The following is a 54169-nucleotide window of genomic DNA, read 5'->3' on the forward strand; positions in this document are numbered from 1 at the left end:
CGTCGGCGATGAGTTCCTGTTTGACCGGCGAGGCATGGGTGAGGGCGGGAAGGCAAACCCCGGGGCGGAGGTTGGCGAAGAGGCCGAAGTGTTTGCGCAGCGGAAGCAGCGCGCCGCGCTCGGGCTGGATGTCGGGTGGCAGGGATTCCCATTTTGGTCCGCCGACGGAGCCGAAGAGGATCGCGTCCGCAGCCTCGCTGGCGGCGACGGTTTCGGGAGGAAGCGGGTGGCCGGTGGCATCGATGGCCGCGCCGCCGACCAGGTGCTCAGTGCGGGAGACCGCGAATCCGAATATCGCCTCAACGGCGTCAAGGAGGCGGAGGGATTCGGCCATGACTTCGGGGCCGATGCCGTCTCCGGCGAGGATCGTGATGCGGTGACTGCGTGACATGCGCGGGAAAATGGCGGGCGATTCGGGAACTGGCAAGTTTGCAAAAGCAGGACTTCGCGGGACGGATTCAATCCGTTACGTTAGAGATCCGGTTTCGAAATTGCTTCGGGCATGTGGAAAATTCAGGTGGGGCATGGAATAAGGGTTCATTCTTCTTGACTCGTTTTGGCTCGGGGCCTAAATCGCCGCCCCCAATCGAACTTTTTACCTCTGATTCCCATGGCTAACGCACAAGTAATTCTCAAAGAAAAAATCGAAGGCCTTGGTGCCGAAGCTGATGTCGTCAAAGTCCGCGCGGGTTACGCCCGGAACTTCCTGATTCCACAAGGCAAGGCTTTCGAAGCCAGCAAGTCGAACCTCCGTCACGTCGAGGCACTCAAGGCCAATCGCGCCGCCCGCGAAGCGGAAGAGCTCGTTGCTTTCCAAGAGCTCGCCACCAAGATCTCCAAGCTCAAGCCGAAATTCACCCTTTCCACCGGTCAAGGCGGCAAGGCATTCGGATCGGTCACCAGCATCGACATCCACAAGGAACTCGAAGCCGCCGGCATCGTCATCGACCGCCACGCGATCGAGCTCGACAAGCCCGTCAAGAAGTCCGGTAAAACGGAAGTCCAGATCCGCCTCCATCCGGAAGTGATCACCACGCTCACCATCTCGGTGGACGCCGGCGACACGAAGGAAGAAAGCGAAGGCTGATCGTCCAGTTTCCTTTTCAAGAAAAACCCCCGGTTCGTCAGACGAACCGGGGGTTTTATGTTATTGGGGCGCGAACTCCAAAAAGTAGTTAGACCAGTCCCTGGCGCAATGCCTTGGACACCGCCTCGGTCTGCGAGCGGACTTCCAGTTTTCGATAGATGGAACGCAGGTGCATGTCCACCGTGTGCTGGGAAATCGAGAGTTCGTCGGCGATTTCCTTTTTGATCAGGCCCTTGACCAGAAAACCGAGCACTTCCTCCTCGCGGGCGGTGAGGGGCTCGATGTGGGTGACCGGACCGTGACGGGCGAATCCCTTGAGGATCATGCTGGCGATCGGGGCACTGAGCGCGGAAGTGCCGTGGACGACATCGCGGATGCCTGATAGAATTTCATCCGGGTCGGCCGTCTTGAGCAGGTAGCCGGACGCGCCGTTGCAGATGGCCCGATAGACCTTTTCCCGGTCATCGGAAGCGGAGAGAATAAGGACCTTTAACTCCGGCAGCAGAACGCGGATGTCGGTGAGCACGTCCAGACCGTCGCGACGGGGAAGACCGAGGTCCAACAGCAGCAGGTCGGGACGTTCGTTGGTGAATTTCAGCTTGTCGAACAAGTCGGCGGCCGAGGTGAAATGATGGGAGCAGACGAGATCTTCCTCGTTGCTGATGAGGCGGCGGATCTGTTTGGCGAACACTTCGTGGTCCTCAAGTATCCAAACGCAGGTGGTGGTGGCTGGTGCGGCGATCATGCTAGGGTGGGGTGTGCGGTTAGGTGGGAACGTTTCACAAACAAGCGGATTTGAGTGCCGCTTTCCTTGGAAGAGGCGATGTGGAGAAGTCCTTCGAGGACACGGGCCCGGTCTTCGAGTTTTCGGACGCTGGTCGGAGCGAGTTCTTCGTTGAGCGGCAGGCCGATTCCATTGTCCAGGATCTCGAGTGCCAGCTTGTCATCCTCATCCCAGAGCCGGATGGAAACGCTGTTGGCATGCGAATGCTTGAGGACGTTGTGAATCGCTTCCTTGTAAAAAAGGAACAGATGGCGCTTGGCATCGAGCGAGAGCTTGGCGGCCGTCTTGTTGGAATCACACTCGAGCGTATAATTGATTTCCCGTAGCAGGCGGCCGGCGGTTTCGCGCATGCGCTGGACCAGATCGCCGATGGAGTCCTGACGGCGTTCTAGCAGCCAAACGATGTCGCGCATGGCCAGCGAGCTTTCGCGGGCGATGGATTCCACTTCACCGAGGTCTTCGGCGACTTCCTCAGGCCCGTGAAGGCGGACGAGATCCTTGCGGGCGGTGCGGGCGATAAGGGAAATGCTGCCGAGATTGCTGCCGATGTCGTCGTGGAGGTCGGAAGCGATTCTCTTGCGGAGTTGATCGAGCTGGTCGCGCGACATCAGGCGGCGACGCTCGACGATGAAAACGGGAATTAGGAAAGTAAGTCCCAGGATCACGGCCGATCCCCAGGTTGCGTTGAGTTCGCTTTCGGAAGCTTGCTGATGATGCAGGGGTTTCAGTTCGGCGAGTTCCTTCTCGACCCGGCTGCGTTCGAATAGCTGTTCCAGCCAGACAGCAACCGGAATGATTTGTTTCTCCGAGGCAAAACCGTCGGTAAGCGCGGTGACGGGCGTTTCCTGATCGCCTTGTTTGCGGGTCACGATATTTCCAGCAGCGAGATTCTTTCCTCGGGACCAAACTTCAATTTCCGATAGAGCGTGAACCTTGAATTCGCCCATCATGCACGGACGATTGCCGGTAATTCTAACTCCTGTCGCAGTTTTTCCGCACAGTGGAATGACCAAAGGGGTCATGCTGCTTGAGCCCGCGAGGGGATTGGACCATTGGTATTCGAATGGCTCGTCCTTGCCGTTTTCATCGATCAGATGAATCGTCAGCGAGTCGGAAAACACCGAAGATTCAAACGAACGGTCCAATTGATAGGGGAACAGGATCACGCGGTCCAGCGGGGCCGGATGTTCGAAATCGATCGTCCAGGAAACCTCTTCGGAAGCCGTGGAAACTGCGACGGAATCTCCGTTCTGATTGCGGGGACTCCCGCCGTTTTGCCAGACACCGAGCGGAGTGCGTCCGTCAGTGAGGGCTTCGGGATACCAAATTCCCGGCGCATTGAGGTCGCCTGTTGTCGTGACAGAGGCACCGAAGGAAACCGGATCGCGATTGGAAATGACGGCGATTTCGGACAGGCCGAAAAGATCGAGCATGCCCTTGTTGTGGCCTTCCTGCACGGTCAACCGGACGTAGCGGGCGGTATCGTGGGCCTTGAATTGGACCGGATTTCCATCGGAAAACCCGGGATTTGAGAAGGGCGAGCTGAAAAGGATCGTCCGCTCGGCAAAATCCTCGCGATTCGACAACTCAATCGTGAATCGTTTCGGAAAAATACCCGGATCTTCTAAAAACTCCCGTTGTGCGGGAACGAGCGAAACCGCGTCGATGGGATATTCCTTGCCGAGGTCCAAGGTGATCGATGGATCCGGCGCACCCTTTTTCGCGCGGTATCCCCGGTAGCCAAGACCGGTTTTCATCGCGTGTTCTCGATGCTGGGCGAGAGTGGAGATCCGGCTATCAAGCCAAGTCACTCGATCTTCTGTTTTAACGAGTTGCGGATCAAAAGCGCGGGCGATTCTAGCGATTGGATTCGCGATTTGGGCTGGCTGGGCGGCTTCCGCCGGATTCGTATACTGGCACGCCAAAGCCAACAGCGCGATGCTGGTGACGGGGCGGGTATGACGGCAGGCGGGCATAATCCTGTGAAGCAATACGCTTGCGATGCTGATAGTTTTTTAAAAATAATCAACCTTTTTTAATTAAAAACTTATCATGGCTTCCAATACCTCTGCAACATGAACAGAGCGAGTCGCTTCGGGCGGAGGATCCCCGTAAGCCTTAGTGGAGCTTGATTGGAGAGATCTCAGAGCGGCAGCATGAAGCGTTTCACCGCCTCCCGTTTGAGCCGGAGTTCGCGCCACTCATTGACGAGGCGGCTGGCTTCGATCACGCCACATCCGGCGGGCAGTAGAACTTGGTTTTTCTCCCACCAGATGCCCCGGATCGCCACGATGGCGTCAAATTTGCCTTCATCGAGAAGTCCGAACGGAGCACCGAACTGCTTCGGGCAGCCAAGTCGATTTCGCCATTCGAAAAGCAACGAAAGCGTTTCGGCTGTCCTCGGCAATGGGCCGAGTGCCGGCGTCGGATGCAGTTTTCGGATGAGTTCGTCGGGTGTTCGAGGGGATTGGAGATCCAGACGAATATGGGTCAGAAAATGCACGATCGATCCCAGATCTAGAATTTCACGGGCGCTTCGGTCGATATTGCCAAGATCCAGCAGCTTCGAGACCAGGGTCTGCGCGACATATTCGTGTTCGCGGATTTCCTTTTCATCGACCGCGAAAACCTCGCGATCGTCACTTCTTGCTGTCCCGGCAAGGGCCATGGTTTCGAGGCACGTGCCATCCAGGGCGAACAATAATTCAGGAGTGGCTCCCGAAAATCCCGAGTCTCCGTCGATCCAGCCGTATGAATGAAGCGGTAGTGGCTGGCGGGTCATGGCGGCCATGATGGCGAATCCAGCAGGTTGATCTGCCATTCCGGTTTCGGTTACCACCGGGACGGTTTTTTCAAAAATCCCACTGTGAATCGATGACATGACCTCCTGGAAAACAACCGAAAACGGCGCGGCGTCCAGCGGGAGCCATCCGCATGAAATTGATGCGGCGTTCTGAAATCGCATCGTCATTTCCCGGATGGTGGTCCGTTCGACGGTGCTCGGGGTTTTCCATGGTTTCGCATCCTGGAGCGCAAAGTCCTGAACGTAAAAGGAAGTGCCGTCCGCAGGTGGTTCGGAGGACTCCACGAACGGACCGTGACCGACGATCAGGCTGCCGTCTTGCTTTGCCAGCCATGCCATCGATTCGTTCAGTTTTTCCATGAGAAGCGGACCAAGGGTGGGCGAGGGGAGTGGTGGTCGCAAGCAGGATCCGCCGTTTAAAATGCGTCCTTCACGTGATTGACACGGGGCTTTTTCCCCTCGTCCAGATAGACCTCGATGACATCGAATCGCCACGGTAAATCCCGCGTTCCCAGGCTTTTCAGCCAGGCGTTCGCGCCTCGTTCGATCAGCCGTTGTTTCTCCGCTCCAACGGCATCCAGTCCGCGGATTTTACTTCCTTCCCGGCGGGTTTTCACTTCGACAAACAGCAGCAGTTTGCGGTCGCGGGCGACGATATCCACTTCGCCTTTGCGAGGCCCTCGGTAATTGGTGGCGAGGATTTTGCAGCCTCGGGATCGGAGCCAATCACGGGCGACCCGTTCGCCGTGGTTTCCCGTCCACATCCGGTCGCGCGGTTGGCCGTCAGGCCCCGTCAAGCGGCAGGGTGTATTGAGCGACCGGCTGAAACGAGCGACGATGGTGGCAACAAGGGCCGTGATTCCGTAGCGCTTCAAGATGCGCTTTCGTGCCATATCCCTGATGCTTCGCAAAGCCGAATTGAGGGAACTCCCTATCAATCGCTAACATGATCCGATCCCGCGTCACCTTGGCGATGATGCTGGCGGCCGCGATCGAAAGTGACAGTCCGTCGCCTTTGACGATGCCGTCATGGGGCAGCGGGAAATTTTTTACCGGCAGCCCGTCGATGAGGCAATGATCCGGCGAAATGGAAAGGCCTTCCGCTGCCCGCCTCATGGCAAGATGCGTGGCTCTCAGGATATTCAGCCGATCGATCTCCTCCCGATCCGCCGTGGCGACTGCCCAGAGAATCCGGGTATCGGAGGTGAGTGTCAGATAGAGAGACTCGCGTTTTCTCGCGCTGATTTTCTTGGAGTCATCCAAGCCGTCGCAAGTGAAGCCTCTCGGCAAAATCACCGCGGCTGCGGCGACCGGACCTGCCAGCGGCCCTCGCCCCGCCTCATCAATCCCGGCGATTTTTAAAAAACCTCGGGCTTGAAGGGCGGTTTCGAGAGACAAATCCGGCATTGCGTGCCTCAGAAGCTATTGAATCGATTCCGAGTCGTCATCTGGAAATTTGAGACCGTGGCGAAAATCTGGGTGGAGAATACCATTCCGTCACTGTCCACGACCACGCCAATGCCGGTGTGAGTCCACTCACTCCGCATGTTGTATTCGTGATCCTTGGATTCCGACCAAAGCTTGACCAGCGTTGCGGCCGCGCCTTTTCCGGGATGATTCGCGGCGGCCACGTTTTCACTGACGCTTTGCATTTGGTAGCGCTCGCGGGCGATCAGGGTGCGGCCTTCAAAGCCGACGTGACTGACGTTTTTCCCGTAAATTCCGAACTGGCCGCGATGGGTTCGCAGGTATTCGCAATGCTCCTGGGCAAGGCGGTCGAGACCGGTGTGACGTTCGAGATCCGACGCGCCGTGGCTGCGGCGGTAGGAATTGACTTCCTGGAAAACCTGGCCGGAGAGCGAGGAGTCAGGATGAAGGGATGCCGATACTGGCATCCGGGTGGTTTCCGGTTGGCTCGCGCAAGATGCCAAGGCACCTGCGCAAGCGACCACAATCGCTTTCAGGGATGTATTTGTTTTCATGCAGGGACAGCACTGGTCCGCTAAATGTCAAATTATTCCCTGATAGTAAAGATTATTTAAAAATACACGCGATCACGTAATGCGGATGCCTAAAGTTTTTTAAATTGCAGAAGCGTAAACTTTTCCCATCCCGGGAGGCCGTAGCCGTTGGCCGTGCCTGCGGCGAGGATTTCAGTGTCGATCAGGTTGAAAACCGCATAACCGGCGAAGTTGGCGATCAGCTGTCGCGCCTCGGGCTTGGATGAATAAGAGTTCGTTCAGAGGCTGACGGCTCATCGCGTGGACATCGGTGCGTTTCTCACTGCCGGTGCTTCCTGATGGAGCGGCGCAACTGGCGATGGCGAGCGAGACGGCTGCGAAGCCGAGGCATTAGAGGGATTTCATAAGATCAGTTCAGTTGGTGTTTCGTTAGCGGAGATTGAGCTTGAGAATGCGGTTGACCTCGTCAATGGCCTGTGGATTTTGATGGGCGCTGTGGCCGGACGGGACGATTTTCTCGGATTTTGCGCCGTCCATGTGGGAGCTCCAGTAGGGGACGACACCGTCCTTGGAATTCGGACTGTCGCCTTTGCCGCGATCACCGATGATCGTGTGATAGGGAATGCCCGGAGTGATCGGCAGGGTATTGACGGCTTTCACAAACCGGTTGGTCGGAGAAAGGGTGTCCACACTGTTGGGAATGCCTTTGATCTGGAGATCGCCGGGCTGGAAGGTGACGAGATGGGCCACTTCCGAACCCGCCTTGAGCAGGGTTGTCGGTGCATGGACGAGTTTTGAACCGAGGCGGCCGATCCAGTTGTTGGCGAGATCACTACCCTTCAAGGGCGAGGCGATGAAGATCACGCGGCCGATTTCCCGACGGTGGTTGAAAATGAGCGCATTCTTGAAGAGCTCCCTGTTTTCCGCGGACATTTTCACGTCATCCGGCTTCTTTTTGAAAATCTTCATCCAGAGCTTGTCGCCGTCGGTATCGGTGATGAGCAGCCGGCTGATGCAGCCACCCATGCTGTGACCGATGACGACCATGGGTTTCGTCGGATGGTATCGTTTTTCAATGGCATCGAGGTCTTTCTGGAGAATCGACGCGGAATACGGATAGGGATAGCCGCTGGGGTAACTGTAGAACCAGAACTGATAGTTCTGCCGGATCGCGGGATCGCCGCGCAGGGTGTTGATCATGGGGGTCCAAGTGGCTTGAGAATCCAGCAGGCCGTGGATGACCAGGACGATGCGTTTGTTCGGATCATAGGGCTGGAGGCCGATAATTTGCGCGGTTTCGGAAAACTTGCCGGGGTTGAGTGCGCGGGCGAGTTCGAGTTTTTTCGGATCGTTTTTCGCAAGCATCACGGCAAGCGGCACGGTGAAGTCGGCGGCGAGCGGATAGTTTTTTCCGTTCATCTCCACAGTTTCCTTCGCGAGGGGGTCCTCGAAGGCGATCTCGCAGGTTTTGCCCTTGAAGCGGACTACGGCAGTGACGCCGTAGTAGATGCGCTTCATCGTGAAATCCTCTTTCGATTTCACTCTCTCGGTCTTGCCCTCGGCCACGGTCGGTGCGCCGAGGCCGGGTTTAATCGAGCGCTTGGTCACGTAGCTTCCGGCCACGTCGAACTCGTCCGCCGGCGTGAAATCGTAAAGTGCGGGATTCTGATTCGGATTCGGATTGGGTCTTTTGGTGACGACGAAATCACCGCCGCCCGAAGGCACGAGCAGTGGCTGGTTCCATGGATCAAGTTTGGCATCCTGGACGGTGGAAACGATCCGGGCGACGGCGAAGTTGTAGTCCGATATCGCCTGTGCGTCCTTGGGATTCCGGGCGAGTTGCTGTGAGGAAATGTCAGCTGCTGATAGATAACCGCCGAGCGCGGCCAACGGATCGCGGCTGCCGAATTTCATGGATTTCATGATCGAGCTGTGAACCTCGCTGGGCGGTCCCGCGACTGGATGGAATTCGGGCTTCCTGGCTTTGACGTCGGAATAGCTGGTGCAGCCGGCCAGCGAGAGAACCAGCGGAAGGAACGCGAGGATGAAGGGACGAAGTTTCATGAATTGGCGAATCGATGGGTTGGGGGTAGGCAACGCAGTGATCGAAAATTTCTTTCATTTCGCGGAAAGCGACCCGCCGGCCCCGATCGCGACGATGCGGGTGCGGGGCTTTTCCGTCCAGTCCCGATCGATGGCCATGCCCACCCGTTTGCCAACGACCTGCTGATAGAAGAATCTTCAACAAGACACCCCCGCGGGTGGATTCGACAAGGCGATAGCGATGGAAATGCTCGTCCAGCCATTCCTTGATTCGTGCGATCTCCTTGCAGCTGACGAGATCCGACTTGTTCGGGATGAGCATGTCCCCGAAGGCGATCTGGTGGAGTTTCAACTGCATCATTTCCGGCACGGCTTGTCCGCATTGTTCTCTCACCTGATACTCAACGGCTTTTGGAATGGTTTGGCGTTTTATTTCATACCACGCCGATTGTAGCATGGAGATTTGAAACACGTCACGAATGGGCGATAAATTAGATATTTCTGCCTCGCGGTTAGAATAACCGTCTAATTATCAGTTTGAAAATTATTGAATTTTTTTGCCGCCTAGATTATGACCTCTCTTGATATCGCTCAAACTCCCAAAACCGATTGCGGACAATCGGGGCAGGTGGCAAGCAAAAGGGGGATCCTTGCATCACTACGCGAGATCCGATAAGGCTCCGGATCCAGATAGCTTCGGATCACTGCGGCTTCATCAACTGATCGTAAATCAGCTGATAGGGCTCCGGCGAGAGGCCGAGGTCGCCGCGGTAGGGGCGGTCGAGGGCGAAGATCATGAAGATGACCAGCCCGATGAAGGTGGATAGCAGGATCACTTGGATGCCGTGCAGCCGCACGTCCTGGATCCGGAAAAAGAAGGCGGAGCACAGGCTGATGAAGGCTCCGCTGACGATGACGAACCAGAGGATGCCGGGCAGGCGGGTTTCTACGGAATCGAGCCGCATCCGGCGGGCTTGGATCATGATGTTGTAGGCGCGCATGGCCTCGGCGTGGAGGATCTTCTGGCCCTCGGTGATGGGTTCGAAGCTGGCGAGGGTTTTCTGAAAGTCATCGATCAGCTTGACCCCGCCTTCGGGAATTTCACCACGACGTTGCTGTGGCCACGCCTGATGGATGACCTGATCGACGTAAATCCGCAGGTCCTCTTGAAGATGCGGGCGGATGGGATCGGGATAGCTGCTGACATCCCGATAGAGGGAGGCGAGGGAGGTGGCTTCCTGCGAGATGGTTTTCGAAACCTCGCCATAGGTTTCCCAGACGCTGACGGACATCAACGCCACGGCGAGTCCGTAGAAGACCATCACGGCCTGCAGCATGGCTCCGCTGAATTCCCCATCCACCTCCTTCACCGCGAGCCGCGGCAGAATCCAGCGGCGGACGATGAAGAGTCCGGCCACCGAGTAGGCACACAAGGTGATAACAATGAGAGGGCCGGAAATCGCGAGAGGAAGATCAAAGAAGGAGTCGATCATGAAGGAGTTGATGTGTGAGTCTTGTGACAACTATGGAGGGACTATCAAACCGCATGCGAGTTCATTCGATGCGGGTGATCGTGTATCCTTTTTGTTCGAGGTAAAAGCGGACGTTCGATTTTCCGATGAAATGTCCTGCACCCACAGCGAAGAACTGCACTTCATCCGGCTCGTTCTTCAACGTGGCGGAAACGTAATCCGCCATGATGACATTCCGATCATAGAGGATGCTTTGCATCAGTCGCTCGCCTACTTTCTTATGTTCACCCAGCATCGTGGAATCCAGCGCTCGATTCATCACTGCCTCAACCTTTCCGGTGTCACCTGAGGTGTAGGCATCGATCATATCGCGCATCAGATTTATTCCCTCCGCGCGCTGCTTCTTCAGGCCGTCCAGAGCATCGGCGAGCAAGAACACCTGTTCTTCCTCGGTGAGATTCCTGAATCCTGTGATCTGTTGTTCGAAGGATTGCATGCCGCTCGTTTTCTTGCCGGCTTTCGAGGCCCTTTCCCACAACTGAAAATCCAAAGGCTTGGTGCCATCCAGCAAAAAGGGCAGGCTCGGGAGCATGAAGCCGATATACCAGGTCTTGAGCGGTTGGTAGAATTGAGCATCGAGCTTCGGATTGATCAATTTCAGCTCAGCGTCCAATTGTTCCGAGAGGTCCTCGCCTAATGAATCCGCCAGAGTTTTGCCGTCGTCGCGGTTGAAAAGGGGGATCGCTGCTGTCTGGCTAGCAGTATCTAATGGCACTTCCGTGTGGAGGTGGGTGGCTTTCTCAAAAGCCTTGGCTGCCGAAGGGTGCAGGGTGGAGATGGGTTCTTGCCCGAAGTGGATCGTTCCGAAAAGGTAGGACGGGCTTTTGATTCCCGGGCCTTCAATTTGCCAGAGCAAGGGTTTGACCGGGTGATCCGGCTCAGCGTGAACGTTTGCCACGACCGGCAGGCAGCCCAGAGCCGCGATGCCAAGTTTCCGCCAGAGATTCCCGATGGCGGGAAACAATGGTTGCGGATCTAGCAGGAAGTGGACATCCTTCGTGGTGAATTTCATGATGGCGGATGTTTTCGGGCCCGGTTGGAACATGGCCGTGATTTCAGTGAAGCAACGAAACGGTCGCGCAGACGACAAACACCAGCGGGAAAATCCAACGGCAGCGGCGGTCGATGGCACGGGCGGTGTCGATGCGGCCGTCCTTTGAGAATTTCGAAACGGTGATGACTTCGATGAGGGCGAGGAAAATGAGCAGCGTGCTTGTCAGGATGAACGCGTCGAGGCGGGTGAGGTAGGGGAGTTTCGGCACGTTTGCCTCGATGGCGAACCGATAGGCGATGAGCGTGAGCATCGAAGTTACGGAAATGCTGAACTGCGGACCGGTGTCGCTGGGGTCGATCCAGAAGACCGACCACGACATCATCACGATGAGCAGCAGAGGCAGGATGACTTTGAGAATGAAATACTGGGAATTCCGGGCGGCTGTGAATTCGAAGGTCAAGCCAGCGGTCGAGAGCCCCGGAGCAATCTGATAGTCGGAAGAGCCGGCGGACGATGACAGCACCTGCCAGTCCTGGATGATGAGATGGTTCGATAGGCCGGAGCCGTCACGCATGCCGGCGGCCACCATCGCCGGATCCGGCTCGAACCGGATATCCTCGGGACGGTAGCCAGGCATCGTGAAGTGGATACCGAAGGTCGCCTGGTCGAACGGGAAGTCCCGCAGGTCGAGCAAGTCGGTGAAGGTGCCGAGGATCCGCTGCCGATAGACCACGTCGCCGTCGGGTGTCACTTCGCCGAACTCCGGCAGCGACCGGGTGGTGCCGCCGGCATCATTCGCGATGAGCAGATTCGGATTCCAGATTTCCGAGAGCGGGTATTTTTTATTACCCGGCCCGTTATGTTTCAGGCTGGGATCATTCCACCGCAGGATGAGCATGAAATTGATGGTGAAGGTCTGCTCCACGCTGTCGATTTTGGTGATGTCGGCGGCCCACACCACGTAGTTGATTTTGGTGGGGCCCGCCTCGGCATTCGGACGCGGGAGGGTCGGCGGGAGTTGGATTGCGGCGATCGCCGCCGGAGCGAATCCGGATAGAGCGAGGATGAGCGACAGGAAAAAGCAGCGGAGAGTGGTGAGACGGCTCATGGCGGGGAGGGCTTCAGAAGCGGGCAGCAGGGAAGATCTCCGGTTGCTGGCAAGCATCCGTAGGGGCCTGCGTGTCGGGTGGAAAGCAAAGAATAAGAGCTGCTACCGACAACGATGTGAACGAGAATAGGAAATTCACCCAAGCCTTGCAGTTCTGATCCAGACCACCAGATGCAGATACCCCAGCGTCAGTGACACGGCGGCAGACATGGTCCAGATGGTCGGGAAGGGTGGGGAAATCCGGGGGACTGCCGGAGATTTTGAAAATGGAGCCGCTGGTCGGATTCGAACCGACGACCTATTCATTACGAATGAATTGCTCTACCCCTGAGCTACAGCGGCGTCTCGCAGAACGCGGCGAAGAAAACAAAGCCGCCGACAACCCGCAAGCGGGAAATTCCGCAGTCCCTTTGGACTGCGGTGAGAATCACCGCTTTGAGAGAGCGCCCGGCCGTCGTTTTGCATCGGATACTTCGGGGAAAAGGCGTGAACGCGGGAATTTTTTCCTGGCTTGGACGGTTTTCGGTTAAGCCAGCCTGCCTCTCAAAGCGGTGAGGCGCCTACCGGCTTTCACCGCAGTCCAAAGTTTCCGCCGTCGGCGGAGTTTGAGTCGGATTCTATTCCTTGAAGTCGGTGTCCGGCTTGGCGAGTTGCAGCTCCTTGATCCAAATATTGCGAAAGCGGACGTCGTGGCCTTCGCACTGGAGTTTCAGGCCGCCGGGAACGTCGGTGAGTCCTTTGCCTTCGTCGTTGCCGCCGTCGATCCCGGATTTCGCACCACCCCAGACTTGGGCGATGGATTGGTTGGTGTGGGCCTTGATGCCGTTGAAATACATCGTCAGCATCGGTTGTTCGGTGAGTTTGCCTTCCGTGAAACGGGCGGCGCGGAAGACGATGTCGTAACTGTTCCACTGGCCGAGGCCCTTGTAAGCCTCGTAGGGGCCTTCAGCTTCGTTGATCACTGCGGCCATGCCGTGCTTGGTCCTGTCGCCATCGAGCACCTGGATTTCAAAACGGTTCTGCAGATAGACGCCGCTGTTTCCGCCAGCCTTCATGATGACGAATTCGATGTGCAGCCGGAAATCCCGATAGGTCTTTTTCGTGACGATGTCGGCGCTGCCGTATTGACGGCCCGCCGCGACCGGATCGTCCGACATTAACACGGTGCCCTTGTCCACCGGGTCCGCGACGATCTTCCACTTGATTGGCAGCGACGAAGCGAACGCCGGGCCTTCCCAATACGTCCACTTGCTGTCGAGCATCTCGCGCGAACCGTCGAAAACGATCTCCGCGCCATCGATGGGTTTGTCTCCGACTGCTGCCGGAACATGAGCTGTTAGAACGAGGGCGGTCAGGAGGATCCGGCGGGTGGTTTTCATTTGGATTTTTTGTTGAAATGTCTGACGATGGCTGCTGTTAGTCCGGGAATGTCGTGTTGCGGAGCTTCGAAAGCGGGCTTCATGCCTTTTTTCCGGAGTGTCTCGCTGGTGACGGGACCGATGCTCGCCGCCACGCAGCCATCGGGCCAATCGATGCCGAGGTCGAAAAAATGATCCACCGTGGAGCTCGACGTGAAGGTGATCATGTCCGCTCCTTCCTCCTCAAGCCGGGCGCGCGCGCCGGTGGGATCCTCCGTTTCGGGGACGGTGCGGTAGGTGATGCAGTTATCAACGATCGCGCCGAGCTTCGTGAGTCCTTCACCGATGACGTCGCGGGTCTCGGCGGCCTTGACCCACAGTATCGTTAGATTTTCGATGTCTTCCTTTTTGAAGGCATCGATCAGTCCTTCCGCGACGAAGCGCTCGGGGATGAGATCCACGGCGAAACGATACTCGCGGATCTTCTGCGCGGTGCCGTTGCCGATCGCCGCGATCCTCGGATTTCCCAAACTGCGGGCGTCGGCGAAGGCGATGAAGAACGCATCGAAGAATCGCTCGACGCCGTTAGGGCTGGTGAAAACGAGCCAGTCGTATTCGTGCGCGTGGGTGACCAGCTCGACAAACTCGCGCTGATCTTCCGGCGGCTCGATGCGGATGGTCGGCAACTCGATGACATCCGCGCCGAGGTCGCGCAGCGCCTTGCTGAGTTCTCCGGCCTGCTCGCGGGTGCGGGTGACGACGATGCGTTTGCCGAACAACGGCCGCTTTTCAAACCAATTGATCTTCTTGCGCTCCTTCACCACGTCGCCGATTACGGCGACGGCAGGGGAGGTGAAATTCACCCGGTCCGCGATGTCGGCGATGTCTGATAGAGTGCCTTCGATCGTTTTTTGTGAGCCGGTGGTGGCCCAGCGGGTGAGGGCGATCGGTGTGTCCGCCGCAGCTCCGTTCTCGATGAAGGCGCTGGTGATTTCCCGCAGACGGGCGACGCCCATGACGAAAACCTTGGTGCCCGGAGCTTTGGCGAGTTGGGCGTAATCGACGGAGCTGAAACCCTTCGTCGGATCCTCATGCCCGGTGAAAATGGTGAGCTGTGTATTGTGATCGCGGTGGGTCACAGGAATGCCGGCGTAAGCCGGGCCGGCGATGGTCGAGCTGATGCCGGGAACGATTTCGAAAGTGACGCCCGCTTCCGCGAGTTCCGCGGCTTCCTCGCCGCCTCGGCCGAAGATCATCGGGTCGCCGCCCTTGAGTCTAACGACATTTTTTCCGGCCTTGGTCTTCTCGACGATGATGTCGTTGATCTGATCCTGTGGAACGGAGTGATCCTTCGCGCGCTTGCCGACGTAGATTTTCTCACAGCCCGCCTTGGTCCAGTTCAGAAGCTCGGGGCTGCTCAACGCGTCGTAGACCAACACATCGGCGAACTCGATGCATTCCTTGGCGCGCAGGGTGACAAGGCCGAGATCGCCGGGGCCGGCGCCGACGAGATAACAGGTTCCGGAAGTGCTCATGAAAGGGAGTTGAAAAGTTCGAGTGCGATTGAAATGGGATCGGTGCCGCGGGCTTCGCCGGATTTCGGCGTGCCGCCCGCTTCGGGAAAAACGCGGGCCTTGAGGTGGATTTCTCCATCGGAGATTGATGAATAGACACCAACCGGCGTGTGGCAGCCACCGTCTAGCAGGCGGAGGAATTCGCGTTCGGCGGTGATCCGCAGCCAGGTGTCGCGATGGCCGATGGTTTCGGCGAACACGCGGCTCGGCGCATCGCCCGCGCGGACTTCGAGGCCGATCGCTCCTTGTCCGGCGGCGGGGAAAAATTCGCTTTCCTCCAGCCGGGTAACGAAAATCCCGGGAATGCAATTCACTTCCTCCGCGGCGTTTCCGATAGGATTTTGCGGGATGAAATCGAGTCTAACGAGTCCGGCTTCGGCGAGCAGGATGGCGTCGTAAGTTTCACCCTCGGCCAGCTTGCGGAGGCGGGTCGGCACGTTGCCGCGGAGGTCGATCACCGTCACGTCGGGCCGCAGCCATTCGATTTGTTTCGCACGACGAACGCTGCTGGTGCCGACCTTGGCACCCACCGGCAACGCCGCCAGCCCGCCCGGCTCGCGCATCACAAGGACATCGCGCACCGGAGCCCGTTCCAGCACGGCTGCTAGAGTGAACCGGTCTTCAAGCACCGTCGGCAAGTCTTTCAGACTGTGCACCGCGATGTCGATTTCACCGGCATCCAGCGCTTCCTCGATTTCCTTGATGAAAACGCCCTTGTCGAAAGTTCCTTCCGCTTTCGCCACATCGGCGAGCGAGACATCGGTCCGCCGGTCGCCGGTGGTGGTGATGACCTTGCGCACAAATTTCCGCTCGGGAAACGCCGCGGCCAGGGCGGACTCGGTGGCGGTCGCCTGCACGAGGGCCAGTTCGCTGCCACGGGTGCCGACGAGAATCGGGGCGGGGGATTCGTCGGTCATTTCGGATTCGTCGGGAGTCATGTCGCGGAGACCTCTTTCCATGGTCACGGATGCCCTTGTGTGCAAGCCCAAGCTTGCGAAGCGGCCGCGTCCGGCGGGAAGATCCGCTCTTCCGTGCTTGAAACGGAGATCCGTCCGCTGTTGATTGTTCGCTGCGCGGATCGTTGGGACGCGTGGACGTCATCGCCCCCAACGCCACTGAACTGGCCGGTGGAACATCGCCAGATCCTGTAGAAACTACCAAGCCATGAACTCGATCCTACGCACGGCGGCCACCATCGGCATCGCCTGTTTTTCCGCGCTTCTGTTCCATCCCACGGAAGCAAGGGCGCAAGCCACGACCCTGCAATCCTTTTTGGAACTGGGCGACATCAAGGGCGAGGCGACAACCGTCGGCCACAAGAACCAGATCGAAGTGATCAGCTTCGGCTCGGGAGTCGAATTGCCTGCGGTCCAAACCGGAGGCGGAGTGGGAAAACCGCAGTTTTACGAAGTGACAGTCACCAAAAACGTGGATAAGGCCTCGCCCCTTTTGTCCATCTACTGTGTGACCGGCAAAATTACGCCAACCGCCACCCTTACGACGGCCCGGATCAATTCAGCAGGGGTGCAGGACTTTTTCAAAATCGTGCTCACGAATGTATCGGTGACCCGTGTGGCAGCGGCGGGCCAGAGCGGCAAGGGCGGAGAGCTGTCCGAGCAACTGTCTCTGGGGTTCCAAAAAATCCAATGGATTTACACCACCTATAATGAAGCCGGAGCGCCGACGGGGACCATCACCAAGGGCTTCGATTTGAAATCCAACACGCCTTTCTGACTCACTGCTTCAGCGGATTCAGTTTCTCCTCGTTCCGCGATCACGTCTCCGCGATCACGGACTATCGTTATGGCCGAAAATGGGATATCTCTATTCACGTCGCTGCGAGCAACCGCTCCCCCCACGGAAGCCTAAAGCGAAACACCACTTCTCTTTCCCCCCGAGAGAAGCCGAACCTCCCCCCGGGTTCCGAAAAGGCCGACAAAAATCGAAAGTCCCCCCGCTTCGATTTCTGCCGGTTTCTTTTTTTCTATTTTTCGTGAGGACGGGTTTCTGAAAACGATTTGGTCTCGCCTGACGGATTGAGGATCTTGCCGCGGAGGATGGCACCGGGTTTGGCCAAGGGAATTTCATGCTTCCAACCGTTGTCCCAGAAAAGGCAGATGACCTCGCCCTTCAATTCCCAATGACCCGTGGATCCATTGGAGTGGCCCAAGCTGCCGTCGCGCCGGATGTCCAAAACTCCGCCCCCTTCCGCGTCGTTCCAGCGACCTAACAATGGTTGAGCCTGCTGGAGGTTGATTTCCCGCTTTAGAGCGAGAGCTTCATCCGGTTTCCCCGAGCTCATTGCCAGATCGTAGAGTTTGGTCAGCGCCGCGACGTAGCGATCCCGGATCGGGGCGTCGGCGTCTTCGATGGATTTGACGTAGTCACGCTGGAGCTTTTGTGCGGCGGCTGGCAATGGCGCGACCTCAGCTGCTGAGGCTGTGTGAAGAAAAGTGACGAGCACGAAGGAAAGAGAGTGGGGAGCAATTTCATATTCAGCGAACGTTGGTTTTTACGGTCATCCTTATAACATTAGGAACCTATCCGTCGCTTTTCATCGCCGCCAGAAAAATGGAAGGCTGCCAAATTCTCAGATCTTTGCCTGGCAGCGCTCAGGTCCCCGGTAGTTGCAGCTTCCCCAGCTCGTGGTCGATGATCCGCTCGCATTGCTCGATCTGGAGCTGGCGGCGGGTGCGGGCCTCGTCGGCCAACTGCTCCAGCGTGTCGATGTCGTAAAGATAGACTTCCTCGATTTCGCCCACCGCCGGGTCGATGTCGCGCGGCACGGCGATATCGATGAAGAACAGCGGCCGGTATTTCCGCGCCCGGCGGGCCTTTTCCACGTCAGCCCGCTGGATGATTGTGTGGGGTGCGCCAGTCGAGGAAATCACCACATCCACTCGTGAGAGGACGCTTTGCCAGTCGTCGAAACGCACCGCGCTGCCACCCATTTCCGTGGCCAATTCCTGCGCTCGGTCAAACGAGCGGTTCGTCACGAAAATCGACTTCGCCCCGCGCGACACCAGACTCTGCGCGGTGATCCGGCTCATCTCCCCGGCTCCCAGAATCATCACCTCGCTGTTCTTCAAGTGGCCGAAAATTTTCTCCGCCAAATCCACCGCCACGTTTCCGACTGAGGTGGAGCCTTCCTGAATCGAGGTTTCCGTCCGGACTTTCTTACCGACGCCGAACGCCCGTTGGAAAAGCTTGTTCAGGACGATTCCAGTCGCGCCCGCGTCCAGTGCCGATTGATAGGCCTGTTTGACTTGGCCGAAAATTTCCGTTTCACCGAGCATCATCGAGTCGAGCCCGCTAACGACCCGGCAGAGGTGGCGCGCGGCGTCCGCTTTCTCCTTTCGATAGAAATGGGCGGACACGCTGGAGTCCACTTGGATCTTCTCGGCGAGGCGCGTCTCGATTTTTTCAAAGGCGGCGCGGGCGTCTTCGGCGGCGAGGTAGAATTCGGTCCGATTGCAGGTGGAAATGACGACGGCTTCCGCTGCTTCGGCGAGTTCGGCGAGTTCGGTGGACGCCTCGCCGAGCTTCGGTGTGCCCACGGCGAAGCGCTCCCGCACTTCCACGGGGGCGGTGCGGTGATTGAGGCCGAGGCAGAGAAGTTCCATCAGACGAACGCGAAAACCACCAGTGACAGCACAAACAACCCCACCGCCGACAGCGAAAGCCGCCGACCCGTCAACCCGCGCACCTGCTTCACCGCCAGCAGCACTCCGTACCCCAGCCACACCGCGACCGCCGCGATCAGATGGCCCCACGCCGATTGCGTCCGCGGCATGAGAAATCCCGCCACGATCCCGACCGTCAGCAAAACTCCACCCAGCCACAGCAGCCGCTCCAGCGAAACGAGCAATTCCCGCACCGGAGGCAGGTTGCGGAACAGCCCGCTTTTCAAATGATGATCCTTCAACTGCTTGTCCAAAACCAGGAACATCACCCCGGCCACCGCTGCCAGCGCCAGCGCGCCGTAAGCCAGCACCGACATCGCCGAGTGCGTTTCATGCCACGGATTTCCGCCTGCCAGTTTGATCGGATGCGCCGTCAGCGTCCCCGGAATCAGCGCCATTCCTTGAAAAATCACCACCACCGGCGCGGTGAACACCCCGAGCAGCGAAATCCGATATGCAGGGCCGATCAGCAGGTAAAACAACGTCAGCGACCAGGCCAGAAACGTCAAAATTTCGCCCCGGTCCATCAACGGGCACGCCGCCCGCATTTCGCCGCGAGCCGCCAGAAACCCGATCTGGCAAAGAAAAGTCGCCGTCATCCACATCACCGTCCAATGGCTCCGATGCCCGCGGTGCACCGAAATCATGCCCCACACGCCTCCAATGGTGGCGAGCAGGGTGGAAGCGATGAGAAACCAGCGGTCCATGCCCATCCATGGAGTCCCCGCGCCCCCCGCGCAAGCATCAAGTCCTGCTCATCAGGTTAAGGGGCGGGGACGTCTCGTCCCCGCGCACCTCTATTTAATGTGAGACCGTCACGTTGGTCGGCAGGGCTCTCATCACAATCCTTTCCAGTGCCGGAAAAACTCGTCGTATTCGACCAGCACTCCCGTCGCGTGCAGGTAGATGAATGTCAGCCAGGCGATCGCGTTGGCGGCTGCGATGCTGAAGACCAACCGACGCCATGCTCCCGGCTCTCGCCAGAACGCCCATGCGGAGAATGCTCCGGCGAATAGCAGCGCAACGTTGACGACATGGATCATTGTGAAGATCCCGTCGCCGATGTGGTTGGCGTATCGCTCCCCGCCGTAGTCTCCGTAGAAAAGCCGTAATCGATAAACAATCTGCCACCATTGGAGGCCTGCGAACACGATGCCGAAGGCGGTGAGAAGGATGGCGAGTGATTTCATGGTGTGCGTGGTGAGGCTAACGTTCCAAGCTCAGTAACCGGCCACTAGACGTGCCGATTGCAACCGCGATGGCTCGCCACCGTTCGCTGCGATGCACGTTAGGTGGCGGTGGTATATTTATGGAGGTCAACCTCGCAGGATGTTTTTTTGCACGGTCCAGTCGTATAACAGGGGTGAAAATGCGGCGAGGGGATTTAGCAGCCTATTTGGGAAGTTTCCAAATCCCCTTTTTTATTTGGACTTGCGACCATCGGCCTACCTTGGATGTGTACCGTTTTGCCTTGGACGTGTACCGGCCAGCCTTGGACGCGCACCGGTCCACCTTGGACGCGCACCGGTCCACCTTGGACGCGTATCGGCCTGCCTTGGATGCGCATCGATTTACCTTGGGCGTGCCACCCCGCCAATCACCGCTTCGAGCGCATCGCGTAGACCTGCTTCAGTCCGCTTTCGCTCAGTTTCCGGTATTCCTCCGACTCCACCCCCACCAATCCGATGCGTCCCTCCGCGTCATAATGCACGCCCCAGCCGTAGCTCTTCGGCAGCGGCGACGCCCGCAGGCACGCCTGGGGCTTCGCGAAAATCTCCATCAGGATCTCCTTCCGCTGTGCCTTGGCCTCTCGCGCTGAAATTTCCTTCCGCCCGCAGTGCACCCGGAAATACAGTTCCCGCTCCGTCAGTTGATAGGGATGCGCTGCCAGCAACTCGTATTGCCATGCCGCCACCGTTTTCCCGGCCGCCCGCTCGGGCGGCACGACGGCCACTGCGGTCTTCGAGTCCTGCGCCACGCGGATGAAGGTGTTTGTGTAGGACATGGCTGCAGAATCCAACGACAACCGGCTGACATCAACGCGATTCGTCCGGCTGGAAGTTCAGGTGGAATGATACCACGTCTTTCGATCGCTGGAGTATTCCCAGCTGTCCATTATACTACCTTGCGATACAAAACTGAAGGAGTAGCTGACGCCGTCCGAGTGATAGCTGTTGGAACGGCGAAGAAAGCGCGGGACAACGGGCTTGGCGGGAAGTTGGTCGAGGCTGGTTGGGTAAGCGCCGTGAGCCTGACGATAAACCTCAAGCAATGGCGCGACTTGCGCCGGATACTCCTTGGCAGCGGCGATTCCGCGCTGCTGAACAAAACGGCAGGTGGGAATGGCAAGTCCGACAAAACAGCCGAACGCCGTGACAATCGAGAGAATGGTCAGTCCGGGACGAAATGAACTCCCGATGCGACGAGCGACGATCAAGCTAACGACGCCAAAAAGCGAAACAGGAATTCCGATCCAGAAAAGCGCCATAAAACCGAGCATCGAGAGAATAAACGGGTCCATGAACCAGACAACGGCGGCGAAAACCGCGACCACTGCCGCAACAATCAAATAGCGGTCGTTCATAAACGTATGTTAGGGGAAGCACGTATTTCGGCCACTGTCCAGTCGTATAACAGGGGCAGAAACGCGGCGAGGGGATTTTGAAATTCGGAGGGGACGCATTCGGCTCCTTGGTTTTTGGAATCCTCCTGTGATGAGCAATAGGAATTTGTGTGCTTCGCTTGGCAAGATGGAGATGATAAGGAAGGTCCGTGTCTCCTGTTATGAAACAACTCAGAGTTGCAGCACCCGGTCTAGTTCTTCTTCTCGCGCAGATTCCGATTGGCTGGGCGGTTTGGATGGCAGAAATGATTGCGAGGCATCATTGGGTGGAGTCCGATATGGAGCTTCCGCTGGCAGCGATCTGGGCAATACGATTTGGAATGGTGATTCCCATCGGGGCCCTCGTAGCGTCCGTTTTGATTCTCATCCTTTCGCTGAAAAAGGGCCGGGCCTGCATGTCGGTGGCATTCTCGCTGGCTATCGGTGAAGCCATTTTGCTCGCGCTTTTCGGACTTGGCCTCGTTCTCCCTGCAATGGATATTCTCTATCACATGGGGGATTCCTGAATGGCTTAAGTGCCGGCGGGGGCGGTAATCCAAAAAACGGGGACACGAACGGCCCGGCTCCTTGTTTGATCTGTTGGAATCGGCTGGTCTATCAGAGGTGGGCGCCTACGGCGTCGAGCCTGGAGGATCGATCTTAGAACGAACGCTTCAGCAGGAAGCCATAGTTGGTTTCCTCCCTGCCCCGGTCCTCGACTCTGGGGGTGAATTTCCACTGGCCGGATGGTGGGGTGGGCTTGCTTTTTTTCGGCGTTGCCGGAATGACGGGCTTGGTCGTGGCGTTGACGTAGACTTTCGTCTTGGCGGGCTGGACGATTTTCGCCCGTTTGGGAACGGCGAGCGGAATCGAGCTGATCGGCACATGACGCGGACCGGCGTGCGCGGCCGCAGCCATCAGGGCGAAACAGAAGGTGGATTTCGCCATGGTATTCGATGTTCTCTTCTTCATCGTGGCTCACATTCTACATCTTTTTGATGAGAAATCCAGAAGTGACGCGCGATTCCGGCGTGGGGAAATTTCGGGACCGCTCTGGACCGTGCCTATACGCAATTTTTCCGGCCCCTGGCGGCGGTGAGGGCAACCATAAGAAATCACCAATCCGCATTCATCAATCGATCACTTTTCCGCGATCACTGCCGTCGCCTTGAGGGAGCTTGTTCGCGAAAGTATTCCAGCCACCCGGATGTCAGCGTGTCGGAGGGTTTCCTCTCTTTTTCCGCTTGGTATTCTCCAATGGTTTTTCCCCAGTAAAACCCGATCCACCCGCTGACGGAGCTGCTGGATTTTCCAACGAATTCATCCATCTCCTTCACACTGCAGTTCAGCGGAAACATTTCCTCGATTAGCAATGGTTTGCCGATCTTGTAAACCTCAAGAGCTTTGAGTGCTTTATCCACCTCGCCAGCTTTCGGATAGACATGGATGCTCGTGAAGTCGAGATGGCGGGCGGCTTCGGGTGAGTAGAAATCCGGCTTGGCTTCCGGCCAGGTCATGGCCCACGGAATCACGCCGACGGTGATGAGATGCCCGGGATCCTCGGCACGGATCGCCGTGGTCAGCTTCTTCACCCAAGCCTCGACGATCTCAACCGCGGACCGGCCGTCCGGATGCAGTGTCAGGCGCTGGATGAAATAACTGCCGCCCAGCTCACCCGCCAGCCAGCCGTCAGACTGCTTGCCGCTGGTGACCGGTTCGTTCATCAGGTCATAACAGAAGACGGCGGAGTGCCCGCGACAGGTCATGGCCACGGCCCGCCAGAAATGCGCCTGCACTTCCCAGCGGGCCGCCTCGTCCATCTCATCATACCAGCGCGGCACATCCTGTCTGTGATAACAGCCGAGTCCCGTGAGATCGAGCCGGAGCCCGTTGTTTCCAGCGAGGTCGAGCAGCTTGTGCAACTGCGACAAGGTTTCCGTGTTAGGCCGGTCCGGAGTGATCATGAATTTGCCGAGCTGCAGGTGGATCCTCACGACGTTGGCTCCAAGATCGCGGATCTCCTGGAAGTCGTGACGGACGGTTTCCCATTCCTCGACCCAATAGTCCTCCAAAAGCCGGCCGCCTCCTGCGGAATCGTCGCGATCGTAGTTCACGCCCCAGATCCGGAAAGGCTTGCCGGAATCAGTGAGGACGAATCCCAAGCCATCGGGACCAATACGGACCGTCTCCATCACTTCCGCGGATTTGACCACCCCAAAACACAACCAACCAAGCCAGCAGGCAAGCAACGGACGGGCAAACCCCTGGCGGAAAATGGAGCGAAGGATCATGGGTCGCAAGGTGGACCGGAGAATTCGATCGCTCAACGATTTTTCATCCGCTACCGCGGCATCATCCGGGATTTTCCGTGAGCTGAGAAGAAAAAGAGCCTCCGGCGGAAGAGGGTGGTTACCGGCGGTCATCGAGCGACGCTACCCATGAAAAAAGCGGGGACATTGCTGCCCCCGCTTGTGGTTTGTTCTGTTGGAATGCGTCGGTCTATCAGAGGCGCGCGAGCACGGCGTCACCCATGCCGGACGTGCCGACTTTGGTCTCGCCGGGTTGGCTGGTGGCGATGTCGCCGGTGCGGAAGCCGTCGGCGATGGTCTTGGCTACGGCGGCTTCGATCGCATCGGCGGCTTCGATTTCACCGAGGGAGAAACGCAGGAGCATGGCGAGCGAGAGGATCTGGGCGATCGGGTTGGCGATGCCTTGGCCGGCGATGTCGGGAGCGGAGCCGCCGGACGGTTCGTAGAGTCCGAAGTAGAGGCCGTCCTCGCGTTGCTTTCCTAACGAAGCGGACGGCAGCATGCCGAGGGAGCCGGAGATCATCGCCATTTCATCGGATAGAATATCGCCGAAGAGGTTTTCCGTGACTAACACATCGAACGAGCCGGGACGCTTGATGAGCTGCATGGCGGCGTTGTCCACATACATGTGGGAGAGCTGGACTTCGGGAAACTCTTTCGCGATTTCCACGACGGTCTCGCGCCAGAGCACGGAGGAGGCGAGCACGTTGGCCTTGTCCACGGAGAGGAGTTGCTTTTTCCGGCCCATGGCGGCGGTGAAGGCGACGCGGGCGATGCGCTCGATCTCGCTCTTCATGTAAACCATGGTGTCGAAGGCGACGGGCTCGCCGTTGCGCTCCTCGCGGCCTTTCGGCGTGCCGAAATAGACGCCGCCGGTGAGTTCGCGTACGCAGAGAACGTCGAAGCCGTCGGCGATGAGTTCCTGTTTGACCGGTGAGGCGTGGGTGAGGGCGGGGAGACAAACGCCTGGGCGGAGGTTGGCGAAGAGTCCGAAGTGTTTGCGCAGCGGAAGTAGTGCGCCGCGCTCGGGCTGGATGTCCGGTGGCAGGGATTCCCACTTCGGTCCGCCGACGGAGCCGAAGAGGATTGCGTCCGCGGCCTCGCTGGCGGCGACGGTTTCCGGAGGAAGCGGGTGGCCGGTGGCATCGATGGCCGCACCGCCGACAAGGTGCTCGCTGCGGGAAACGGTGAATCCGAATTTCGCCTCAACGGCGTCGAGAAGGCGAAGAGATTCGGCCATGACTTCGGGGCCGATGCCGTCTCCGGCGAGGATCGTGATGCGGTGGCTGCGTGACATGCGCGGGAAAATGGCGGGCGGTCCGGTTTGTGGCAAGTGTGCAAAATGCGGGGTGGCGGATTTGGGGGGATTCAAGCGAAACGCGGAGCACGCTGAGGTCGCGGAGAGGGGCGCAGAGCTTGTTCAAGAAACTCTTCTCCGCGCTTCTCTCTGCTGCCTCTGCTCCTTTGCGTTTCGTTTGTTAACCTTGGCTTGCGGAGTGCTCAGGTAGGGATCATTCTTTGTTTACTATGCAGGCCGTGACCGATCGCTTGAAGAATTTCCTCCAATATGTGGCCGTCAATCTGATTGACGAACCCACTCAGGCGCAGCTCAAGGTGGCGGAACTCGGGCCGAAGAAACTGCGTTTCAAGCTGGTCCTCGCCAGGCAGGACGTTGCGATGCTCATCGGCCGCAACGGCTTCACCGCCTCGGCGATCCGCAGCGTGTTGAAAGCAGCGGCAGAGCGGGAAGGGGTGCAGGTTTCATTGCAGATTCACTCGCACGAGGAAGAGGCGGAACTGCTGGCGCGGGGTGACGGGCATTGAGGAACGCGTTTGTTCTCTGAGAAAAATGCATCTCTACCTCTCATCGTATCTTATCGGCGATCAAGGCCACAACCTCGCGCACCTCGCACGAGGCAAGACTGCTCTGGTAGTTTCTAACGCACTTGATTTCTCGAATGATTCCGAGCGTCTCAGGTCTGGAATGGAGCGGGAGATTGGCCGGCTGGCTGACCTCGGAATTCCTGCAGAGGTTTTGGATCTCCGGGACCATTTCGCTTACCAAGGCATCCTTTCTGAGAAGCTCGCGACGGCTGGCATGTTGTGGGTGCTCGGAGGCAACACCTTCTTGCTACGTAAAGCTATGCACCTCAGCGGACTCGACCAATTGATCCATGACAAGGTTGACGACGAGCATTTCCTCTACGGAGGCTACAGCGCCGGTATTTGTGTTCTTTCCCCTTCATTGAGAGGCATTCATCTTGCTGATGAGCCGGAAGCTCAGTCCAACGGATATGAGCACCCCACAATATGGGAAGGACTTGGCGTCATTGACTACTATATTGTGCCTCACTACAGATGTGACCACTTTGAATCAGAAAGCATGGAGGCTGTCGTGGACTACTACGGTGAGAATGATCTTCCGTATCGAGCAATTCCGGATGGCGAAGTCATCCTTGATACAACTCACAACAGAGAACAAGTCGTCGCTCCGAACCGCTCATCACCGTCCACTTTGAATTTAACGTCCTCCGTTCGCGTTTCGGAGGACTAAAACGTTATTTCGCGTGTGCGGTCGCGAAATTCGGATTCAAGGGATTAACATTCGCCCGGCGTTGTTGGGGGATGACGACAAGGTCCATGTCTTCCATCGGGATCGCTCCCAGCAAAACTTCATCGCCCATCACAATTGCTCAGACGAAGGCCACGCGGTTCTTGAATTGGGTTTCTATCGGGCCGACATAGGGAACCACCTGCCGCGAGCCATCTGCCAAAGTGATTTCCTTCCGAGTCAGCTCTTCCAACCCCAACTGAAGCCTGATGTGTTCGGGGATGATCAAAAATACGGAACCGGTATCGGCCAAAGCCTGTGTTTCGACAGGTTGGTAATCTGGATCACGTGGATTTTTGAGGGTGAGCATGCAGTAGGATAAATCAACGCGGAACCATGGTCAAAATGCGTTTGGTTCACAAGGTTCGAATCATGAGGTGAAAGCCGGACATCCCGGACCATTCCGCTCGAAATCATCCGACGGCGGCTCGAGCTATCTGCGGGCGAATGTCATCGCAATTCGGGTCACTAAATATAGTGTAGGAACCAGCGACAGAGCAGCGCTTGCATTGAGAAAAACGGACTGCGGCTGACTACGAAGATGCCGCTTCACAAACGATGCCGCCAGCATGGTTGCGGCGAGAATCCCCATAATGATTGCAGCGAATGTGAATAGCCACGGGAGCATTTGGAGGCTAAATCCAACGGATCCTTCAGTGGCGGAAGGAGGCACGCCGTTGCGGTAATCCGCCACTTGCTGCCACATGCGGATCGTTTCCAAGCTAACGGCACTCGAAATCACTCCGATGCCCAGTGCGATCGCACTCAGGTAATTGGTGGAGTATTCCGGAGAGTTGGACATGGAAACAAGGGGCGACGATGATCAAACCATCGCCAAACACCCCGGACAATTCTGCGCGAAATGATGCGGCTCGATTTCATCGAGGGATGGTGATTTATCCGTTAGGCATAGTTCCGGCTTTCCGAGACGGTTTCGGGGTTGGAAAGAACATCCCGGGACCGGCCGAGAGAGATCGGGTGGGAGGCCGGGGATTGTGTAGAGCAGTTCGCCCTTGGGGTGGCTGGCGGGGATGGATTTCAGCAACGACCGGGTGTAGGCGTGCAGCGGGTGGCGAAACAGCTCGGCTTTCGGCGCGCTCTCGACGATGCGCCCGGCATACATCACGTTGATGTGGTCACACATTTCCGAGACGACGGCGAGATCGTGGGTGATGAAAATGACGGCGGTGCCGAGCTCTTTCTGGCGGTCGCGAATGAGGTCTAACACCTGCTTCTGCACCGTCACATCGAGGGCGGTGGTGGGTTCGTCGCAGATGAGAAGTTCGGGTCGGGTGATGAGGGCCATGGCGATCATCACGCGCTGGCGCATGCCGCCGGAAAATTCGTGGGGATAGGAGTGGATGCGCTTCTCGGGCTCCGGGATGCCGACTTCGGCGAGGGCGTCGATGGCACGGTGAAGCGCTTCCTTGCCGTGGCAGTTTTCATGAAGCGCGAGCGGCTCGGTCAGTTGCGCGCTCACTTTCATGAACGGGTTGAGCGATGTCATCGGATCCTGGAAAATCATCGAGATGCGCTTGCCGCGGATTTTGCGAAGCTGCTTTTCCGATGCCTTGAGGAGATCTATGCCGTCGAATAGCGCCTGCCCGCTATGAATCCGGCCGGGAGGCTGCGGGATCAATCCGAGCAGCGAATAGCAGGTCACGGATTTTCCCGAACCCGATTCGCCGACGATGCCGAGCGTTTGTCCGGGATCGACGGAGAAGGAAACGTTTTCCACCGCATGGACGACGCCGTTGCGGGTGTGGAAGCGGGTGGTGAGGTTCCGGACGTCGAGCAATGCCATGACGTGGCGGAGTCTGGTCGCTACGGGGAAAAACGCAAGCCCAGCGCCGCTTCGATCGATGCCACGATGTCTTCGGCCGTGGATTCGATCTCCACGGTGACGCCTTCGTCGGGCAGCGGTTGCTCCAAGGTCGCGAGCTGGCTCTCTAACATTCCGGTCTTCATGAAATGACCGGCGCGTCCGGCGAGCCGAGTTGCGAGAGTTGCCGGGTCTCCTTTGAGATAGGCCAAAACCACGCCGGGTGTGCCGACGCCGAGGTTTACGCGATACATCCGTTTCAAGGCCGAGCACGCCAGCACGGTCAAAGCATCAGGCGGAGTGGCATCGACCACTTCGGTTCGCAACCGATCCAGCCATGGCGCGCGGTCGGCATCGTCCAAGGCCTGACCTGCCGACATTTTCGCGACGTTGGCGGGCGGATGAAAATCATCGGCGTCGAAGAACTTTCCGCCGTTCCTTGATGCCAGCAGCGCGCCGACCGTGGATTTTCCCGATCCGGCGACTCCCATGACGACGATGACTCGCGGTTTCTCCATGCGGCGGATCGTCGGGATTCCGGCGGCTGATTTCAAATCCGAAGTTGGGATTGCCGACTTCGGGAAAACCCTGCTAATTGGCCCCGAATGAAAGCCCTGCTGCTCACCGCGCCCTCGACCTTCGATTTCACCGAAGTCCCTGATCCGTTAGCGGGTCCCGGCGAAGTGTTGATTGACGTCAAAGCCTGCGGCATCTGCGGCAGCGACATCCACGGCATGGACGGCCGCAGCGGCAGGCGCATCCCGCCGATCGTGATGGGGCATGAGGCGGCGGGAATTATTTCAGCGCTGGGCGAGGGAGTGAGAGATTGGAAAATCGGCGACCGCGTGACCTTCGATTCCACGGAATTTTGCGGCGAGTGCGAGGAGTGCCAGCGGGGGAATTTTAATCTCTGCGCGAATCGGAAAGTGCTCGGTGTTTCCTGCGGCGATTACCAGCGGCATGGATGTTTCGCCGAACAAGTTGTTTTACCAACCCGCATTCTCCACCGCCTCCCGGACTCGCTGAGTTTTGAAAAAGCGGCTTTCGCCGAGCCTGTCGCCATCGCGCTGCATGCGGTGAATCTCGCGCCGGAAACTTTCGACGAGCCTGCCATCGTGATCGGCGCAGGATTGATTGGTTTGTTAGTCATCCAGGCGCTCAAGGCTCGCGGATGGAAAACCGTCATCGCCGTGGATCTCGATGAATCCCGCCTCGCTCTCGCCAAGCAACTCGGCGCATCCGAAACCTTCTCCGCCAAACAGGAAAATCTGGCAGCCCATCTCCGCTCGATCTGCGACGGAGATGGCGCGCAAGTGGCCTTTGAAGTCGTCGGTGCCGCTGCTCCGGTGGACCTCGCGATTCGCAGCGTGTGCAAAGGCGGGACCGTGGTGTTAGTGGGAAATCTCCAGCCAAGCGTGCCCATGCCGCTGCAGGAAGTCGTCACCCGCCAGATAAGTTTGAAAGGTTCCTGCGCGTGTGCCGGAGAGTATCCCGAGGCGATCCGGCGTATTGAAGATGGATCGATTCAGGTCGAGCCGCTGATGAGCGCGAGCGTTTCGTTAGGAGACGGCGCGGAATGGTTCGCCCGGCTCGCCAACAACACGGAAGGTCTTCTCAAAGTCATTTTGAAACCATGAAATCCTTCGATCTATCGGGCCGCACGGCCCTTGTCACCGGAGCCAGCCGCGGGCTTGGCGAACGCTTTGCCCTGACCCTCGCCGAAGCCGGCGCGGACATCATCGGCACCAGCCGGAATCTGGCGGCGCTCGATGGCATCCGCTCGCAGGTGGAAGCGTTAGGCCGGAAGTTTTTTCCCGTGGCTCTCGATGTGGGTTCGTTCGAGAGCATCCAATCCGCCGTTAGTGAAATGAAATCGCAGGTGGAGCGCATCGACATCCTCGTCAATAACGCGGGCTGCAATGTCCGCAAGCCTGCGACGGAGATCACCTGGGACGATTGGAACCTCGTCATGGACACCAACCTGCGCGGCACATTCTTCGTCGCCCAGCAGGTGGCGGCGCAATTCATGATCCCGGCGCTATACGGCCGCATCATCAACATCGGCTCGGTCACTTCCGTCGCCGGTTACGCAGGCCTCGCTCCCTACTGCGCCAGCCGCGGCGGGACCAAACAACTCACGATGAGCCTCGCCGACGATTGGGGAGTGCATGGTATCACCGTGAATTGCCTCGCACCCGGATGGTTCAAGACCGCCCAGAACGCGGTGATGTATGAGGACAAGGAATGGGTGGAATATCTCAGCGACCGCATCCCGCTGAAACGCCCCGGACAAACCGGCGATCTCGATGGCCCGCTCGTTTTCCTCGCCTCCGAAGAAAGCCGTTACATGACCGGCCAGCTCCTCCTCATCGACGGCGGCATCTCCACCGGAGCCACCCGCGCGGTGCCGAAGAAGAAATGATGGCACCTCGCAGATGTCGCGGAAGTGCGCTTGCGGGGGGCAGGCAGGAAGTGTTAAATGAGCAGTATGGAAATCGCTGAAATCATGCGGGAAGTCCGAAAACTACCGGATGACCAGTTGCTGGCCTTGGCCGCCCAAGTGGATGAAGAAGCCGCACGCGCCGTGGACCATCGCTTTGAAGCCATGGTGCGCGATGGCGGTTTTGCGAATCTGGCGGAGGAAGCACTGCGCGAGGAGAAGGAAGGTAAAACGGTTCCTTTGAATGAAGTCCTCGACCAGCACCACATTTCGTAAGCAGTTTGCGGAATTGGAACCTGACGTGCGCCGCCGGGCTCGCAAACAGTTCAGGCTGTGGCAGGATGACCATTGGCATCCATCGCTGCATTTCAAACGGGCCGGAGCCTATTGGTCGGCACGGGTGGATCGCGACCACCGGGCGCTTGGTGTTGAAAGTGATGGAACCATCGTGTGGTTTTACATTGGAAAACACGATGGATACGAGCGGCGCATTTGAGCGGGGAGTCGGAGATTTTCGCACGCCTTCGGGATTTTTGTTAGCCGATGATCAAATGTGCTTCGATCCATTGCGCGACCTCCGAAAATTTTCCATCCGCCACCTTCTTTCCGAGAACCAGAACCGGCACCTGCTCGCGGGTGTGATCGGTTCCGGGGTGATAGGGATCATTGCCGTGATCGGCGGTTAGGATCACGAGGTCGTCCGCTTCCACCTTGCCGATGAAGCCGCCCAGCCATTCATCGAACTCGCGCAGGCATTGCGCGTAGCCCTCCGGATCGCGGCGGTGGCCGTAGAGCGAATCGAAATCCACGAGGTTGGCGAAGATGAAATGCGGTTCCTCCCGTTTCTCCGCCCACAGCCGGGCTATCACTTCCATTCCTTCGGTATTCGATTTCGTGGGATGCGATTCGGAAATGCCCGAGTCGGCGAAGATATCCGAAATTTTCCCCACGCCGATCGTCGTCACGCCCGCGGCCTGCAATCGGTTCAGCACCGTCTCACTCGGCATCAGCGAGTAGTCGTGGCGGTTTCCCGTGCGTTTGAAATCCGCCGCCGAGGAACCGAGAAACGGCCGCGCGATCACCCGGCCGATCCGGATGCCGCGCTCGTCCAGCAGCGCCCTCGCCGTGTTGCAAAGCTTCCACAAGCGCTCCAGTCCGAACACCTCCTCATGGGCCGCGATCTGGAGCACGCTGTCGGCGCTGGTGTAGAGAATGGGCTTTCCGGTGAGGAGATGTTCCCCGCCTAACTGAACAAGGATTTCCGTTCCGGATGACGCGCAATTCCCGATGAACTCCACGCCACCGCGCTTTTCCAATTCCGCGACGAGGTCATCGGGAAATGCTTCGAAGGTCGCGAACGCTTCGTCCAGCGCGCAGCCCATCAATTCCCAATGACCGGTCGTCGTGTCCTTGCCCGCGGAGGTTTCCGTCAGCCGGGCCCACGAGGCGTTTTCCAGCGTTTGAACTTTCCCTGGAAGGGCGAGCACATCGGCCAGTCCCAGGGATTCAAGGTGGGGGAGGGAAAAGCCGGGGATGTTCCCATACAAGTGTCCCAAAGTATTCGCGCCACCGTCGCCATAGTCCGCCGCATCCGGCGCGTCACCACAGCCAACGGAATCCAAGACGATGCACAAGGCGCGTTTCATGGATTCCTTCTAGCTTCGGAAATATAAGGGTTCCAGCGGATTGTGGGCCGCGATGGAAGGAAGACTTTTTAACCGCGGATTTCACGGATGAAGAGGATGGAAGAATTAGAATGAAGGTTCCGATTTCTTGGATACTTCTCTTATCCATGTTATTCGCGAAATCCGTGGTTAAAAATTTTCCTCATCACGCATAACGGTTGAAAGTCGGCGGGCGGAGGAAACCGACGAGGGTTTGGCCGGAGGCTCTGGCGAAATCGATGGCGAGGGAGCTGGGGGCGGAGATGCCGGCGACGGCCGGGATGCGGGCGGCGAGGGCCTTCTGCATGATCTCGAAGGAGACGCGGCCGGAGACGAGCAGGAAGGATTTTTCCAGATCGAGGCCGTGGTGCAGGGCGTGACCGATGACCTTGTCCGTGGCATTGTGGCGGCCGATGTCCTCGCGCACGACGAGGAGCTCGCCGGTTTCTGAAAACAGTCCGGCGGCGTGGAGGCCGCCGGTGGTGTCGAAGGTGCTTTGGGCGGAACGGAGTTTTTCGGGGGCCGCGAGAAATGCGGCATCGGAGATTTCGACGCGTGGATGGATGGGCGGCGATTCGGTGAAGATCGCGTCCAGCGTCGCCTTGCCGCAGAGGCCGCAGGAGGAGCCGGTGAAAAAGTGTCGGGTGAGTTTGTATAGATCGACGGTGACGTCGTCCTGGAGAAACAACAGCACACGGTTTTCCTCCGGACGCGGCTCGATTTTCCGCAACTGAGAGACTTTGGAAATGATCCCTTCCGTGACAAGAAATCCCGTGGCCAGTTCCTCGTCGTGGCCCGGCGTCCGCATGACGACGGCGACCGGATGCCCGTCGAGCCGGATTTCCAACGGTTCTTCGACCGCCACTTGATCATGGGTTTCCTCTGATCCGCCGGGGTGGCGGCGGGTGAGGGGAATCGTGCGGGAGGTTTCCATTTTTCCAGCGTGCCAGTTCCGGGGGACTCAGCAACTCAACATTCTCGGGTGGTGAAACCGAAACGCGGAGGCGGGGAGGTCGGAGAGAGAGGCGCGTAGAGGTTGTTGGCGAAGATTCCGAATCTCAGCGTCTTCCCTCCGCTGCCTCTGCGTCTCCGCGTTTCGCTTCATCCTTCAAGTTCTTCTCTTTACCACCGGTGGATTCGCCGCTAATTCCGTCTCGCAATGCACGGATTTTCCTACAAAAACGGCTCACTTTTCTGCGAAGACGTCGATCTCTCCACCTTGGCTGCCGAACACGGCACCCCGCTCTACGTCTATTCCGCAGGCACGATCATCGACCACTACACGCGCCTCGATGCCGCGCTGAATGGCGTCGATCACGAGGTGGCCTACGCGGTGAAGGCGAATTCCAATCTCTCCGTGCTCCGTTTGCTCGCCACCAAGGGCGCGGGTTTCGACATCGTTTCCGGCGGCGAACTTTTCCGCGTCATCAAGGCGGGTGGCGATCCGGCGCATTGCACATTCGCCGGTGTCGGCAAGACTCGTGACGAAATCGTTTATGCGCTCGAAAAGGGCATTTACTCCTTCAACGTCGAGAGCGAGGAAGAACTCCGCTACCTCGACCAAGTCGCCGGCGAACTCGGGATGATCGCCCCGGCGGCCGTCCGCGTGAACCCGAACGTGGACGCGCACACCCACAAATACATTTCCACCGGCAAGTCCGAGAACAAGTTCGGCGTCGATTTCACCGTCATCGCCGATCTCTACGAGCGCGCTTCGAAGGAGCTGAAAAACATCAAGCTCCGCGGTCTGCAAATGCACATCGGCTCGCAGCTTACATCCATCGCGCCGTTCATCGAGGCCGTCGATAAAGTCATCCCGCTCGTCACCTCGCTGAAGGAAAAATACGGCATCGAGTTCTGGTCCATCGGTGGCGGCATCGGCATCATTTACAAGCACTCGCTCGAATCCGGCTCAATCAGCTGGTGGGAAAATCAGCCCATCGACGAGCGTCCGCTCACCATCGAGCGCTACGGTAAGGAACTCCTTCCCCGCCTGAAAAACCTAGGGTTGAAAATCCTGCTAGAACCCGGCCGCTATATCGTCGGCAACGCCGGCGTCCTTCTAACGAAGTGCCTCTACGAGAAAAAAGGCTCTGCCAAGACCTTCAAGATCGTCGATGCCGGCATGAACGACCTCATCCGCCCGGCGCTTTACGAAGGCCATCACGAAATCGTGCCACTCGCCAAGCCGTCCTCGAGAGAGCTCGTCAAAGTCGATGTTGTCGGCCCGATTTGCGAAAGCGGCGACTTCTTCTGTCAGGATCGCGATCTCCCGGATTTCCACGCCGGAGATTACGTCGCGCTGATGTCGGCCGGAGCCTACGGTTTCGCCATGGCCTCGAACTACAACTCGCGCCCGCTGCCTGCGGAAATCCTCGTGGAGGGAGAAACCGCCACGGTCATTCGCAAGCGCCAGACGCTGGATGATCTAATCGACGGGGAACTGTGAGTTCCGAAGCGCCGCGGCGGGTTCACGTCCAGTTGCACCTGCTGGTGGCCTTGCTCGCCACGACGGCGATCTTGGGGCATCTGATCTCGCTGTCGGCGATCCATCTGGTCGTCTGGCGGACGTTTCTGGCATCCCTGGGAGCGGCGTTCTGTGTGGCGGTCGTTTCGCGGAAAAGTCTGCGTCTGCCGGTTAGGCAGGCGGCTTCGCTGTTGGGGATCGGTGCCATCGTCGGGCTGCACTGGCTGTGTTTTTTCGGAGCGATCAAACTGGCTAACATTTCCATCTGTCTGGCCGGACTGGCGACGATTTCGTTTTTCACCGCGTTCACCGAGCCGCTGTTGGAAAAACGCCCGGTGCGGCCTTTGGAAGTGGCGTTGGGGCTGTTGGTTTTGCTCGGCATCGTCGTGATCGCGGGATTCGAGCGCGGGCACCTTGCCGGACTCGGCGTGGCGCTTCTGAGCGCGCTGCTGGCGGCAATTTTCCCTGTGCTCAACCGCTGGCAGGTCAACGAGGCGCGGCATGATCCGATGTTGATGGTTGCTTGGGAAATGACCGGAGCGTGTCTGATCTGCCTGCTAGGACTTGCCGTTTTCGAGGGGCCGGCGGGTTTCGGCAAACTCCTCCACTTGCAAGGTCTCGACTGGGTGTGGCTGTTGCTCCTCGGCTGGGTTTGCACCGTTTTTGCCCATGGATTCCACATCCACCTGCTGCGGCAGCTCAGCGCCTATACCGTGAATCTCGCACTGAACTTCGAGCCGATTTATGGCATTTTCCTCGCCGCGGTCCTGTTCGGCGAGCACCGGCAACTGCATCCCGGATTCTTTGTCGGCACGGCCGCGATCCTGCTGGCGAACATTCTCCATCCCGTGATCCTGCGAAGGGTGAAATCCAAAGGCTAAGGAGGCACCACACTTCTGTGGTACAGGCGAATGCTCGATCCTTGAAAAGCGCGGAGCTCTTCATAAGGACAACCCATTCTCATCCACCACAGAAGTGTGGTGGCTCCCTAGCAGTCCGTCCTTGCGCTCGAAATTCCTTTGAATGCAAAGCCATCGAGATCCGTCGGTCCAAGATGAGAAAATTCCTACTTTCGATGGCCGGGGTGTTCGCGATTGCTTCGATCACCGGATTTGCAGCCGAACCCACCCAGGACTTACTGCCGAAGGAGGCGGTTAGGTTGATTGCCATGAGATCAGACGTTCAGGAAAACACCATCGAGATTTCGTTCATCGTCGATGGCAGCGCGAAATGTGGCGAGGGCTTCGAGGTCAAACACGTCCGCCGCGTCGCCGCGATCCTGCCGGTGCGGGATGGCTCGTTGCTAAGACGGAAGCTGGTTTTCTACGACCTCTTTTGGAATGAATCGCTCGGCTGGTTCATGTGGGAAAGCCGCCAGGAGCGGACGGGTGAGGCGGTTTACCTGTGGAGCGAGTTGAAAGGGGAAATTGTGAACGGGTGACTCTTAATCTCAAGGAGGGGCGGTCTCCGAACCGCCCAAGCCCATGAAAAGCCAATGAGATGAGGCCAGCCACAGATCATTGACCTCCCATGGGCTTGGGCGATTCGGAGATCGCCATTCCTTGACCTTGGCGTCGTTCGGGAAACACTCCGCGGACAATGAGCGGGTGGACGGAAGAAATTTTGAGGAAGGCGGCCGCGTGGCAGGCATTCAAGGAAGGCAAGGCCCTGCTTGATAGCGGGATGGTGGTTGAGGTGAAGGCGGGTGCGACTGGCTGGCAAGGCACCGTCCGGATGGGAAAGCGGCTGATGAAAGTCAGCGTGGTGGTGAAATCCCCGACCTACCTCGACACGAATTGCCCCTGCTCGGACAACCAGCGCTCAGGCTCGTTCTGCTGCCACGCCGTCGCTACCGGACTGGCGACACTGAAGCCCGTCGCAGCCCCCAAACCGGCTCAAACGGCCGTTCAAAAAGCCGCCCCGTCGCCCGTGGTCGCCGTCCCTTGGCAGATTCTCCTGCCGCTCAACTGGCGCGAAGCCCTGAGCCGGGGGAAATTTGCCGCCACGCTCGCCATCGCGAAAGGCGAGGAAATTTCCCCCGCCGATGACCGCCTGAATGCCTGGCTCGCCAAGGAAGGCGTCGTGAAAAAGGAAATTCTCAGCATGAGTCTCGACGGGCCACGCGTTCCGGCGTTCCTCGAATCCATCGCCGATCACCCGCGGCTGGCGGCGGGAAAGGATCGGCTTTCCATCCAAATCCGCTCGGGCGAGCGGCTGCAACTAATCGGCGCGGATCACGGCCAGAACCAAATCCAACTCGTCCCGGACCCTGAATCCGGCACTTGGACCGAGATTGGCGGCTCGTTCTGGCAGGTCACGGAAGACTCGGTGACCCGGGTGGGCGAGGGGAGTATCCCGGCGAATCTTGCCTCCGCCTTCGCCGACCTGGCGCGGGGGAAATCGATAGAAATCCCGACCCAGCAGTTCTTCAACCACCTCGACTCCTGGCAGGAGTGGGTCCATTTCCCGGAAGGCTCTTGGCTCGACAGGCTGCATTTCATTCAAGCTCCCGCCGTTTTCGAACTATCGTTGGAGGGCTCGCTCCAGCATCTGGAAGCCCAGCTTGCCGTGCGCTACGGAGCGGCTGCACCGGTGCCTCCGGGTTTGGGAAAAGTCGATGGCCTGCCTCGACTGACCGGCGACCATTGCGAAGTCCGGGATCTGCCCAAAGAAGAACAAGCTGCTACCCGGTTGATGAAAGCGGGCTTCGCGGTGGAGAATTTTTCGAGCGGCCGTTGGGTAATGAAGGGGGAATCCGCGATCCTTGATTTCCTCACCCGCTCACTTCCGCTGCTGCGCAAGGAGTGGTCGGTCGTCGAAGGCGAGCGATTCGGTCACGTCCAGAAGCAGGTCACCGTGGTCTCGCCGAAAATCGAGATTCTTGGCTCCGGCGAGGACTGGCTGAGCTTCGATTTGTCATTTCAAACGAGTGATGGACTCTCGTTTCCAGCTGCAGAAGTCCGCCGTTTGTTGCGGGCGGGGAGTGGTTCCAAGCAGGCGGGTGAGCGTCGTCTGATCATCTCCGACGATCTGGCGAATGTCATCGATCCGCTCTTCTCAGATCTCGATTTGAGGCAGGAAAACGGTCGTTTCATTGCCTCAGCGCGCTCTGGAGAGCTTATCCGTGAAATCCGGAATAAAATCAACAAGTCGCAAACAGGCAATGATCAACCTGTTTCGTTTACATTCGATTCACCGGCCACTTTGCACGCCGAGTTGAGACCTTACCAGTCGCTTGGTGCTGGTTGGATGTTCGACCGAGTCCAGCGCTTCGGAGGAGCCTTGCTGGCTGATGACATGGGTCTGGGGAAAACGGTTCAAACAATCGCTTTAATCGAGCGGGTGTTTCAGGAGGATGCCAAAGATTCGGGAGTTGCGATGGTGGTGGCGACGGCCTCGTTGCTCGGAAACTGGAAGGCGGAATTCGCCCGCTTTGCCCCAGGCCGGATGGTCCGGATTCTTCACGGCACGGGCCGGGATTCGGAGCGGGAGAAGGTTCAGTCGGGCGATGTCATTCTCACCAGCTACGGCACCTTGGCTCGCGACCTGGCATTTCACCTGAAGCGCGACTACCGGGCGGTGGTGGTGGACGAGGCCAGCTTGATGCGGAATCCGGACACGGACCACGCGAAAGCGGTCTCCAAACTTCGAGCCACCTGCCGCATCGCCCTGACCGGAACGCCCATCGAAAACGGCGTCAAAGACCTCTGGTCGATTTTCCGTTTCATTCAGCCGGGTTGGTTGGGCGGGCTGGCGGATTTCAAGGAGCGCTACGAACAGCCGCTCGTCACCGGTGAATCGGCAGGAGCGGTCGTCGAGCGGCTGCGGTTGAAAATTTCCCCCTTCCTGCTGCGGCGCACGAAGGAGCAGGTGGCGCCCGAATTGCCGTCGAAGCTCTTCATCGACGAGTTCTGCGACCTCAGTCCGGACCAGCAGGGAGTTTACAAACAACTGTTGGTCGAGGGTCGCAAGCGCGTCGATGCCGTGGCGGATTCCGGCAACAAAGGTGCGGCAAGAATGCAAATGCTCACCGCGTTGCTCCGGCTTCGTCAGACGTGTTGCGACCTGGCGCTGCTTGGGAACGAAAAATTCAATCAACTGTTGGTGCCTAAACGTTCTGCCAAGCTCCAACGCTTGTTGGAGTTGATCGAAGAAGCGGTGAATGGAAATCACCGAATGTTAATCTTCAGTCAATTCCAGAAACAATTACAGGAAATCGAGAAATGCATTGCCGAGCGCGGTTGGGAGAGTTTGCGGCTCGATGGACAGTCCCGGAACCGCCAACAACTTGTGGATAAGTTCCAGCAACCCGACGGCCCGCCCGTATTTCTCATCAGCCTCAAGGCCGGTGGCTACGGTCTGAATCTCACCGCTGCGGACACGGTGGTTCACTTCGACCCCTGGTGGAATCCGGCCGCCGAAGCCCAGGCGACCGACCGGGCCCACCGGATCGGGCAGACCCGACCCGTCACGGTTTACCGTCTCCTTACCCGCGGAACAGTGGAGGAAAAGGTCGTCCGCCTTCAGGCCAAGAAACGCGAGCTCGCCTCCGCCATCGACGAGAACGGCGCGGGTGACGCGCCGAGTTGGAGCATGGAGGAGCTGGAATCGATGCTTGCTTGAGGTGAGGGTGTGTCCCGGCTGTCTCAGCCGGGAACCGATCCACCTCACTTAGGCTGAGACAGCCAGAAACGCATTCCTAGCTGGCCAGGCGGCTCACTTTTTCGGTGCTGCGGCTTTTACCCAGGCGGAAAACTGGCTGGGATTGATTCCGTCATGAAAGCCGTTATTCGCGAGTTGCTTGCCCGTGGAGTCTGTCAGGAAATACTTTGGAAAACCGGTGACGCCGAATTCCTTGGCGAGTTTCTCGTCCTTCTTGTTGTTCGGAGTGCCGCCTGGACCGTAGTCGAGCATCAGCAGGACAAGATTTTGGTCGGCGAACGTTTTGAACTCGGATTGGGAGAAGACGTCTTTTTCCAACTTGATGCAATAGGGGCACCAAGTGGTTCCGGTGAATAGGACGAGGATCGGCAGGCCGGTTTCCTTGGATTGCTCCTGGGCCTTGTCCATCTTGGTCAACCATTTCGCCTTGCGGTCGACGGCGACGGTCGGCTTGGTTTCAGTGGTGGCGGCTGCTGGTGAGCTTGCCTTGTTGCCTTTGACGAAATCTTGGTCGGCAGACGATAGTTTCGTTTGGGGAAAGGTGGTGAGCTTGCCGCTGCGCAATCGGACAGTGACATTGTCGCCCTCGGCCTTGACGAATTCGGCATCGATGGTGACCCCTTCCGAATTGGTCCAAGTTCGGAATTCCGCATGGAGAGGGGTGGTCAGAACCGAAGCGGTGAGAATTAGACTGAAAAATACCTTTTTCATAAGGCGTGATTCATCACCCTTTTTCGGGCAGACGACAAGGTTTAAGGTGGACGCTTGAATTGGATATTTCGCAAATTTCCCCCACCCCGGATTCGGGCTTGCGCCCCGAAAGTCGCTTCTATTGACTCCGCCATGGCAGAGATTTCTCTCGGACTTTCATTTGATGACGTGCTTCTGGTGCCGGCTTTGAGCTCGGTTTTGCCCGGTGAAGCGGATCTTTCCACGCACGTCACGGCGGGGATTCCTTTGTTCCTTCCCGTCGTTTCGGCGGCGATGGACACGGTTTCCGAACACGATCTGGCGATCGCCCTGGCCCGCGAAGGCGGCATGGGCGTCATCCACCGGGCTTGCCCGATCGACGAACAGGCGGCGATGGTTTACCGGGTCAAGCGCTCGGAAAACGCCGTCATTCAAAAACCGCACACCGTCCGCAAGGAAGACACCGTCGATCACGTCCGTGCGGTGATGGCGAAGAACGGCTTCTCCGGATTTCCCGTGATCGATGGCGACGGCCGGCTCGAAGGGATGGTCACCGGGCGCGATGTCCGCTATTTGGATCGCCCTGACGCCACCGTTGCCAGTGTGATGACTCCACTCGCGAAGCTCGTCACCGCTCCCCCGAACACCAGCCTCGAAGAAGCCCGCCGCATCCTCTATCAAAACCGAATCGAAAAGCTCCCGCTCGTCCATCCGGACGGACGTTTGGCCGGACTCATCACCGGCTCCGATATCGAGAAGCGCATCACTTTCACCAACGCCGCGAAGGATGACAACGGCCAGCTTCGTTGCGGCGCGGCTGTCGGCGTCGGACCGGATTGCATCGACCGCGGCCGAGTCCTGATCGACGCCGGGGCGGACGCTCTTTTCATCGATGCAGCCACCGGCCACACCCGCCACGTCATGGAGGTGATCGGGAAACTCCGCTCGCTTTCCAATGTCCCGGTGGTCGCCGGAAACGTCGTCACCGAGCAAGGCGCGCGCGATCTGGTCAGCGCCGGAGCGAGTGCGGTGAAAGTCGGTGTCGGTCCTGGATCGATCTGCACCACCCGCGTCATTTCCGGCGTCGGCATGCCGCAGTTCACCGCGATTCAAAATGTCGCCGGCGTCTGTCGCGAACACGGCGTGAAAGTCATCGCCGACGGTGGCATCCGTTACTCGGGGGACATTGTCAAAGCCATCGCCGCCGGTGCCGACCTCGTCATGTTAGGCTCGCTTCTGGCAGGAACCCGCGAAAGCCCCGGTCAGACGGTGCAGTCGCAAGGCCGTCGTTTCAAAACCTACCGCGGCATGGGTTCCATCGGAGCCATGCAAAAAGGTGCGGGCGACCGCTACGGCCAGAACAGTTCCGGCAAACTCGTCGCGGAGGGCGTCGAAGGCCGCGTGCCCTACAAAGGCCCCCTGTCCGACGTTATCTTCCAACTCATGGGAGGCCTCAAATCCGGCATGGGCTACGTCGGTGCCGCCACTCTCACCGAGCTCCGCGAACGCGCCAACTTCGTCCGCGTCACTGCCGGCGGTCTTCGCGAAAGCCACGTCCATGACATCGTCATGACCGAGGAGCCCACGAACTATCAGCCGCTCAGCTAAGTCACGAGTCATGGGCCACGAGTCATGAGTAAAATTTTCTTCACCCGTGACTCATCAACCCATGACCTCTCAACCTCTTTAAAAATGCACGAAACCAATCACGTCGCCGTTCTCGACTTCGGCTCGCAATACACGCAGCTCATTGTCCGCCGCGTGCGCGAGCTTGGGTTTTTCGCCAAGCTATACGCCATCGAGGATTTTCCGGACATCGGAAAACCCGGAGCGATCATTCTATCAGGTGGCCCGAAGAGTACGAGCGAAGCCGATGCGCCGGATCTCGATTTCGAGGCACTCAAGGCATTCAATGTGCCGGTCCTCGGTGTCTGTTACGGCATGCAGCTTCTCAACATAAAGTTCGGCGGCAGCGTCGAAGCCAGCAACCGCCGCGAATACGGTCCCGCCGATTTGTTCCCGGCCGCAAGCGTCGGACTTTACGAAGGAATTTCCGCTTGCTCTCAAGTCTGGATGAGTCATTCGGACACAGTGAAAATCCTGCCGGAAGGCGCGAAGGTCATCGCTTCTAACCAACATGGCACGCCTGTTTCCCTGCAATGGCACGACTTATTCTTCGGCATCCAATTTCATCCGGAAGTCACGCACAGCCACGAAGGCTTGCAGATTCTGAAAAATTTCCTCGATCACGCCGGCGACCTGTTGCCGTTCGAAATCGATGACTTCAAGCGCGAGATGATTGCGGACATTCGCGAAAAAGTCGGTGACAAGCAGGTCGTCTGCGGCGTCTCCGGCGGTGTGGACAGCACCGTCCTCGCTGTCCTCCTCAAGGAGGCCGGCGTGAAAACACGGGCGATTTTCGTCGATAACGGATTGCTCCGCAAAGACGAGGCCGCCGTGGTGCAGGAGAACTTCAAACGCATCGGCTTGGAAATCGAAACGGTCGATGCTTCCGAGAAGTTTCTAACTGCCCTGGCAGGTGAAGGCGATCCGGAGAAGAAGCGCAAGATCATCGGCAACATGTTCATCGAGGTCTTCTGGGACGCGGTGGGTGATGCCGAAATGCTCGCGCAGGGCACACTCTATCCGGACGTGATCGAGAGCGCTTCGAACGCCAAGTCCAAGGCCTCGGTCATCAAGACCCACCACAACCGCGTGGCGAAAATTCTCGAATTACAGGCTCAGGGCAAAGTGCTCGAACCCCTCGCCGAGTTATTCAAAGACGAAGTCCGCGAACTCGGCACCGCGCTCGGCATTCCCGAAGACATCCTCCAGCGCCATCCGTTCCCGGGCCCTGGCTTGGCGGTGAGGTGCCCCGGTGAAGTCACTCCGGAACGCCTCCGCATCATCCGTGAGTGCGATGCCATTTTCATCGGCAAGCTCAAGGAGCACGGCTGGTATGACCGGGTATGGCAGGCGTATGCCGGTCTGATTCCGGTGAAAACCGTTGGTGTGAAAGGTGACGAACGCAGCTACGAATGGGCTACAAATCTCCGTGCCGTCGTTTCCGAAGACGCGATGACTGCCGACTGGGTCGAACTTCCCGCCATCCTTCTTCGCGAGACCAGCCACCGCATTCTTAACGAGGTCAAGGGCATCAACCGCGTGCTCTACGACATCTCCACCAAGCCGCCCGCGAGCATCGAGTGGGAGTGATCTAAGGGGAGGGGACGTCTCGTCCCCTCGCATGGACGAGACGTCCATGGCCCTCATTGGAATCCAATGAACCAGCCTCCCGACAACCGCGCGGTTTCCCCCCTGTTCCGCGTTTTCGGCGGGGAGGAGGTTCGCGTGGCTGCGGATGCCCGCGAGACTTCAAACTCGCGAGGCATGCATCTCGGCGAATACCGCGCTTTTTCGGTTCTCATCCCGCTCACCTTGTTCGTCGCCATCGGCGCTTGGTTGTCGTCGATGTTGGTAACGATCGCCGGTTGGTTGTTAGCGATTCCGATAGCCATTCTCGCGCTGAATATCCTGCCCTTCGTTCTCTTCGCGAAGAGCCCGCTGACCCAATGGCGGATGTGGTCCTCGCTCTGCCTGCTCTGGGCGATTTTCCATTGCCGCAGCGCGGGTCTGGCAGGACTTTTCTCCTACACTTGGATCGCCATGATGGTAATGGGAGTAGTCGCCGATTGCATCTTGGCTTTTCAGGAACTGATGGCTTTCCCTGGCAAATGCGGCATCGTTTGGCGGATCTCGGCGGTGATCCTTTTGCATGCCGCCGCGATCGCCGTCGGTTTCAAATTCGGCTGGCCGTGGGGAATCGCGGGAGCCGCTGCCATCGCCGCCGGATTGTGTTGGGCGGTCCTCAATCCATATTGCCAATGGCTAGGTCCCGTCTATCGGACGACTTCGCGCGATGAAATCCTCATCACCATCGACGACGGCCCCGATCCCCACGACACTCCGTTATTGCTGGATCTGTTGGACCGCCATGAAACCAAAGCCATCTTCTTCATGATCGGCGAAAAAGTCCGGGCGCATCCCGAATTCGCCCGCGAGGTCATCCGCCGCGGTCATGACATCGGCAACCACACGCTCACTCATCCTGCGGGATCCTTCTGGTGCGCCAGCCCGTGGCGGACTTGGCGGGAAATCGCCGGCGGTCAGCAAGCCATCGAGGAAACGGTCGGAAAAAAGCCCCGCTTGTTCCGCGCGCCGGTCGGCCATCGGAATCTATTCACTCATCCCGTCGCCAAGGTTCTCGGCTTGGAAGTCATGGCATGGAATCGGCGCGGCTACGATGCGGTTGAGAAGGATGCCGGAAAAGTTCTCGCGAGGATTCTACCGGATCTAACGAACGGAGACATCGTCCTGCTTCACGAGGCCACGCCGATTGCAGCGGAAGTCCTCGCCGGAGTTCTCGCTCGGGCCGTGAAATTGTCGCACGGGAAAATCACGGACTGATCATTCCCCAGAGCGAGATTGAGAACTGGTTGCCAGTGAATCGTTGTTCCAACAGAAAACTCGGTCGGTAGATCGTCCGGAGACTTGGGCGGGTGGCGACATAACCTGGAACGACGAAGAACCTGCCGCCGAAATTCTGACAGTCCTTGCGGATCTTGGCATAGCCGGCGAAATAGGTGAGCAGGAGCACCGCGCAAACGAGCAGACTGGCCGTATGGCTTTTTTTGATCGGGATCATGAATGTTAGAGTGAGGTTGATTTCTCCAACGCTTTCACCCTCTCCTTGATCGCGAGACCGAAACGGTCGGCTTGGACGAGGTAGTTCCAAGTGTTGGCTTCTTCACCGGTTTTGTGGGAGGCCGCGAGCCATTCCTTTTCCTTTCGCGGGCGGAGGACTTCGCTGCGACCTACTAACACGCGAACGATTTCCGCCGCTGGAGGTGAAACATCGAGCGGCAGCACGCGGTCGGTCGTTTCACGTGGTAGGACCCAGAAAACGCGGAGTCCGGGGGCTTCAAAGTAGCTGTGCCACCAGGTTTCAACCATGGCGCCTGCTTCGGCATCGGTGAGGCCGCAGCGGGCGAGACCGGCTTTCATGGCACGATAGAGCGGTTCGGAGAAACCGGCAGGCTCGTCTTTCAGATCGGATTCCGGGATGGAAATGGAACCGCCTCCGTCAAGCCCGCTGGTTTTCTCGGTCCAGCGGAGTTTCCCATCGACGATCTCGAACGCGACCAGATAGGGAATGCGGCCGCCGGTGTTGTTCTCGAGATGAAGGGTCTCATCGGCGTTCACGGTGGTCTTCAATCCAGGATCGAAACGGCCGACACCGCGATAAAAGAGATAGCCCTCGGTTTCCCCGTTACTGCTGCGGACGGCGTTGGTCACGGGCTGGCGGGCACGCAGCCAACCGAGACTGTCGCCGGGTTTGAAAAGGACGGTGTCAGGGGTTTGATCGGGAGTGAGAATATCGATGTCCCACTCGATCGCTCCTTGATAGGATTTGTTAAAATCCAGCGTCCACGCGCTGAGCGGAGTGGGCTTGTTAGTCGGATCGGACGAGGGGGCTGGCTCGGGAAGTGTCTCGCCACCCGATCGTTGCGGATACCATTGGCTGATGGTGCCGCCGTTGAAACCGACCTTCACTTTCGCATGAATGGGAGCGTTTTCGTTGGAATGGAAATAGATCACCGGCGTTTCCATTTTTACGGTGACTCCGGTGAGTGGCCTCTTTCCGAGACCTTTGAACGAGGATGGAATACCCAGGGTGCCGTGTTTTTGATAGATCCGGCTGGCCTCGGCCATGTCGGGAAATTGGCCGTTCTCCAGACCGATGTGGGCGTGGGCGAAAGCCGGGAGTGTTTCCTCCTCGCGCTCGAGACCGGATAGCAAGGTGCCGTCGGAGCCGGAAACGGTGGTGAAGGTGCCCCACTCGTGAAGCTGATAGATCGGCCAGGCGTGGGCGGCGGTGGAGAAAAGCAGGAGGAGTGCGGATGTTTTCATGACATCCGGAGAAATGCTCCCGAAAGCTTCCTCACTCAAGAAGCATCGATCCTGTTTACGGAGATTTTACAGAAGGCGTAATCTCCGCCACCGCGCATCAGGCTAACGGATACTCGCCATCATCGTCCATGCCGATCCAGCCAAGACGGCCAAAGGCGCGGAAAATGGAGGCGGCGGGTTCGCCGTCTTCCTCGCCCTCACCATGTTCGATGGTCGCAGAGCTGCTGAGACCGCGGTTGCATTCGATGCTGATGACGGTGGTGTAGCTTTCCAGATAGATCCAATCACCCCAGGCCTTCGATTCATGACGGGGTTCGAGGTGTTCCTTGCGGAGCGACGCGAGAATCTCGCTGATGGTGCTGGGGGTGTCGGATTCGGGGAGCTGGATGAGGGTTTCCATGAGGAAGGTGGTCGAAGGGGAATGGGAAGCGAAAGTGGTTGTGGGGAGTCTGGCGGAAATTACGCGGCGGGTCGAGTTTCGTTAGCGAATGTGGCTTCGCACAGTTTCGCATAGGCTCCGTCAAGTGCAAGGAGCTCATTGTGCGTTCCTTGTTCAATCAGTTGCCCGTGTTGCAGGACGCAGATGCGGTCGGCCTTTTGGACGGTGGAAAGACGATGGGCAATGACAAAGCAGGTGCGGTCGGAACGAAGATTTTCCAATGCTTGCTGGACAAGCCGCTCGGTGTGGTTGTCGAGCGCGGAGGTGGCCTCGTCGAGCAGGAGCAGCGGGGGATTTTTCAACAACGCGCGGGCGATGGAGAGCCGTTGTTTTTCGCCACCGGAAAAGCGGCTGCCGCGTTCGCCGGCGATGGTATCGAGTCCGTCCGGGCTGGCGCGGACGAAGCCGGAAGCGTTGGCGGCATCAAGCGCGGCCCAGATTTCGTCGTCGGTCGCATCTTGTTTTGCGAGTTGGAGGTTTTCGCGCAGCGTGGTGTTGAAAAGGAAACTTTCCTGGGTGACGTAGCCGAGTTGGTCGCGCAGCCATTCCTTGGAAATCGTGTCCAGCGGCACGCCGTCGATGAGGATGCGTCCGCCGGTGGGATCGTAGAAACGGGTGAGCAGGTTCAGCACCGTGGATTTCCCCGCGCCGGTGGCTCCGACGAGGGCGATGGTCTCGCCGGGAAGAGCCTCCAGAGCGAGTCCGCGGATCGTCGGGGAATCTTCGGAATAGGCGAACGTGACATTTTCGAATACCACATGACCCCTCATCAGCGCGGGGCGGACGCCTTCCGTTAGATTGGTTTCATCCGGGGTGTCGATGATCTTGAAAACCCGTTCCGCCGAGACGATGCCGCGGGTGAAAGTCTGGGCCAGCGTGTTGATCCGGGAAATGGGATCGAACAGAAATCCCCAGGCGACAAGGAAGGAAACGACGACACCCGGCTGGATGCTACCTTGCAGCGCGAACCACGCACCGAACGCGACCATCAGGATGATGCCGGACTCGGCGATGAACGAGACGCCGGGCCAGACGAGCGACTGGCCGCGCATGACGTTCATGGTTTTTTCTCCGACTTTTCGCGAGGCCTTGTCGAAGGATTCCAATGCCTGCGGTTCCACGGTGTAGGCCTTGATCTGGCGGATTCCGGCGAGGTTGTCGTGGAGGATGGCATTGAGCGCCGAGGTGGCTTCCGAGGATTCGCGCCACATCGGCTCGGAACGGCGGCTCCACCAGGTCGTTAGAATGGCGATGAAGGGCAGGGGAATGAGGGTGACCAGCGTGAGCTGCCACGAGTGCCAAAACATGTAGCCCATCACGATGAGGAACTGGAGGATCGCGGCGATGGCCTGGTCCACGCCCTCGATGATGATACGGTTGGTGGTGGGCACGTCGTTGGCGACGCGCGACATGATTTCGCCCGAGGAGTTAGAATCGAACCATTTCACCGGCAGGCGCTGGAGCTTGTCGTAAAGCTCGACGCGGATGAGGTGGGTGAGTTTCAACTCCAGCGAGTTGTTGTAATAGGTGCGCAGCGTGAAAAGCGCCTGCCGCAGCAGGATCGCGCCGATGCCGATCGCCGCGGTGGGGACGATCAGGTCCGGCCGTTTCTTCCCGATGATCACGTCGATGAACTGCATGGTAATCCCCGGCAGAACCAGCACGAGGACCGTGCATACGACCGCCATCAGCAATGAAAGCGCGCTTTGCAAAGGATAGCGGAAAGTGTGGCGGAGGATCCGCACGAGAATGGCCATGGTGACAACGTGAACCCTTGTCCCTGCGATTGGAAAGGGAAAACGCAACTCACCCTCAGGGAAAATCCGACGTGTCCGCGCCGATCCGGATCATTGGTGGAGACCTCCGTTCACGTCACCAGTGGCTTGGCCGCATTCTTCAGCGGTAAACATCCCGACGATGCCGGATTTTCACCACTAGGATGATCAGCCTCTCGTCCTCAATATCGTAAATCACGCGGTAGTCTCCGACTCTGACACGCCAAGTGTGCTCCGAGCCGACAAGCTTCTTGCAGCCCGCCGGGCGAGGGTCAACCTCCAGGGATTCGATCACCGCCAGGATCTTTGGAATCCACATCCGGTCAATCCCCCGCAGATCCTTGCTAGCGGACTTGGTGACATCAACCCGGTAGGAGTCCATCTGCGGTCAATTGCTGCTTGAGCTCCTTCAGCGAAATCCGGTCGTCATCCCGCCGTTCCGCAACTGCCGCGAGATCCGCCACATCCTCCATCAGATCCTCATAGTCGGCGATCGGGATGACGACGGCGACCTTCTTGCCTTTTTCATCGGTGAGGAATTGGGTGGTCATGCGGGGAATCTACCACCGCGCTTTCGAAAACCCAAGCAGATCATCGTTGCAATGACAGGGTGACTGGCATCCAGGACTCTTTCCGCCCCCCCGCGCCTCACCCCGGCGCGCTCTCGGTCTCCATGGATGGCACCCGGTAGAGGCTCCAAGTCACCGGGAGTCTGCGCGCACCCTGTTTTGCAGAGGCCTCCAGCTTTCCCTTGTCGGTCACATGGAGGGTCATCATCGGCGGCTCCGTTTCGCTGTAGTCGATCTCGTGCGCGCGGAACCAGCCCAGACTCAAGGGCTCCAGTTCCGCAGTAGTCCCATGGAGATAAACGGCGATGCTGCCGGTGGAACCCGCGAAGCCGGGTGGCGGGGCCATCCGCAGCGGTCGTTGCTCCGGGACGGGCATGCCCGCATGGATGAAATCCGTCTCCGGCCCCTTGTCCGAGCCGATCCAGATGCCGCGCCTCAGCACTCCGGTGTGCGGATGCAGTTCGGGATCCACCTCCGCCTGCGCGCGCAGACCCTCCAATTCATCCAGGAAAAGCTGCGCATTTCCGCGCCATTCCAGGGTCAGCTCGCTTTCCTCGGTGAGCACCTCGCGCAACACGCGGATGGCCTCCTGCGGCAGGCCGAGTTTCTTCATCGCCCCGGCGAAGATGATCTTGAGAATGAAGTCCCCTTTGATCTCCGGCAGCTTCGGGTGGATGAGCGCGGCGGTATATTCCCCCTCGTTCATGTTGTTCAGGCAGTTCGCGTAGGCGAAAAGGGCCTCCCTCTCCTCCGGGGCGATCCGATAGGCGGCCTCGGCCCAGCGCAGCGCGCCCTCGTTGTCGCGCCGGGTCGAGCACTGCATGGACGCCCACCAGTAGCCGCGCCAGGAATTGATTTCCTCCGCCCACTCGCAAATCTCCTCGATCAGCTGCGGGTTTTTGTTGTCAGGCCCGATCTGGAAGCGCAACTGCACGGCCTGCTGGTGGTTCGGGTCCAGCTCGCTTGCCTGATAGATGCCGTTCCAGCCTTCTTCGGTCTGACCCTCGTCGAAGTCGCACCACGCCAGCGTGTAGATGGCCTCGGCGTCAAACGGATCCTCCTCTAGCAGCGTCTCCAGCAGCGCGCGGGCCTCCGGGATGCGCTTGTCCAGCCGCAGGGCGTCCGCTTTCCACGCGCGCAGCAGGCGGGTGTCCGGCTGGGGAACCTCCAGCATCCGATCCAGCACCACCAGCGCGTGGCGGCCGTCGCTTTTCTCGCGGAACTGCTTGAGCAGCGAGCGCAGTTGCGGGCTGTCCGGCTTGGAGCGCGCGGCGTTCTCCTCCACGAAGCGATCGAATTCCTCCGGGGTGAAATATTGGTCGCTGGAGCTGCCATCGGGATGATGAAGGGTGAATTTCGCCAACTCCCCGAGCTGTGACAGGCCCTCCACTGCCTGCATGTGGTTCGGCAATAGCGCCAGCGCCTTGCGGAAACAGAAGATCGCCTCCTTCTTTTCACCGCGCTCCGCGTGCTGATTTCCCCGGCCCATCCACACATACTCGATCCCCGGCGCCCGGTGCGTTGCCTCCACCGCCGCAGCCATCGCCCCCTTCGCATCGCCGAGCGTGCGCAGGATGAAGGCCCGGTTGAACGAGCCATACGCCGTGCCGGGCCGGAGTGCCTCCATCTCGTCGAGTTGGAGCAGCGCACCCTTGAGGTCGCCCGTCTCCAACGCGCTGTTGAGCGGTTCACCCCGCTCCATGAATTCCTTCACCGCGCCCCACTCCTTCGTCCACTCCGTGCCGTCCGCCCGCAACCGCCGGATGCCCTCGAAAAGTGCCGCGAAAGGGAACTCCCGCTTGGGGTCGATTGCTTCCTCCTTCTCCGCGGGCCAGGGCAGCGGGCTCTGGATTCCCCAGAAATCCAGGTCAGTGTGCTCCGCCTCCAGCCAGCGGTATTTGTGAGTGGGTGTGGTGTCTTTGCTCATGGGGCGAATGGGGCGAATGGGGTGGTTAGGGTAATTACTCTCCGAGACCCTATTCACCGTTGGGTGCAATCTTAAAGTGCTTGTGTAGCTGATAGACGTGAGGTGGGATTCCCTCAGGCTCTCCATTCTCTACGATTGGAACAAAACGAGAACCGCTGACCTCTTCAATGATAAGAGGGATAAACTGCTCCATCTCGCAGATTTGAAGATCACCCAATCTTGTTTTGAGATCGACTTCCAAATGAAGACCCGCACACGCTTGGAAAGGAAACTTACGCAATGCTGCACTGAACTCGTCTCGTAATTGTTCAGGCAATCCCTCAAGAAGGCTCTCAAGCATTTCAGCGGGAAAGTCAAAGCTGACCATGTGTGGCTCATCCAGGAAGTCGCAAGCGGTAGCAACCATGTAGTTTTCCTCGTCGAGCTTCGCGAAAGTATTGAGCCGAACACCCGGCAAGTGAATGCTGCTTGATCGAGGAACCCCAAGACGGGCAATCTTCATGCCGAAATCAGGCTGATACTGCCTCAATACAGGATTAAGGAGATTATCGGGCAAAAGTGCCTTTTCGATCTCTTGCCATTTTTCTTCGAAGTCTTGGAAGCCGAGATGTAGGAGAGGGGTCGAAGAATCTATCGAAAAGACAGCAAGGTGCGAACCGTTGCAAAGACCGAACTCACGGGTCTTAACCTCAGGGTGAATGGCGTAGCTGTAGGCTTGCTGGAGGTGCTTAGGGTCAAGCACGTCTTGGGAGGGGCTTTTCGCATCCAGAATAAATATTGGCTTCTCTTTGTAGCACAGCGTGTAGTCGGGAATAATGTTGACGGGGTGATTTGTCGTTCCGACCCGAATGAAAGGATGCTGTAAGGTTTTGCTCCGCTTAACTCCAGCTTCACCCATTGCTGAGTATCCAAGACGATTGAGGATGGGGAGAATCACTAATTCACGCACCGAGTCCTCTTTGAAGTCAGGTGATTTGATGAAATCTAGGGTGAGATGTCCGAACATATCTTTTGGCGAGCGTAAGAGTGCTTCAGCAGGCGAGGTCGAGGGGAGTTTGGAGGTGAATTGTTTGTGGCCGGTTGTCCAGCCACGCATAGTTCGCATCAGCTCATTTTTGGTTCATTTCGGACCAAAGTTCACTTGGGTGCCGTTGTTCTCCATTCGTGGTGAGGCCGTCAATGATTCGGGTGCCAAACACAAGCTCAATCAAGGCAATGTTCCGATTAATGTCACCAATCTGCCGATCGAAACACGCCACATTAATGCCTCCTCGAGAAATGAATGCATCGCGTGCGAGTTGTGGATCCGCACGTATCCACCAAGTCTCTATTCCTGCAACCTGTAAGGCCCTTACGAAATACAGATAGGACATAGGAAACCCCCAGTTCAAAACCACAGGCTTCGGAAGCGCTGCGATCTTTCGAGCCAAATTATCTGCTCGACCTTCGCTGGCGACAGAATCCCATTCATGATGAATTCCGACAGTGTCGAGATCTCTTCCGCCATTCTTCTCTGCGTCAACATGTTCAAATCCCTCATTCTCGAAAAGCCAGTTGCCAAGCCAAGTTTTTCCGGTGCATGGCACGCCACTTACGAAGAACGATGATTTCATTTTTTGGAAGAGAAGGATTTCTGGCTGGGTGAAGCGGGGACGCCTTACGCGCCGGGCTCGGGTGGGGTTTCGGGGCCGTCGCCTTTTCCGCCGCCGGCGGTGACGATCTTGCGGGCGGATTTGTAGGCGGTGAAGAAGAGCGGTTGCTCGGTCTCGAACTGGAGGATGAGGCGGTCGAGGATTTGCTTGAGGTTTTCATCGGCGCGGTCGATCTCCGCGGCGATGGCGGTGGTGATGCCGGTGCGGCCGGAGATGGCGGCACGCGGGGTGCCGAGAACGGCGCCGCAGGCGGTGATGGCGCTCTGGAGGTCGGTGAGCAGGGCGGGGGTGAGGTTGAATTCGGCCATTTTGGCGGCGTCCGCGGTGACGAGGGCGGCGGCCTCGTCGTGGATGAGTTGGGCGGCGTCGTCGAGGAGGGGCTCGCGGATGGCACCGAGCGAGGTGGCGGTGACGTCGAACTTGGCGGCGAGGGTGTTGTTTTTGATTTCGAAGGCGTAGGCTCCGGCGGCCCCGGCGACGATGAGGGTGCGGCTGATGAGGGAGCGCAGGAGGCGGGCCTTGTCGAGGGTGATGCCGGTGAGGGGATTTCCCTGGGCCTGGGCGAGGGCGGAGAGGACGTTGATGCTGCCCTCAAGCGCGATCTGGCCGCGGGTGAACGCGGCGAGGGTGGACCAGATGGCTTTGTTAGCGGGTTGGTTGAGGACCAGGTTGGTGGCCTGGTACATGACGGTCTTGTCGATCTGATGGTGGTTCATGAAAAGTTTTTTTCTGACGGATTGGCAAAGCTGTTATCTGTTTGTACCAGATAGTGGAAGGGAAATCTGAGGGGCCGGGCGAAATGATTAGACCCTTTGACGGAAATCATTGCCGTTATTCCTCATGGTCAGAGAAGCGCCACGGGACGGATTTCATGCGGCAAGCGAAACGCGGAGGCGCGGAGGCCGGGGAGAGGGGCGCAGAGATCGAGAGTGCCAGGTTTGCCTCCGCGCTTCTGTCAGCGGCTGTCTGAAAAATGGCAGGGACCGTTCTCCGCAACGGTCCGGCGAATGAAATGAGAACGGTTCTGTCCATGAAATGCTTGAAAATCAGGACATGGCCGACCGTTCGCATCCCATTCTCGCGGACCGCCCGGAATGCAGGACGAGCGCTTGCGAGTTCCTTTCAACCGCGAAGCGCATCCCCCATGGCCGAAGGCAACTCGATCCCGGCCTATGCGTATTTTCAGACAGCTTCTCAGAGGCTGGCTGAAAAATAAGGAGCGTCGATATCCTATCGACTGTTTCAGCCCGACATCATGTCGGGCGAACCGTGTCCGCACCGGTGGACAGGATGTCCACGGCAAATAGCGTTCAGAATGAACGCGCTCCCTATTGATTTTTAAGACAGCCTCTCAGCGACCTCCGCGCCTCCGCGTTTCGTTCGTAGAAGAATTTTGGCAGATGGTCTGGAGAGTCACCGGCGGTCTGTTGGGTTCAGGGGCGGAACGCCGGTGTCAGACGGGGGGAAATCGTTTTCAGGAGCGGTGCGGGAGATCTCAGGGCGGGAAACGGGATTCAGATAGAGGAAGGTGGCTTCAGGGGAGGAACTGCCGTTTCAGGGAGAGGGGGGTGGGTTTCAGGAGCGGGGGATGGATTTCCAGCGGCGGGAAATGGGTCTCAGGAGCGGGAAATTCATTTCGTCGG

Annotated in this window: 56 protein-coding genes, 1 tRNA gene and 1 pseudogene; 17 read left to right on the forward strand and 41 right to left on the reverse strand. The window is 58.4% G+C overall.

From position 1 onward, the window contains the following. Positions 1 to 391, reverse strand: a 391-nt coding sequence (locus ABIQ96_RS25490) for an isocitrate/isopropylmalate family dehydrogenase (protein WP_348217485.1), incomplete at its 3' end; no start/stop codon positions are given. 219 nt (positions 392 to 610) lie between these two features. On the opposite strand from ABIQ96_RS25490, the gene rplI reads away from it, so the two are divergent. Then, positions 611 to 1087: a 50S ribosomal protein L9 gene (rplI, locus tag ABIQ96_RS25495; RefSeq protein WP_348217486.1), complete on the forward strand. Its 477-nt coding sequence runs from the start codon at positions 611 to 613 to the stop codon at positions 1085 to 1087. A gap of 88 nt (positions 1088 to 1175) precedes the next feature. Here the strand turns inward: rplI and ABIQ96_RS25500 are convergent, their stop codons facing one another. Beyond that, positions 1176 to 1832: a response regulator transcription factor gene (locus ABIQ96_RS25500; protein WP_348217487.1), complete on the reverse strand. Its 657-nt coding sequence runs from the start codon at positions 1830 to 1832 to the stop codon at positions 1176 to 1178. Next, positions 1829 to 3628, reverse strand: coding sequence for a histidine kinase (locus ABIQ96_RS25505; protein WP_348217488.1), 1800 nt, complete (start codon positions 3626 to 3628; stop codon positions 1829 to 1831). Before ABIQ96_RS25505 ends, ABIQ96_RS25500 begins: the two co-directional genes overlap by 4 nt. Before the next feature lie 3 nt (positions 3629 to 3631). On the opposite strand from ABIQ96_RS25505, the gene ABIQ96_RS25510 reads away from it, so the two are divergent. After that, positions 3632 to 3910 carry a hypothetical protein gene (locus ABIQ96_RS25510; RefSeq protein ID WP_348217489.1) on the forward strand — a complete coding sequence of 93 codons (279 nt, stop codon included), beginning with the start codon at positions 3632 to 3634 and terminating at the stop codon, positions 3908 to 3910. Positions 3911 to 4014: 104 nt separating this feature from the next. Here ABIQ96_RS25510 and ABIQ96_RS25515 read toward each other — a convergent pair whose 3' ends face one another. The 12 genes from ABIQ96_RS25515 to hemC all read right to left on the reverse strand — a co-directional run bounded on the left by ABIQ96_RS25515 (position 4015) and on the right by hemC (position 16203). Further along, entirely contained in the window at positions 4015 to 5034 is a 1020-nt protein-coding gene (locus tag ABIQ96_RS25515; protein ID WP_348217490.1) for a chorismate-binding protein, read from the reverse strand. 56 nt (positions 5035 to 5090) lie between these two features. Beyond that, positions 5091 to 5471, reverse strand: a complete 381-nt coding sequence (locus tag ABIQ96_RS25520) for a YraN family protein (RefSeq protein ID WP_348217491.1) — start codon at positions 5469 to 5471, stop codon at positions 5091 to 5093. After that, a complete protein-coding gene (locus tag ABIQ96_RS25525; protein WP_348217492.1) occupies positions 5458 to 6081 on the reverse strand; it encodes a ribonuclease HII in 624 nt (207 codons plus the stop codon). Before ABIQ96_RS25525 ends, ABIQ96_RS25520 begins: the two co-directional genes overlap by 14 nt. A gap of 8 nt (positions 6082 to 6089) precedes the next feature. Then, complete coding sequence (locus ABIQ96_RS25530) at positions 6090 to 6569, reverse strand: CAP domain-containing protein (RefSeq protein ID WP_348217493.1); 480 nt, start codon at positions 6567 to 6569, stop codon at positions 6090 to 6092. Positions 6570 to 7064: 495 nt separating this feature from the next. Further along, positions 7065 to 8699, reverse strand: a complete 1635-nt coding sequence (locus ABIQ96_RS25535) for an alpha/beta hydrolase (protein WP_348217494.1) — start codon at positions 8697 to 8699, stop codon at positions 7065 to 7067. Positions 8700 to 9379: 680 nt separating this feature from the next. Continuing rightward, entirely contained in the window at positions 9380 to 10171 is a 792-nt protein-coding gene (locus ABIQ96_RS25540; RefSeq protein ID WP_348217495.1) for a DUF4239 domain-containing protein, read from the reverse strand. A 61-nt stretch (positions 10172 to 10232) separates the two neighbouring features. Beyond that, the gene (locus tag ABIQ96_RS25545) at positions 10233 to 11222 is read right to left on the reverse strand and encodes a TraB/GumN family protein (protein WP_348217496.1); all 990 of its coding nucleotides are present in this window, start codon (positions 11220 to 11222) and stop codon (positions 10233 to 10235) included. A gap of 43 nt (positions 11223 to 11265) precedes the next feature. Continuing rightward, positions 11266 to 12312 (reverse strand): hypothetical protein, encoded by a 1047-nt coding sequence (locus ABIQ96_RS25550; protein ID WP_348217497.1) that lies wholly within the window; start codon positions 12310 to 12312, stop codon positions 11266 to 11268. Positions 12313 to 12579: 267 nt separating this feature from the next. Next, positions 12580 to 12654, reverse strand: a tRNA-Thr gene (locus ABIQ96_RS25555). Between the two features lie 275 nt (positions 12655 to 12929). After that, on the reverse strand, positions 12930 to 13691 hold the full coding sequence (locus ABIQ96_RS25560; RefSeq protein WP_348217498.1) for a DUF1080 domain-containing protein: 762 nt from the start codon (positions 13689 to 13691) through the stop codon (positions 12930 to 12932). Then, on the reverse strand, positions 13688 to 15205 hold the full coding sequence (gene cobA / locus ABIQ96_RS25565; RefSeq protein ID WP_348217499.1) for a uroporphyrinogen-III C-methyltransferase: 1518 nt from the start codon (positions 15203 to 15205) through the stop codon (positions 13688 to 13690). The genes ABIQ96_RS25560 and cobA overlap by 4 nt, the downstream gene beginning before the upstream one ends. Next, positions 15202 to 16203 carry a hydroxymethylbilane synthase gene (hemC, locus tag ABIQ96_RS25570; RefSeq protein WP_348217500.1) on the reverse strand — a complete coding sequence of 334 codons (1002 nt, stop codon included), beginning with the start codon at positions 16201 to 16203 and terminating at the stop codon, positions 15202 to 15204. Before hemC ends, cobA begins: the two co-directional genes overlap by 4 nt. A 205-nt stretch (positions 16204 to 16408) precedes the next feature. On the opposite strand from hemC, the gene ABIQ96_RS25575 reads away from it, so the two are divergent. Further along, positions 16409 to 16978: a type VI secretion system tube protein Hcp gene (locus ABIQ96_RS25575; protein WP_348217501.1), complete on the forward strand. Its 570-nt coding sequence runs from the start codon at positions 16409 to 16411 to the stop codon at positions 16976 to 16978. Between the two features lie 250 nt (positions 16979 to 17228). On the opposite strand, the gene ABIQ96_RS25580 is transcribed toward ABIQ96_RS25575, so the two are convergent. The 6 genes from ABIQ96_RS25580 to ABIQ96_RS25605 form a co-directional block, all read right to left on the reverse strand. Beyond that, complete coding sequence (locus tag ABIQ96_RS25580) at positions 17229 to 17708, reverse strand: hypothetical protein (RefSeq protein ID WP_348217502.1); 480 nt, start codon at positions 17706 to 17708, stop codon at positions 17229 to 17231. Between the two features lie 148 nt (positions 17709 to 17856). Then, positions 17857 to 18867, reverse strand: coding sequence for a glutamyl-tRNA reductase (gene hemA / locus ABIQ96_RS25585; protein ID WP_348217503.1), 1011 nt, complete (start codon positions 18865 to 18867; stop codon positions 17857 to 17859). Next, the gene (ccsA, locus tag ABIQ96_RS25590; protein ID WP_348217504.1) at positions 18867 to 19634 is read right to left on the reverse strand and encodes a cytochrome c biogenesis protein CcsA; all 768 of its coding nucleotides are present in this window, start codon (positions 19632 to 19634) and stop codon (positions 18867 to 18869) included. Before ccsA ends, hemA begins: the two co-directional genes overlap by 1 nt. Positions 19635 to 19766: 132 nt before the next feature. Continuing rightward, positions 19767 to 20117, reverse strand: coding sequence for a hypothetical protein (locus ABIQ96_RS25595; RefSeq protein ID WP_348217505.1), 351 nt, complete (start codon positions 20115 to 20117; stop codon positions 19767 to 19769). Between the two features lie 407 nt (positions 20118 to 20524). Continuing rightward, a complete protein-coding gene (locus tag ABIQ96_RS25600; protein WP_348217506.1) occupies positions 20525 to 20932 on the reverse strand; it encodes a DUF6157 family protein in 408 nt (135 codons plus the stop codon). A 57-nt stretch (positions 20933 to 20989) separates the two neighbouring features. Then, complete coding sequence (locus ABIQ96_RS25605; protein WP_348217507.1) at positions 20990 to 21511, reverse strand: hypothetical protein; 522 nt, start codon at positions 21509 to 21511, stop codon at positions 20990 to 20992. 359 nt (positions 21512 to 21870) lie between these two features. On the opposite strand from ABIQ96_RS25605, the gene ABIQ96_RS25610 reads away from it, so the two are divergent. Next, the gene (locus tag ABIQ96_RS25610) at positions 21871 to 22056 is read left to right on the forward strand and encodes a hypothetical protein (protein WP_348217508.1); all 186 of its coding nucleotides are present in this window, start codon (positions 21871 to 21873) and stop codon (positions 22054 to 22056) included. A gap of 133 nt (positions 22057 to 22189) precedes the next feature. Here ABIQ96_RS25610 and ABIQ96_RS25615 read toward each other — a convergent pair whose 3' ends face one another. From ABIQ96_RS25615 to leuB, 3 genes are all read right to left on the reverse strand, one after another. Beyond that, positions 22190 to 22477 carry a hypothetical protein gene (locus ABIQ96_RS25615; RefSeq protein ID WP_348217509.1) on the reverse strand — a complete coding sequence of 96 codons (288 nt, stop codon included), beginning with the start codon at positions 22475 to 22477 and terminating at the stop codon, positions 22190 to 22192. 206 nt (positions 22478 to 22683) lie between these two features. After that, positions 22684 to 23820 (reverse strand): cellulase family glycosylhydrolase, encoded by a 1137-nt coding sequence (locus ABIQ96_RS25620; RefSeq protein WP_348217510.1) that lies wholly within the window; start codon positions 23818 to 23820, stop codon positions 22684 to 22686. A gap of 211 nt (positions 23821 to 24031) precedes the next feature. Further along, complete coding sequence (gene leuB / locus ABIQ96_RS25625) at positions 24032 to 25135, reverse strand: 3-isopropylmalate dehydrogenase (RefSeq protein WP_348217511.1); 1104 nt, start codon at positions 25133 to 25135, stop codon at positions 24032 to 24034. A gap of 230 nt (positions 25136 to 25365) precedes the next feature. Here leuB and ABIQ96_RS25630 point away from each other — a divergent pair, with 230 nt between their 5' ends. Together ABIQ96_RS25630 and ABIQ96_RS25635 are read left to right on the forward strand one after the other, a co-directional pair. Then, complete coding sequence (locus ABIQ96_RS25630) at positions 25366 to 25662, forward strand: KH domain-containing protein (protein ID WP_348217512.1); 297 nt, start codon at positions 25366 to 25368, stop codon at positions 25660 to 25662. A 25-nt stretch (positions 25663 to 25687) separates the two neighbouring features. Then, positions 25688 to 26392 (forward strand): Type 1 glutamine amidotransferase-like domain-containing protein, encoded by a 705-nt coding sequence (locus tag ABIQ96_RS25635; RefSeq protein WP_348217513.1) that lies wholly within the window; start codon positions 25688 to 25690, stop codon positions 26390 to 26392. 4 nt (positions 26393 to 26396) lie between these two features. Here the strand turns inward: ABIQ96_RS25635 and ABIQ96_RS25640 are convergent. The 4 genes and pseudogenes from ABIQ96_RS25640 to ABIQ96_RS25655 form a co-directional block, all read right to left on the reverse strand. Beyond that, positions 26397 to 26759 (reverse strand): annotated as a pseudogene (locus ABIQ96_RS25640) (clan AA aspartic protease). Positions 26760 to 26882: 123 nt separating this feature from the next. Further along, a complete protein-coding gene (locus ABIQ96_RS25645) occupies positions 26883 to 27251 on the reverse strand; it encodes a hypothetical protein (RefSeq protein ID WP_348217514.1) in 369 nt (122 codons plus the stop codon). A gap of 21 nt (positions 27252 to 27272) precedes the next feature. Then, positions 27273 to 28253, reverse strand: coding sequence for an ABC transporter ATP-binding protein (locus ABIQ96_RS25650; protein ID WP_348217515.1), 981 nt, complete (start codon positions 28251 to 28253; stop codon positions 27273 to 27275). 20 nt (positions 28254 to 28273) lie between these two features. Further along, on the reverse strand, positions 28274 to 28789 hold the full coding sequence (locus ABIQ96_RS25655; RefSeq protein WP_348217516.1) for a gluconokinase: 516 nt from the start codon (positions 28787 to 28789) through the stop codon (positions 28274 to 28276). Positions 28790 to 28876: 87 nt separating this feature from the next. Here ABIQ96_RS25655 and ABIQ96_RS25660 point away from each other — a divergent pair, with 87 nt between their 5' ends. From ABIQ96_RS25660 to ABIQ96_RS25675, 4 genes are all read left to right on the forward strand, one after another. After that, positions 28877 to 29908, forward strand: a complete 1032-nt coding sequence (locus tag ABIQ96_RS25660) for a galactitol-1-phosphate 5-dehydrogenase (RefSeq protein ID WP_348217517.1) — start codon at positions 28877 to 28879, stop codon at positions 29906 to 29908. Beyond that, entirely contained in the window at positions 29905 to 30693 is a 789-nt protein-coding gene (locus ABIQ96_RS25665) for an SDR family oxidoreductase (protein ID WP_348217518.1), read from the forward strand. The genes ABIQ96_RS25660 and ABIQ96_RS25665 overlap by 4 nt, the downstream gene beginning before the upstream one ends. Positions 30694 to 30777: 84 nt before the next feature. Continuing rightward, entirely contained in the window at positions 30778 to 30987 is a 210-nt protein-coding gene (locus ABIQ96_RS25670) for a hypothetical protein (protein WP_348217519.1), read from the forward strand. Further along, positions 30956 to 31207 (forward strand): hypothetical protein, encoded by a 252-nt coding sequence (locus tag ABIQ96_RS25675; RefSeq protein WP_348217520.1) that lies wholly within the window; start codon positions 30956 to 30958, stop codon positions 31205 to 31207. Before ABIQ96_RS25670 ends, ABIQ96_RS25675 begins: the two co-directional genes overlap by 32 nt. Before the next feature lie 40 nt (positions 31208 to 31247). Here the strand turns inward: ABIQ96_RS25675 and ABIQ96_RS25680 are convergent, their stop codons facing one another. Both ABIQ96_RS25680 and fdhD read right to left on the reverse strand, forming a co-directional pair. Then, positions 31248 to 32357: a phosphopentomutase gene (locus ABIQ96_RS25680; RefSeq protein ID WP_348217521.1), complete on the reverse strand. Its 1110-nt coding sequence runs from the start codon at positions 32355 to 32357 to the stop codon at positions 31248 to 31250. Between the two features lie 184 nt (positions 32358 to 32541). After that, complete coding sequence (gene fdhD / locus ABIQ96_RS25685; protein WP_348217522.1) at positions 32542 to 33309, reverse strand: formate dehydrogenase accessory sulfurtransferase FdhD; 768 nt, start codon at positions 33307 to 33309, stop codon at positions 32542 to 32544. Positions 33310 to 33534: 225 nt separating this feature from the next. On the opposite strand from fdhD, the gene lysA reads away from it, so the two are divergent. From lysA to ABIQ96_RS25705, 4 genes are all read left to right on the forward strand, one after another. Beyond that, the gene (gene lysA, locus ABIQ96_RS25690) at positions 33535 to 34824 is read left to right on the forward strand and encodes a diaminopimelate decarboxylase (protein ID WP_348217523.1); all 1290 of its coding nucleotides are present in this window, start codon (positions 33535 to 33537) and stop codon (positions 34822 to 34824) included. After that, positions 34821 to 35723, forward strand: coding sequence for a DMT family transporter (locus ABIQ96_RS25695; protein WP_348217524.1), 903 nt, complete (start codon positions 34821 to 34823; stop codon positions 35721 to 35723). The genes lysA and ABIQ96_RS25695 overlap by 4 nt, the downstream gene beginning before the upstream one ends. 287 nt (positions 35724 to 36010) lie before the next feature. Next, on the forward strand, positions 36011 to 36283 hold the full coding sequence (locus ABIQ96_RS25700; protein ID WP_348217525.1) for a hypothetical protein: 273 nt from the start codon (positions 36011 to 36013) through the stop codon (positions 36281 to 36283). 158 nt (positions 36284 to 36441) lie between these two features. Further along, positions 36442 to 39465 (forward strand): DEAD/DEAH box helicase, encoded by a 3024-nt coding sequence (locus tag ABIQ96_RS25705; protein ID WP_348217526.1) that lies wholly within the window; start codon positions 36442 to 36444, stop codon positions 39463 to 39465. A 93-nt stretch (positions 39466 to 39558) separates the two neighbouring features. On the opposite strand, the gene ABIQ96_RS25710 is transcribed toward ABIQ96_RS25705, so the two are convergent. Beyond that, a complete protein-coding gene (locus ABIQ96_RS25710; protein WP_348217527.1) occupies positions 39559 to 40215 on the reverse strand; it encodes a thioredoxin family protein in 657 nt (218 codons plus the stop codon). Positions 40216 to 40347: 132 nt separating this feature from the next. Between ABIQ96_RS25710 and guaB the strand changes: the two genes are divergently transcribed. The 3 genes from guaB (at position 40348) to ABIQ96_RS25725 (ending at position 44661) form a co-directional block, all read left to right on the forward strand. After that, positions 40348 to 41802, forward strand: a complete 1455-nt coding sequence (guaB, locus tag ABIQ96_RS25715; RefSeq protein WP_348217528.1) for an IMP dehydrogenase — start codon at positions 40348 to 40350, stop codon at positions 41800 to 41802. An 84-nt stretch (positions 41803 to 41886) separates the two neighbouring features. Further along, the gene (gene guaA, locus ABIQ96_RS25720; RefSeq protein ID WP_348217529.1) at positions 41887 to 43410 is read left to right on the forward strand and encodes a glutamine-hydrolyzing GMP synthase; all 1524 of its coding nucleotides are present in this window, start codon (positions 41887 to 41889) and stop codon (positions 43408 to 43410) included. A 66-nt stretch (positions 43411 to 43476) separates the two neighbouring features. After that, a complete protein-coding gene (locus ABIQ96_RS25725; RefSeq protein WP_348217530.1) occupies positions 43477 to 44661 on the forward strand; it encodes a polysaccharide deacetylase family protein in 1185 nt (394 codons plus the stop codon). On the opposite strand, the gene ABIQ96_RS25730 is transcribed toward ABIQ96_RS25725, so the two are convergent. The 10 genes from ABIQ96_RS25730 to ABIQ96_RS25775 form a co-directional block, all read right to left on the reverse strand. Beyond that, entirely contained in the window at positions 44651 to 44899 is a 249-nt protein-coding gene (locus ABIQ96_RS25730; protein ID WP_348217531.1) for a hypothetical protein, read from the reverse strand. The genes ABIQ96_RS25725 and ABIQ96_RS25730 overlap by 11 nt on opposite strands. 5 nt (positions 44900 to 44904) lie before the next feature. After that, positions 44905 to 46164 carry a hypothetical protein gene (locus ABIQ96_RS25735; RefSeq protein ID WP_348217532.1) on the reverse strand — a complete coding sequence of 420 codons (1260 nt, stop codon included), beginning with the start codon at positions 46162 to 46164 and terminating at the stop codon, positions 44905 to 44907. Between the two features lie 97 nt (positions 46165 to 46261). Continuing rightward, positions 46262 to 46564, reverse strand: coding sequence for a hypothetical protein (locus ABIQ96_RS25740; protein WP_348217533.1), 303 nt, complete (start codon positions 46562 to 46564; stop codon positions 46262 to 46264). 59 nt (positions 46565 to 46623) lie between these two features. After that, the gene (locus ABIQ96_RS25745; RefSeq protein WP_348217534.1) at positions 46624 to 48360 is read right to left on the reverse strand and encodes an ABC transporter ATP-binding protein; all 1737 of its coding nucleotides are present in this window, start codon (positions 48358 to 48360) and stop codon (positions 46624 to 46626) included. Positions 48361 to 48499: 139 nt separating this feature from the next. Beyond that, the gene (locus ABIQ96_RS25750; RefSeq protein WP_348217535.1) at positions 48500 to 48760 is read right to left on the reverse strand and encodes a type II toxin-antitoxin system RelE/ParE family toxin; all 261 of its coding nucleotides are present in this window, start codon (positions 48758 to 48760) and stop codon (positions 48500 to 48502) included. Continuing rightward, positions 48741 to 48929, reverse strand: coding sequence for a hypothetical protein (locus ABIQ96_RS25755; RefSeq protein WP_348217536.1), 189 nt, complete (start codon positions 48927 to 48929; stop codon positions 48741 to 48743). The genes ABIQ96_RS25750 and ABIQ96_RS25755 overlap by 20 nt, the downstream gene beginning before the upstream one ends. A gap of 97 nt (positions 48930 to 49026) precedes the next feature. Further along, positions 49027 to 50874 carry a tetratricopeptide repeat protein gene (locus ABIQ96_RS25760; RefSeq protein WP_348217537.1) on the reverse strand — a complete coding sequence of 616 codons (1848 nt, stop codon included), beginning with the start codon at positions 50872 to 50874 and terminating at the stop codon, positions 49027 to 49029. Between the two features lie 49 nt (positions 50875 to 50923). Then, positions 50924 to 51970, reverse strand: coding sequence for a hypothetical protein (locus ABIQ96_RS25765; RefSeq protein WP_348217538.1), 1047 nt, complete (start codon positions 51968 to 51970; stop codon positions 50924 to 50926). A gap of 13 nt (positions 51971 to 51983) precedes the next feature. Then, positions 51984 to 52487, reverse strand: coding sequence for a hypothetical protein (locus ABIQ96_RS25770; protein WP_348217539.1), 504 nt, complete (start codon positions 52485 to 52487; stop codon positions 51984 to 51986). A gap of 44 nt (positions 52488 to 52531) precedes the next feature. Continuing rightward, positions 52532 to 53242, reverse strand: coding sequence for a hypothetical protein (locus ABIQ96_RS25775; RefSeq protein ID WP_348217540.1), 711 nt, complete (start codon positions 53240 to 53242; stop codon positions 52532 to 52534). Between the last annotated feature and the right edge of the window lie 927 nt (positions 53243 to 54169).

Origin of the sequence: Luteolibacter sp., from assembly GCF_039920825.1 — a bacterium.
Lineage (GTDB): Bacteria > Verrucomicrobiota > Verrucomicrobiia > Verrucomicrobiales > Akkermansiaceae > Luteolibacter.

What these genes read in the sequence shown, in the direction of transcription:
- ABIQ96_RS25760 (WP_348217537.1), bottom strand. Translation starts at nt 50,874, where the DNA reads ATGAGCAAAGACACCACACCCACTCACAAATACCGCTGGCTGGAGGCG.
- ABIQ96_RS25755 (WP_348217536.1), bottom strand. Translation starts at nt 48,929, where the DNA reads ATGACCACCCAATTCCTCACCGATGAAAAAGGCAAGAAGGTCGCCGTC.
- ABIQ96_RS25775 (WP_348217540.1), bottom strand. Translation starts at nt 53,242, where the DNA reads ATGAACCACCATCAGATCGACAAGACCGTCATGTACCAGGCCACCAAC.
- fdhD (WP_348217522.1), bottom strand. Translation starts at nt 33,309, where the DNA reads ATGGAAACCTCCCGCACGATTCCCCTCACCCGCCGCCACCCCGGCGGA.
- ABIQ96_RS25725 (WP_348217530.1), top strand. Translation starts at nt 43,477, where the DNA reads ATGAACCAGCCTCCCGACAACCGCGCGGTTTCCCCCCTGTTCCGCGTT.
- ABIQ96_RS25610 (WP_348217508.1), top strand. Translation starts at nt 21,871, where the DNA reads ATGGTGATTCCCATCGGGGCCCTCGTAGCGTCCGTTTTGATTCTCATC.
- ABIQ96_RS25645 (WP_348217514.1), bottom strand. Translation starts at nt 27,251, where the DNA reads ATGTCCAACTCTCCGGAATACTCCACCAATTACCTGAGTGCGATCGCA.
- ABIQ96_RS25500 (WP_348217487.1), bottom strand. Translation starts at nt 1,832, where the DNA reads ATGATCGCCGCACCAGCCACCACCACCTGCGTTTGGATACTTGAGGAC.
- ABIQ96_RS25615 (WP_348217509.1), bottom strand. Translation starts at nt 22,477, where the DNA reads ATGGCGAAATCCACCTTCTGTTTCGCCCTGATGGCTGCGGCCGCGCAC.
- ABIQ96_RS25535 (WP_348217494.1), bottom strand. Translation starts at nt 8,699, where the DNA reads ATGAAACTTCGTCCCTTCATCCTCGCGTTCCTTCCGCTGGTTCTCTCG.
- ABIQ96_RS25635 (WP_348217513.1), top strand. Translation starts at nt 25,688, where the DNA reads ATGCATCTCTACCTCTCATCGTATCTTATCGGCGATCAAGGCCACAAC.
- ABIQ96_RS25575 (WP_348217501.1), top strand. Translation starts at nt 16,409, where the DNA reads ATGAACTCGATCCTACGCACGGCGGCCACCATCGGCATCGCCTGTTTT.
- ABIQ96_RS25620 (WP_348217510.1), bottom strand. Translation starts at nt 23,820, where the DNA reads ATGATCCTTCGCTCCATTTTCCGCCAGGGGTTTGCCCGTCCGTTGCTT.
- cobA (WP_348217499.1), bottom strand. Translation starts at nt 15,205, where the DNA reads ATGAGCACTTCCGGAACCTGTTATCTCGTCGGCGCCGGCCCCGGCGAT.
- hemA (WP_348217503.1), bottom strand. Translation starts at nt 18,867, where the DNA reads ATGGAACTTCTCTGCCTCGGCCTCAATCACCGCACCGCCCCCGTGGAA.
- ABIQ96_RS25665 (WP_348217518.1), top strand. Translation starts at nt 29,905, where the DNA reads ATGAAATCCTTCGATCTATCGGGCCGCACGGCCCTTGTCACCGGAGCC.
- ABIQ96_RS25675 (WP_348217520.1), top strand. Translation starts at nt 30,956, where the DNA reads ATGAAGTCCTCGACCAGCACCACATTTCGTAAGCAGTTTGCGGAATTG.
- ABIQ96_RS25730 (WP_348217531.1), bottom strand. Translation starts at nt 44,899, where the DNA reads ATGATCCCGATCAAAAAAAGCCATACGGCCAGTCTGCTCGTTTGCGCG.
- ABIQ96_RS25630 (WP_348217512.1), top strand. Translation starts at nt 25,366, where the DNA reads ATGCAGGCCGTGACCGATCGCTTGAAGAATTTCCTCCAATATGTGGCC.
- lysA (WP_348217523.1), top strand. Translation starts at nt 33,535, where the DNA reads ATGCACGGATTTTCCTACAAAAACGGCTCACTTTTCTGCGAAGACGTC.
- ABIQ96_RS25670 (WP_348217519.1), top strand. Translation starts at nt 30,778, where the DNA reads ATGCGGGAAGTCCGAAAACTACCGGATGACCAGTTGCTGGCCTTGGCC.
- ABIQ96_RS25605 (WP_348217507.1), bottom strand. Translation starts at nt 21,511, where the DNA reads ATGAACGACCGCTATTTGATTGTTGCGGCAGTGGTCGCGGTTTTCGCC.
- guaA (WP_348217529.1), top strand. Translation starts at nt 41,887, where the DNA reads ATGCACGAAACCAATCACGTCGCCGTTCTCGACTTCGGCTCGCAATAC.
- ABIQ96_RS25530 (WP_348217493.1), bottom strand. Translation starts at nt 6,569, where the DNA reads ATGCCAGTATCGGCATCCCTTCATCCTGACTCCTCGCTCTCCGGCCAG.
- ABIQ96_RS25680 (WP_348217521.1), bottom strand. Translation starts at nt 32,357, where the DNA reads ATGAAACGCGCCTTGTGCATCGTCTTGGATTCCGTTGGCTGTGGTGAC.
- ABIQ96_RS25550 (WP_348217497.1), bottom strand. Translation starts at nt 12,312, where the DNA reads ATGAGCCGTCTCACCACTCTCCGCTGCTTTTTCCTGTCGCTCATCCTC.
- ABIQ96_RS25750 (WP_348217535.1), bottom strand. Translation starts at nt 48,760, where the DNA reads ATGGACTCCTACCGGGTTGATGTCACCAAGTCCGCTAGCAAGGATCTG.
- ABIQ96_RS25710 (WP_348217527.1), bottom strand. Translation starts at nt 40,215, where the DNA reads ATGAAAAAGGTATTTTTCAGTCTAATTCTCACCGCTTCGGTTCTGACC.
- hemC (WP_348217500.1), bottom strand. Translation starts at nt 16,203, where the DNA reads ATGGAAAGAGGTCTCCGCGACATGACTCCCGACGAATCCGAAATGACC.
- ABIQ96_RS25740 (WP_348217533.1), bottom strand. Translation starts at nt 46,564, where the DNA reads ATGGAAACCCTCATCCAGCTCCCCGAATCCGACACCCCCAGCACCATC.
- ABIQ96_RS25540 (WP_348217495.1), bottom strand. Translation starts at nt 10,171, where the DNA reads ATGATCGACTCCTTCTTTGATCTTCCTCTCGCGATTTCCGGCCCTCTC.
- ABIQ96_RS25505 (WP_348217488.1), bottom strand. Translation starts at nt 3,628, where the DNA reads ATGAAAACCGGTCTTGGCTACCGGGGATACCGCGCGAAAAAGGGTGCG.
- ABIQ96_RS25545 (WP_348217496.1), bottom strand. Translation starts at nt 11,222, where the DNA reads ATGAAATTCACCACGAAGGATGTCCACTTCCTGCTAGATCCGCAACCA.
- ABIQ96_RS25525 (WP_348217492.1), bottom strand. Translation starts at nt 6,081, where the DNA reads ATGCCGGATTTGTCTCTCGAAACCGCCCTTCAAGCCCGAGGTTTTTTA.
- rplI (WP_348217486.1), top strand. Translation starts at nt 611, where the DNA reads ATGGCTAACGCACAAGTAATTCTCAAAGAAAAAATCGAAGGCCTTGGT.
- ABIQ96_RS25660 (WP_348217517.1), top strand. Translation starts at nt 28,877, where the DNA reads ATGAAAGCCCTGCTGCTCACCGCGCCCTCGACCTTCGATTTCACCGAA.
- ABIQ96_RS25650 (WP_348217515.1), bottom strand. Translation starts at nt 28,253, where the DNA reads ATGGCATTGCTCGACGTCCGGAACCTCACCACCCGCTTCCACACCCGC.
- ABIQ96_RS25595 (WP_348217505.1), bottom strand. Translation starts at nt 20,117, where the DNA reads ATGAAATCACTCGCCATCCTTCTCACCGCCTTCGGCATCGTGTTCGCA.
- ABIQ96_RS25515 (WP_348217490.1), bottom strand. Translation starts at nt 5,034, where the DNA reads ATGGAAAAACTGAACGAATCGATGGCATGGCTGGCAAAGCAAGACGGC.
- ccsA (WP_348217504.1), bottom strand. Translation starts at nt 19,634, where the DNA reads ATGGACCGCTGGTTTCTCATCGCTTCCACCCTGCTCGCCACCATTGGA.
- ABIQ96_RS25705 (WP_348217526.1), top strand. Translation starts at nt 36,442, where the DNA reads ATGAGCGGGTGGACGGAAGAAATTTTGAGGAAGGCGGCCGCGTGGCAG.
- ABIQ96_RS25700 (WP_348217525.1), top strand. Translation starts at nt 36,011, where the DNA reads ATGAGATCAGACGTTCAGGAAAACACCATCGAGATTTCGTTCATCGTC.
- ABIQ96_RS25735 (WP_348217532.1), bottom strand. Translation starts at nt 46,164, where the DNA reads ATGAAAACATCCGCACTCCTCCTGCTTTTCTCCACCGCCGCCCACGCC.
- ABIQ96_RS25600 (WP_348217506.1), bottom strand. Translation starts at nt 20,932, where the DNA reads ATGTCCTACACAAACACCTTCATCCGCGTGGCGCAGGACTCGAAGACC.
- ABIQ96_RS25765 (WP_348217538.1), bottom strand. Translation starts at nt 51,970, where the DNA reads ATGCGTGGCTGGACAACCGGCCACAAACAATTCACCTCCAAACTCCCC.
- ABIQ96_RS25655 (WP_348217516.1), bottom strand. Translation starts at nt 28,789, where the DNA reads ATGGAGAAACCGCGAGTCATCGTCGTCATGGGAGTCGCCGGATCGGGA.
- ABIQ96_RS25745 (WP_348217534.1), bottom strand. Translation starts at nt 48,360, where the DNA reads ATGGCCATTCTCGTGCGGATCCTCCGCCACACTTTCCGCTATCCTTTG.
- ABIQ96_RS25560 (WP_348217498.1), bottom strand. Translation starts at nt 13,691, where the DNA reads ATGAAAACCACCCGCCGGATCCTCCTGACCGCCCTCGTTCTAACAGCT.
- guaB (WP_348217528.1), top strand. Translation starts at nt 40,348, where the DNA reads ATGGCAGAGATTTCTCTCGGACTTTCATTTGATGACGTGCTTCTGGTG.
- leuB (WP_348217511.1), bottom strand. Translation starts at nt 25,135, where the DNA reads ATGTCACGCAGCCACCGCATCACGATCCTCGCCGGAGACGGCATCGGC.
- ABIQ96_RS25770 (WP_348217539.1), bottom strand. Translation starts at nt 52,487, where the DNA reads ATGAAATCATCGTTCTTCGTAAGTGGCGTGCCATGCACCGGAAAAACT.